Source organism: Undibacterium sp. 5I2, from assembly GCF_035019605.1.
Classification (GTDB): domain Bacteria; phylum Pseudomonadota; class Gammaproteobacteria; order Burkholderiales; family Burkholderiaceae_D; genus Undibacterium.
Map to the genome: position 1 here is coordinate 1 of NZ_JASJVS010000027.1, position 54,805 is coordinate 54,805.

Here is a 54,805-nt window from a genome sequence, read left to right on the forward strand (position 1 = left end):
ATTCGTCGGCAGCGTCAGATGTGTATAAGAGACAGGTTTACTTATAGTAATTAGTTTATATATATATAGTAATAGTAGTTAACGGCGCGATATTTTGTGGATAAGTCTTGTTTTATCCACAGAAACAAAGACTTAGTCACTGTATATCTGTTCGGATAAGCTCTGTATGAAATGATGACAGTTTTGGGATAACAAAATGCCGTGTCGTAATCAGGCCGGTTTTCCCCAATTTATCCTAGGGATAAGTCGGGGTTTATCCACAGGGATTTTCTGCTTGATTGGCGCGTTTTCAGTGCTTGGGAAGTGAGTTAAAGCTGGTCGGCGCGGCGTAAAACAGGCGGAGCGCAGCGTTGTAGAGTTTTGGCAAACAGTTGCAGATAGCGCTTTTGCCCTTGCGGTAAGTGTTGTTCATAGACGGCGCTGTATTCCAATGCCGGCACGCCGCCACGCGCACGTTTGAACTGTGCGGCACCGGAACTGTAATGCAAACGCAGACGGCGCTGCTTGGCTTGGGCCAGCAGCAAGGCCATCAAACGTCGATATAAGCCTAATTCCTGTGGCAAGCTGGTGTCATAACCGATCAAGGGCGTGGTCAACCAGCCGCTGTCTGCATGGGCATACAGACCCAAAACCCCGACCCAACGGCCTTGCCAGCGTAAGCCATGCAATTCGAGAAAGCCGGTCTCCAGGCATAACTGGAAGAATTCCGGACTGAAATCGGGATTGAGTGGCGAATGTTTGGTGATGAATAATTGCCGGAATAAGTCACGCAGAGGGAGTAAATCCTGCACTTGTAATTGTTCATGACTGACTACGCTGACCTGACCATCGGCCAACAAGCGGGCATCTTTTTTAACGTGATTGTGTTTGCTGACGTGCTCGTGCGCCGGGTCGCACAGATACACCATGCGCGTTGGTATCAATATCCAGCCTTGCTCATTGAGATGCGCAAATAATTGCGGGTCGACTTGCGGACAAATATTTCGCAACATCAGCGGCCGGTCTGGGTGGGTATTACACAATTGCTTGCTCATGGCGCTGAGATCAGATCCTTGCCAGCGCGGATACAGATTGGTCGAGATCAGTTGATTGGCAATGATGACCGCACGGTCAAGGCCTGCGCCGTGCAACAGCAGCGATAAGGGAGCAAACAACATGCTGCATACATGTTTGAGCAAACCGGCGGCGGGCCAGTGGCGGATTGCTTCTTCGCGCGCATAGCGCAGCCAGGTTGAGCGCGGACTGGCAACGTAGCTTTCGCCGGCCTCGCTGGCTTGCAACAGACTCGAGGGATAGTGGCAGCCGCCGATGGCTACGGTTTCTATGCGCGAGTGAACATTGCTGACCCAGTGGTTGCCACCACGGGAACGCGCCGTCAACAGCCACAGCGTATCGGCCAGCAGGCGCGACTGATTGGGCACGGTCACGGTGTGGTCGGCGATCAGACTTTGGTATAGAGATGCATGCCGCCGTAAATCGCTGCTCGGTCGGTGGCATGCAAGCGCAGGTTATGGGCTGGATCGGTATGCCAAGCCGATAACAGTTGTGGGCTCAGTTTGTGTTCTAACGGTGAAACACTGCCACCGGTACGGAACAAGACTTTGGCCCCGGCTGTCGCAGTGCGTGTAACTTCACGCCACAACGCGCACAGTTGTGGGCCATCCATCCAGTCTTGCGCATCAAGGAATAAATACGCATCGACTGAGGCATCGGCTTGCTGCTCCAAAAAGCCGGTGAGGCTGTTGTGATGCGCATGCAAACGGTCGGCACTGGTACGTAAGCTGGTGAAATGGCGCTTTTGTAAATACATAGGCAAGGCTGCTTGATGCTCAATATTATAGCGGCGTCCGAAAGCTTGCTGGGCGAAGCAATTTTCTTCTATCGGAAAGGCGCAGGCCAATTGCCGCATTCTTTGTTTGAATAATTGATGCAAGCCTTGGGCTGCTTCATCTTTGAGCGCGGCAAATTGGGCCGGTGGAATGCCCAAGCTGTAGAGCGCGATTGGTTGGCGTGCCAACCATTTCACCAGTGCCGTATCGAAAACGGGGGCAACATATTGTTCAAACAAGGCCTGCTGCTGTTGTGGATTGCGTGCTTCGAGAAGTTTCGCCAAATTGCCACCCATCAGGCGCACAAACAGGTGGGCGAAGCCGATGAAGCGCCCAAGCAGACCGTGGTGATAGGCATCGTTAGAAAAATAATGGTAGCGCTGTTTGCCATTCAAGCCGCGACTTTCCCAAAAGCTGCTGGCGGCCGGACTCAGATGGCGGCGGATGTGGCGCTCATAACGTTTCAGATTATCGCTGTGATTGGCGGCGCCGAGGTAGGCCAACACGGCATCGTAATCGGGCAAATGCTTGATCGCTTGCTGTTTCATGTTGAGCATGGCGAGGTGGGCGGCATTGAGATCGACCGCATGCACCGCCGCCGGCTGGGCCGACAAATACGCCAAGGCATTGCAACCGCCCGAGGCGATGGTGAGGATAGTAGCCCCTGGTTTGAGCTGCAGGGCGTCGAGATCGGATTGCGGATCTTCCCAGATTTGGGCATACACCAGCCGACTGAAGCAGTGGCTGAACAATTTGTCGGCAAACCGGGCCGGTGTGCTGGAATTGAATACGGCGCTGTCTATCAATGCTTTGCTTGACATGGTGGTCTCCGATAAGCGATATCGACGACTCTAGGACGTGCACGTGACAAGCCGGTGACCGGAGCGTGAAGTTTTGATGAACAGTGTCGCTTCGGCGGCAATGGCCGCTTTCAGCAAAAAACCAAAGGCTTTGGCTTATTGCTCGCGCTGATGCTGAGTTGAGAGACGGCGACGGCGTGCTTGGATGAACAGAAACAATTGAAAGGCAAAATACAATGATGCCAGCACCGGCATCGAGGCGACAATAAAAAACATCACGCCTGACAGCGGTACTGGGCCAGACCAAACGCGTATCGGCCCGCTGTCATGGACGATTTTTTTTTCCATCGGCATTTTCGGCGTATCGATGACAATCCCGGAGGCCGGCTTGGCACCGTCTTCGGGCATGACGACAAATACTTCGGCCGTGGCGGCAACGGCGGGCGCGGCTGCCGCAGCTGTCGCAGCGCCAGCCAAGTTGGACAACAAAGGAAGCAGCAGCAGTACAAACTTGAGTTTCATTTTCGGATAGCTTGGAAGTGGGGCAGAGCGCGCGCGAAAAATACAGCAGGCACGTGCGGCTGCCCGGGTGGGATAAGAGTATTTTAACGAAAAAACCGCAGGCTGGCGGATTGCCCGCGCCAATCACCAACAAAAAACAGTGTTAGTGGTCAATTACCCATGTTTTTATGTTAATTTGTGACAAGTGTATGATTCACTTCAGCTTGCACATTGATGGGGAGGCCAGCGTATGTCAGGATTGATCAGTTTCGGTTTTTCTGTTTTGCTCATGTTGTTAATCGCCATCGCGATCTTACGTCGGTCGCGGCAAATGATGAATTTAGCTTTGACCGTGGTGGTGATGTCGAGTCTTTATGCGTGGCATGCGTATATTTTCTCGGAAGGCCTGAAACCGGTGTTTTTCATCGGTAGCTTTGCCATGGTTGTGGCGATATCATGTTTTTTTTACGCCGTTTATTCATTTGAATACTTTTCATCTGAGCAGATGGACACCGAACTGTTACGCTGAATTTCAGGAATAGCTATGCCCACCACTGCCCGTATCAGTTACGAAGAATTTATCCGTCTGGCACCAGACGCCTATGCGGCTTTGGCTGCGCAAGGCAAGGCGGTCGATGCTTCGGGCTTGGAAAAAAGTTTGACCGAATTGCTTAAAATTCGCGCCTCGCAAATCAATGCTTGCGCATTTTGTCTGCAATTTCATATCAATTTAGCCCGCAAGATCGGTGTTGCCACGGCCAAGATCGATCTTGCCGCAAGCTGGCGCGAGGCTGGCGTCTATAGCGCACGCGAGCGCGCCGCGTTGGCTTGGACCGAAGCTTTGTGTCGCATCAGTGAAGGCGCGCCCGATGATGCTTTGTATGCCGCCACGCTGGAACATTTCAGCCCAAGCGAACTGGTGTATTTGAGTGTTTCTATCTCCACCATTAATCAGTGGAATCGGCTCGGCGCAGCCTTGCGATTCACGCCGGCAGCAGCGCTCTGAAGTGGTCTGAAGGGGCATTTTTCTGCGCTTCTCCAGCGCTTATTTGATACCGATCAGTTCAATATCGAATACCAGTTCGGCATTTGGCCCGATTTGCATCCCTGAGCCGCGCCGACCGTAGGCCAGTTCGGGTGGGATGATGAGTGTGCGTTTGCCACCGACGCGCATGCCGACTAAGCCCAGATCCCAGCCCTTAATAACGCGACTTGCACCAACTTGAAAAGTGAAGGGTGGGCCACCGACCGAGCTGTCGAATTTTGCGCCATGTTCACGCACGGCCAGCGGATCATATAACCAACCGGTGTAGTGGACGACGACGGTGTTGCCGGTTTTGACTTCGGCACCGCTACCGACTTGCACATCGATTTTTTGCATGCTGTTGTTAAGCACGGCGGCGTCACTTTGCATTTGTGCCGAGCTGAGGCTGTACAGGCCGATGAGGCCGAAGAGAATAAAACAGAATTTGAGAAGAGCGCTCATGGCACGGTGTCCTTAGGTTTGATTTCTGGAGATCGCCAGCTTTTTCTCGAATGCGACGTCGAGCTTGCTGAGTTTTTTTGCCGGGCCTTTTTCTACCCCATTGACGAAACGGACAAATTCGTCGATTTCCATCGGTGCGCAACAGGTTTGTGGGGCAGCAGCGGCGCTCGATAAGCTCAGGTAAAAGCGGCCATCGGCCTGACTGACCATGCTATAGGTGCCATTGGTGGCGCGCTCTTTGAGCCTTTGAACGGCATTGCTGGCTTTGGTTGTGCGGGCCATCAGTTGCTGGCCTCGTGTGTCAGTAGTGGGTTCATGATGAGCGAGGTATCAATGTTTGTGGGGTCGTTAATGCGAGTTTGAATAGATTTTAGATGATTAGCGCCAGGATTGACTGATCAATTCAAAACTTGCTGCAATCATGGCTTCATTTTTGCGCTTTTCCTGACAAATAAAACGTAATTGTGTTGTCACACTGACGCTGTCAGCGATCACCAGGCCGTGCGCATGGGCTTCGCGGATGGCGATGGCATCGCGAATCAGGCTTAAGCCAACGCCGGACTTGACCAAGTCGAGCATCGAGGGTTCTTGGTCGACCAAGGCGACTTTATTGGGCACGATATTGTGGCTGGCAAAGATTTTTCCGAGCAAGCGATGATGGGCCGATTCCGGCGGCGTCCAAATCCACGGTAAGGCGGCCAGGCTGGCCCAGCTTTGGCCGGCAACGCGCTGTTGCCAACCGCGCGGAGCGACGACGCGGTAGGTGAAGGCGGTCAGCTCGATGCTGTGACAAGCGGTTTTGCCATCGTCGGGCAGGGGGCCGAGATAAAAACCGACATCGAGGCTGCCGGCGCGAATTTGTTGTAACACCGTGCCGGACATGGCTTGTTGTAAGCGCGTCGCTACCTGTGGATAAGTTTCTACCAAACGTTTCAAAAACACGCCGAGACGGGTGAATTCGGGATCGAGTATGGTACCGATCGCCAGTTCGCCCTGTAAGGTCGAGTGCATGGCCAGTGCTGCTTGCGACATTTCCGCCAGGCCTGACAAGATGCGTTCCGCATACGGCAATAACTTGGCACCATTATTACTGAGCGTCATACCGGTGGCACTACGGCTGAATAATTGCAAGCCCAACTGGGCTTGCAAGGCTTTGATTTGCAGGCTGACTGCCGGCTGGGTCAGGTGCAGCTGTTCGGCTGCCCGCGTCAGATTCCCGAGGCGAGCGACCATGACAAAGGCGCGTAAGTGGCTGAAGTCCATGTCTTGTTTGTTCTGTCGCGGTGGTTTGATGTCTTGCTTATTATAAGTAAAGCTTATATTGCTATTGATAATAACTCATTGGATCATGTGTGCAGAGTGATTTATTCTGGAGTCGATATTTTTTCTTCTTCAGAAAGTTTTCGCCATGTCCACTTTACTTCAGCATTTTTTCAATGGTCAGGTCACGCCGTCGACTTCGGGCCGTTTGCAAGACGTTTTCAACCCAGCTACCGGTGCCGTGGTGGCACAAGTTGTGTTGGCCGATTTGGCGGCCGTCGATGCCGCCGTGGCAGCGGCCAAAGCCGCCGCACCGGCTTGGGCTGAGACTGCGCCGCTCAAGCGTGCGCGCGTGATGTTTAAATTTAAGGAATTGTTGGACCGGCATCATGTTGAACTGGCCACCTTGATTACCCGCGAACATGGCAAGGTATTGTCCGATGCCATGGGTGAGGTGACCCGTGGTATCGAGATCGTCGAATTCGCTTGCGGGATGCCGCAACTGTTGAAAACCCAATTTTCCGACAACATCGGCGGCGGCATCGATAACTATAATCTGCGCCAACCGCTCGGGATTACCGCTGGTATCACGCCTTTCAATTTTCCTTTCATGGTGCCGATGTGGATGGCACCGTTGGCCATTGCTACCGGTAATTGCTTCATCTTGAAACCGTCGGAGCGCGATCCTTCTTGTGCTTTACTGATCGCAGACTTGCTCAAACAAGCCGGGTTGCCAGATGGCGTATTCGGGGTTTTGCAGGGCGATAAAGTGGCGGTTGACGGCTTGTTGCAGCATCCGGATGTGGCGGCTATTTCTTTCGTCGGCTCGACACCGATTGCCGAATACATTTACAGCGAAGGCACACGTTTGGGTAAGCGCGTACAGGCTTTGGGTGGGGCGAAGAATCATTTGGTGGTGATGCCGGACGCGAATTTGGAACAAGCGGTCGATGCCCTGATGGGCGCGGCGTATGGCTCGGCCGGCGAACGTTGTATGGCGATTTCGGTGGCCGTCGCCGTCGGCGATGTGGCCGATGCACTGGTGACGGCCTTGGTGCCGCGCGTGCGGGCACTGACGATTAAAAACGGTATGGAAGCCGATGCTGATATGGGGCCGGTGGTGACGGCTGCGCACAAGGCTAAAATTGAAGCGTATATCGCGGATGGCGTGCTCGAAGGCGCGCAGTTGTTGGTTGATGGACGCGGCTTTTCGGTGCCCGGCCATGAGGCCGGTTTTTTCCTCGGCGGCACGCTGTTTGATCAGGTAGTTGAAGGAATGAAAATCCATCGCGAAGAGATTTTCGGTCCGGTCTTGTGCATCGTGCGGGTCCCCGATTTTGCTGCCGCAGTGGCGCTGATTAATCGTCACGAATTCGGTAATGGCGTGGCCTTGTTTACTTCGGATGGCAACACGGCACGCGAATTTTCGCGCCGCGTGCAAGTCGGTATGGTCGGCATCAATGTGCCGATTCCAGTGCCGATGGCCTGGCATTCGTTTGGTGGCTGGAAACGTTCCTTGTTCGGTGATGTGCATGCTTACGGGGAAGAAGGCATACGTTTTTATACCCGCTACAAATCGATCATGCAACGCTGGCCTGACAGTATAAGCAAGGGCGCCGAATTCACCATGCCGGTAGCGAAGTAAATGATGCTGTCGCGTTTGCTGACTTATCCCATCATTCAGGGGCCGATGGCCGGTGGCGCTTCGACTCCACAATTGGTGGCGGCCGTCAGCAATGCCGGTGGGCTCGGTTCGCTGGCGGCCGGCATGTTGGCACCGGCTGCCATCGGTGAGCAAGTGCGGCAGATTCGCGCACTTACGGCGCGGCCATTTGCCATCAATTTATTTGTGCAGCAAACGCCGACGCCGAGTGAGCTCGAATTGCAGCAAGCCGAGCAATGGCTTAAGCCCGTTTGGTCGGCGCTGGGCTGGGATGGTTTGCCGCGACCGGCGCGTTGGTGTGAAGATTTTGCCGCCCAGTTTGAGGCCCTGATCGATGCGGCGCCGGCGCTGGCCAGTTTTACTTTTGACATTCTCAGTCAAGCCCAAGTGACACGCTTGCAGGCCGCTGGCATCGCCGTCGTTGGCACTGCCACGCAGCCGTCTGAGGCGCTGGCCTGGCAAGCGCTGGGGGTGGATGCGGTGTGTCTGTCGGGTGGTGAAGCTGGCGGCCACAGAGGCACGTTTATCGGCCCGCAGGAAGATGTCCATTTCAGCACTATGGAATTGCTGGCCTTGTGTTTGCCACAGTTGCGTGTGCCGGCGATTGTCGCCGGCAATATCATGGATGGTCACGACATCGCTGCCGCACTGGCTGCCGGTGCCGCAGCGGTACAAATGGGCACGGCGTTTCTGGTGACGCCCGAGTGTGGGATTGATCCGGCCTACCAACAACGCTTACTCAGCGCCACCACCGACTGCACGCGTCAAACCCGAGCGATTACCGGACGGCTGGCGCGTGGGCTCGACAACCGCTTTATGCAAGCCATGGAAGCAGTCGCCGCGCAGGTACCGGCTTACCCGGTACAAAATGCCTTGACGGCCGGCTTACGCAGTGCGGCCGCCAAACTTGGTGATACCGAACTGATGTCGCTGTGGGCCGGACAGGGGGTGGCGCGGGCGCGTGCCATGCCGGCCGCACAGCTGCTCGCGCTGCTGGTGGCGGAAGCCGGACTCTGAAGCGTTTCCGGGTTCGATTACTTAATTATAAAACCCGCTTTCATCAAAAATCTGACTAGGGTTTGAAACCCCGGCCTTCAGGCCGGTGAGCGACGAAGGAGCGACGCGATGGGAGGGGATGCAAACCCCTTCCAGAGTCTTTTCCATCGTCGCTTGCGACGATCCATTAACTTGTTAACAGGAAAAAAATATGGAATCAGCAGGTCAATTTGATTACATCGTGGTCGGTGCCGGCAGCGCCGGTTGTGTGCTGGCCAACCGCCTGTCGGCCGATCCGACGCGGCGTGTGCTGCTCATCGAAGCCGGCGGCAAAGATGACTATCTGTGGATTCATATCCCGGTCGGCTATTTGTATTGCATTAATAATCCGCGTACCGATTGGATGTATCGCACCGAAGCGGAAGCGGGTTTGAACGGTCGCAGTTTGATTTATCCACGTGGGAAAGTCCTCGGCGGCAGCTCATCGATCAATGGCATGATTTACATGCGTGGTCAGGCGCGCGATTACGATGAATGGGCGGCTTTGAGTGGCGACGACAGTTGGCGCTGGGATCAGGTCTTACCCTTATTTAAAAAAAGCGAAGACCATCACGGCCAAGATGGGGAATTTCACGGTCGCGGTGGCGAGTGGCGTGTGGAAAAACAACGTTTGTCGTGGGAAATTCTCGATGCCTTTCGCGCCGCCGCGGCGCAGGTCGGGATTCCTAACAGCGATGATTTCAATCGCGGTGATAACGAAGGTTGCGGCTATTTCGATGTCAATCAAAAACGCGGCATTCGCTGGAATACTGCCAAAGCTTTTTTACGCCCAGCGGCAGCGCGCGATAACTTGACCATCATGACCGGTTGCCAGGTGCAGAAATTATGTATCAGCAGCACTGGCGACGGCCAGCGCTGCAGCGGCGTGGAATTCATCGGCGGCGGCCGTCATTGGTTTGCTGAGGCGATGGTCGAAACAGTGCTGGCGGCCGGTGCCATCGGTTCGCCGGCGATTCTGCAATTGTCAGGTATCGGTGCGCCGGCGCAGTTGCAGCAAGCCGGCGTGCCGGTCGTCCATGCTTTGGCTGGTGTCGGGGCGAATTTGCAAGACCATTTACAGATTCGTTCTTCATTTAAAATCAGTGGTGCACCGACCTTGAATAAGATGGCCAACAGTTGGCTCGGCAAGGCCCGTATCGGCCTCGAATATGCGCTGCGTCAGAGTGGGCCGATGTCGATGGCACCGTCGCAGCTAGGGGCGTTTACGCGCTCGGATGCGAGTCAGGCGACGGCTAATTTGGAATACCATGTGCAGCCTTTATCGCTCGATAAATTCGGCGATCCTTTGCATGATTTTCCGGCGTTTACCGCCAGCGTGTGCAATCTGCGTCCGAGTTCGCGCGGCCAGGTACGCATCCTCAGTCCCGATGCGGCGCAGGCACCGGCGATTGCCCCCAATTATTTGAGCACAGCGGAAGATCGGCGCATCGCGGCCGCTTCCTTGACGCTGACGCGGCAGATTGTGGCCGCACCGGCGCTGCAAAAATATGCGCCGCAAGAGATGAAGCCGGGCGCACAATTTCGCACCGAAGCAGAATTAGCCAATGCCGCCGGCGATATCGGCACGACGATTTTTCATCCGGTTGGCACCTGTAAGATGGGGCGCAGCGATGATGCGATGGCCGTGGTGGACAGCCAGTTGCGCGTAATTGGTGTGGCTGGTTTGCGGGTTGCCGATGCCTCGATCATGCCGACGATTACCTCCGGTAATACCAATTCACCAACCATCATGATCGCGGAAAAAGCGGCCATGTTAATGCTCGCGGCGCGGCCAATTGGGGCGGCGCGCGCGCTATAGTAGTTATACCGTATTGTTGTTGCTTTCATTTGCTGGGTACTATCACTCGTCGCTGTGCTATGTTGTCTTAGATTTTGTTCAGTGATGAGTGCAAAATAATAATTATGCCCGCTGCACGTACAGCGGGATTGTCATGTTCGAAACAAGGCAACACAAGGAGATCAGATGACCCAAGTCATCCTGGAGACTAAGCGCTTGAGCAAACAGTTCAAGGGCTTCACCGCGGTTAATGAAGTTAACCTGCAAGTTCAGCGTGGTCATATTCACGCCTTGATCGGCCCGAATGGTGCTGGCAAAACAACTTGCTTCAATTTGCTGACGAAATTTCTGGTACCGAGTTCGGGTCAGATTTTATTCAATGGTCTCGATATCACGGCGGCTAAACCGGCACAAATTGCACGCCAAGGCATCATTCGTTCGTTTCAAATTTCGGCAGTGTTTCCGCACTTAAGTGTGCTCGAAAATGTGCGTATCGGTTTACAGCGCACACTGGGTAGCTCGTTTCATTTTTGGAAGAGTGCTGCCAGCTTGTCGCGCTTGAACGAGCGTGCCATGGACTTGCTCGAACAAGTAGATTTGGCCGCGTTTGCGACGACGCTGACGGTGGATTTACCGTATGGTCGCAAGCGTGCGCTGGAAATCGCCACGACCTTGGCGATGGAACCGGAAATGATGTTGCTCGACGAACCGACCCAAGGCATGGGACATGAAGATGTCCATCGCGTGACTGAATTGATACGCAAGGTCGCGGCCGGTCGCACTATTTTGATGGTGGAACATAATATGAGTGTGGTGTCCGGCATCTGCGACCGCATTTCGGTACTACAGCGTGGTGCCATGCTGGCCGAGGGCAGTTATGCCGAAGTCTCGGCCAATCCCTTGGTGATGGAAGCGTATATGGGTAGCAGCAGTGCGGAATTGGAAGGAGCACACGCATGAAGTCAGCGCGCATTCCAGCACTGGAAATTACTCACTTACAAGCTTGGTATGGCGAGTCACATATTTTGCATGATGTGAATCTGTCGGTACAGCCTGGCGAGGTCGTTACCATTCTAGGTCGTAACGGTGCCGGTCGTACCACGACCATGCGTGCCATCATGGGCTTGACCGGTGCGCGCGCCGGTTCGATCAAGATTAACGGGGTCGAAGCGATCACGCTGGCCACGCATAAAATTGCCCATCTTGGCGTCGGTTATTGTCCGGAAGAGCGCGGTATTTTTTCTTCCTTGTCGACCGAAGAAAATCTTTTATTGCCACCGATGGTTTCACGTGAAACCGCGGGCATGGCGATTGCCGATATTTATGCCATGTTCCCTAACTTGGCCGAGCGTAAGCATAGCCAAGGCACGCGTTTGTCGGGTGGCGAGCAGCAAATGCTGGCGGTTGCGCGCATCTTGCGTACCGGTGCGCGACTATTGTTACTCGATGAGATTTCCGAAGGCTTGGCACCGGTTATCGTGCAAGCCTTGGCGCGGATGATTCTGACACTCAAAGCGAGTGGCTACACCATCGTGATGGTGGAACAGAATTTCCGTTTCGCCGCACCTTTGGCCGATCATTTTTATGTGATGGAACATGGTCAGATTGTCGAGAGTTTTACGGCGGCACAGTTGCCGGAAAAAATGCCGGTATTGAATCAGTTGTTGGGCGTGTAATTCAGTTTCAGTCGCCCGTGCTTTATAACGGGCAATTTCAATAATAATGACAGGAGATGAAAGATGAAGAATACATTGAAGCTAATCAGTTTGGCGCTTGCCGCGGCCTTTTCTGCCGCACCGGCGGCTGCACAAGTGTCGGGCGATGTAGTGAAGATCGGCTTTATCAGCGATTTGTCGGGCGTGTACTCGGATATCGATGGCAAAGGCGGGGTTGAAGCGATCAAGATGGCGATTGCCGATTTCGGTGGCACGGTACTCGGTAAGAAAATCGAATTCGTCAGCGCTGATCACCAGAATAAAGCCGATATCGCCGCCAGTCGCGCGCGCGAATGGTTTGATCGCGATGGCGTCGATCTGCTCATCGGCGGCACCAATTCGGGTACCGGTTTGTCGATGGCCAAAGTGGCCGCAGAAAAGAAAAAGCCTTATATCTCGATCGGTGCCGGTACCGCCGTGTTGACCAATGAAGAATGCACACCATACACGATTCACTATGCCTACGATACCGTGGCGCTGGCCAAGGGTACTGGCTCGGCCGTGGTCAAGCAGGGTGGGAAGAGTTGGTATTTTCTGACGGCCGATTATGCCTTCGGTGCGGCCCTTGAGAGCGATACGGCACGGGTGGTGAAAGCCAATGGTGGCACCGTCAGCGGCGCGGTCAAACATCCTTTGTCGGCCTCCGATTTTTCTTCCTTCTTGTTGCAAGCACAGGCATCGAAAGCGCAGATTCTCGGTTTGGCGAATGCCGGTGGCGATACCATCAATGCGATCAAGGCCGCCAATGAATTCGGCGTGACCAAGACGATGAAATTGGCTGGCTTGCTGATGTTTATCAATGATATCCATTCGCTCGGTTTGAACCTGACCAATGGCATGTATTTGACCGACAGCTGGTATTGGAATGCCACGCCGGAGTCACGCACTTGGGCGCGTCGTTATTTTGAAAAAATGAAGAAGATGCCATCGAGTTTGCAAGCCGCCGATTACTCGGCAACGCTGCAGTATCTCAATGCTGTCAAAGCCGCCGGCAGTGACGACAGCGAAAAAGTCATGGCGAAATTACGCAGCATGAAATTCAACGACATGTATGTCAAGAATGGTTATGTGCGGGCCGATGGCAGCATGATTCATGATATGTATCTGATGCAAGTCAAAGCGCAAACGGAATCGAAAGAGCCGTGGGATTACTACAAGGTGGCGCAAGTGATTCCTGGTGAACAAGCGTTTACCACGAAGGCTGAATCCAAATGCGCGTTGTGGAAATAAGCTGATTGATCACCGGCGCGCTCTGTTTATGGGCGCGTCTTTTTTTTAATTCTGTCGGGCTGATTGCCGACTTTTTTTTAAGCGTGCCATGGAAATATTTGGTATTCCGCTTCAGGCGATGCTGAGTCAGCTCTTGCTGGGCTTGGTCAATGGCTCGTTTTACGCGATGCTGTCTTTGGGGTTGGCGGTGATTTTCGGACTGCTCAACGTGATTAATTTTGCCCACGGCGCCTTGTACATGATGGGCGCGTTTTTCGCCTGGATGGGCATGGAGTACTTCGGTATCAGTTATTGGGTGATGTTGGTTGTAGCACCGTTGGCCGTTGGGGCGATCGGTATCGTGATCGAGAAAACCATGCTGCGCTGGTTGTACCAGCTCGATCATTTGTATGGGCTATTGCTGACCTTCGGTATTACTTTACTGCTCGAGGGCGTGTTCCGCTCGGTGTACGGGGTCTCAGGACAGCCGTATTCGGTCCCTGCAGCCTTGGCCGGTGCCACCGACCTCGGCTTCATGATCTTGCCAAATTATCGCGCCTGGGTCGTTATCGCCTCTTTGACGGTATGTTTCGCGACTTGGTTCGTGATTGAAAAGACCAAACTCGGTGCTTATCTGCGCGCCGGCACGGAAAATCCTAAATTGGTCGAAGCTTTCGGCGTTAACGTGCCCTTGATGGTGACGCTGACGTATGGTTTCGGTGTCGCCTTGGCGGCCTTTGCCGGGGTGTTGGCAGCACCGGTGATTCAAGTCTCGCCGCTGATGGGTTCGAATCTGATCATTACGGTGTTTGCGGTGGTAGTGATCGGTGGCATGGGCTCGATACTGGGTTCGATCTTGACCGGTTTGGGCTTGGGCGTAATCGAAGGATTGACGCGTGTGTTTTATCCGGAATTGTCGGCCACGGTGGTGTTCATCGTGATGGCGATTGTGCTCATGATACGGCCAGCTGGCTTGTTTGGAAAAGAAAAATGAACGGATCTCCCATGCTCAAAAAAATCGCCACTGCGGTGCTGCTGCTGGCCTTGTTGGCGGCACCGGCTTTCGTGTATCCGGTGTTTTTGATGAAGCTGTTGTGCTTCGCCTTATTCGCCTGCGCCTTTAATCTGCTGATCGGTTTCACCGGTTTGCTGTCGTTCGGTCATGCCGCATTTTTCGGCACCGCCGGCTATGTGGCCGGGTGGGCGATTCGTGATGCCGGTTTGCCCACCGAAGCCGGCTTGGCACTCGGTGTCGGGGCGGCCGCGGTGATCGGTTTGCTGATGGGTTTGTTGGCGATACGGCGACAAGGTATTTATTTCACCATGATCACTTTGGCCTTAGCGCAGATGTTGTATTTCATCATACTGCAAGCGAAGTTCACCGGTGGGGAAGATGGCTTGCAGGGCGTCGCACGTGGCAAGCTGTTCGGCAGTCTCGATTTGGCTTCTGATTTGCATTTGTATTATGCGGTGTTGGCGATTGCCTGTGCCGGTTTTGCTTTGATCGTCAGAACTGTGCATTCACCGTTCGGGCAAGTCTTGAAAGCCATCAAGGAGAACGAAGCACGCGCGATCTCGCTCGGTTACGATGTCGACAAATACAAATTGCTGGCCTTTGTGTTGTCGGCTGCTTTGGCTGGCCTCGCCGGTGCCACCAAGTCCTTGGTGCTCGGTTTTGAAACGCTGACCGATGTGCACTGGACCATGTCTGGCTTGGTGGTGTTGATGACCTTGGTTGGTGGTTTGGGAACCTTGGTCGGGCCGATCGTCGGTGCCATCTTGATCATCGCCTTGGAAAACAAGCTCGGTGATTTCGGCGAATTGCTGGCCAATGTCTCGGGCATAGAATGGTTCCGCAGCTTGGGTGATTCGGTCACCATCGTCACCGGTTTGATTTTCATCGTTTGTGTATTGGCTTTCCGACGTGGTTTGGTCGGCGAGTTACAAGCTTGGTGGCAAAAGAAAGTCACTGCGAAAGCACTGTGAATTTGTTGCGCTGAAAAAAAGCCCCGTTGCCAGAGTTGGCAGCGGGGCTTTTTTTTTGTCGTGAATATTGCTTTTAAAATAATAATTTTAATTTTGTAGCAGCCCCTTACCAAGCCGCCGCGTAAATCGCACGCGCATCGGCTAAGCTGACTTCGCGCGGGTTATTCGTCAGTAAGCGGGTTTGTAACATCGCATCGGATGCCAAGCGATCGAGCTCGCCCTCGGTCACGCCGACTTGGCGCAAACGAGTAGGAATGGCGGTGCGCAGCGCCAGTTCTTCGAAGGCGCTGATGAGGGCATTGCTGCGCGCTTCGGCACTGCCAGTAGCGTCCGGTGCAATGATCTCGGCCAGCTCGGCATACTGCTGGGACGCTTGCTCGGTATTGAAGCGTAATACATGCGGTAACACCAGGGCATTCGATAAACCATGCGGCACGTGGAAGATGCCGCCCAGCGGATAGGCGAGGGCATGGACGGCGGCACAGGGGGCATTCGCAAACGCTTGGCCGGCCAGCATGGCACCGAGCAGCATGGCTTGGCGTGCTGCCAAGTTCTGGCCATTGCTGCAGACTTGCTCGATATTGTTCCACAATAATTTCAACGCGGCGCGCGCCAGCATATCGGAGAGCGGGTTCTTTTTATGCCGCGTGGTATAGGCTTCGATCGCATGCACCATGGCATCAATGCCGGTGGCTGCACTGACCGCCGGCGGCAAGCCGACACTAAGTTCAGCATCGAGAATGGCGAGGTCAGCATACAGCTGCGGTGCGACCACGCCCATTTTGCTGGTGGCACCGGTGGTGACGATGGCAATCGGCGTGACTTCGGAGCCGGTACCGGCGGTGGTTGGGATTTGTATCAAGGGCAGGCGCGCACCGCTGACTTTGCCTATGCCATACATGTCTGCCAGCGGCTGGGTGCCGCCGGCCAGCACGGCGATCAGCTTGGCTACATCCATGGAGCTGCCGCCGCCTAGCCCGACGACCAAGTCGACCGAGAGGGCACGTGCGCGTGCCGCCGCATCAAGCACGACCGCTTCCGGGGGATCGGCCAGCACCTCGGTGTACAGGCTGACCCGTAAGCCCTGTGCCTCGATATTCGTTTGGACTGCGCTGACCAGACCGGTGCCGAGGAAGCCGGCATCGGTGACGATGAGCACATGTTTGCAGGCCGGGAAGTGGGCCACGATGGTGTTGCCGAGTTCGCGAGCGGCGCCAGTTTTGTTGATGAGACGAGGGACGGTTTGAAATTCGAAATTATTCATCGTATGGCTCTCTGTTCTGGTTAAAGTTCATTACTTGTGTGCTACCTGACATCGCGCAAACTTGATATTCTGATTAGCTTGCCAGAAATCGGCTGCTTTGAGAATAAGGTTAAAAAATTTCATGATCAATATGATGGTACTGGGAGGCGCAGCCTTCTTCGCCGGCTTTGTCGATGCCATCGTCGGTGGTGGTGGCTTGGTACAAGTGCCGGCCTTGTTTTCAATGATGCCGGGCACCGCACCGGCTACCTTGATTGGAACGAGTAAATTCGCCGGTGTCTGGGGTACCACGGTGGCCGCGCGTAATTACGTCAAGCGCGTGCAGTTGCGCTGGGCCATGGTATTGCCGGCGGCCTTGATGTCGTTTATTTTTTCTTTCGCCGGGGCCTACTTGGTCACGCATGTATCGCCCGAACAGTTACGCAAGGCACTGCCGTTCGTCTTGTTTGCCGTGGCTGTGTATACCTTCAAGAAAAAGGATTTCGGGGCGGTCGATGCGCCGCCATTTTCCGGTTCGACCGAGACTGCCTTGGCAATGTTGGTCGGGGCCGCGATTGGTTTCTATGATGGCTTCTTCGGCCCCGGCACCGGTAGCTTCTTCATGTTTTTGTTTGTCCGTGTGTTCGGCTATGACTTCTTACGTGCTTCAGCCATCGCCAAAGTATTGAACGTGGCTTGCAATGTTGCTGCTTTGATTTGGTTTGGCTTCAGTGGTCATATCTTATGGCAGATCGGCGCAGTGATGGCGGCATGTGGTATCTGTGGTTCGCTGCTTGGTACTAAGATGGCAATTAAACATGGTACTGGCTTTGTGCGTAAAATCTTCCTGTTTGTGGTGGTCGCCTTGATTTGTAAAACCAGTTACGATGGTTTTTTACGCTGATTGTTTCACGTGAAACAATCAGCTCGGCGTGCTGAAAATACCGATATGCAGGATGATGGCGATGTTTCACGTGAAACATCGCCATGTTTTTTTGTGCATTCGCCGCGCTTGATTCCAGTTTAATCGACACTGTGCCGTAGCGCGGCAGTGAAAACCAACTATAATCGGGGCTTCCAGAGTCAACGTTTGTCGAAGCTAGCTATGTTTTATCCTAAAGAATTTGATGTAATTGTGGTCGGTGGTGGTCATGCTGGTACCGAAGCGGCGCTGGCCTCGGCGCGCATGGGGCAGTCCACACTGCTGTTGAGCCATAATATAGAGACCCTCGGTCAGATGTCTTGCAATCCATCGATAGGTGGAATCGGTAAGGGGCATCTGGTGAAAGAGCTTGATGCCATGGGCGGCGCGATGGCGATTGCCACCGATGAAGCCGGCATCCAGTTCCGTATACTGAACTCGTCCAAAGGCCCGGCGGTACGCGCTACCCGTGCCCAAGCAGACCGTATACTGTATAAACAAGCGATCCGCAGCCGGCTGGAAAATCAGCCTAACCTGTACTTGTTCCAGCAAGCAGTTGATGATTTGTTGGTTGAGAATAATCGCGTCGTTGGTGCCGTTACCCAAGCCGGCATTACTTTTCGCGCTCGCGCCGTCGTGCTGACGGCCGGTACTTTCCTCGATGGGAAGATCCACGTCGGCTTAAACAGTTATTCGGCCGGTCGTGCCGGTGACCCGCCAGCCTTGTCTTTGTCGGCGCGCTTGAAAGAATTGGCCTTACCACAGGGGCGTTTGAAAACCGGTACGCCACCGCGTATCGATGGTCGTAGTATCAATTTTTCCGTCATGCAGGAACAGCCCGGCGATCTCGCTCCGGTGCCGGTGTTTTCTTATCTTGGTAATGCGGCCATGCATCCGCGCCAAGTACCGTGCTGGATCACCCATACCAACGAACGCACCCACGATATTATTCGCGCCGGTCTCGACCGCAGCCCGATGTATACCGGCGTGATCGAAGGGGTAGGGCCGCGCTATTGCCCATCGATAGAAGATAAGATTCATCGCTTCGCCGGTAAGGATTCGCATCAAATTTTCCTCGAGCCCGAAGGCTTGACGACGAATGAGTATTACCCCAACGGTATCTCGACCAGTTTGCCATTTGATGTGCAGCTGAACTTGGTGCGCTCCATGCGTGGGATGGAGCAGGCGTTTATCCTGCGTCCTGGCTATGCAATCGAATACGATTATTTTGATCCACGTGGTTTGAAATTGTCTTTGGAAACGCGCCAGATCGAAGGCTTGTTCTTTGCCGGACAAATCAACGGTACCACCGGTTACGAAGAGGCGGCGGCGCAGGGTATGTTGGCTGGCTTGAATGCGGCATTGCAAACCCAAGGCCGTGCGGCTTGGACTCCACGCCGCGATGAAGCTTATCTCGGCGTCTTGGTCGACGATCTCATTACTAAGGGTGTGCAAGAGCCGTATCGGATGTTTACCAGCCGCGCTGAATTCCGCTTGAGCTTGCGCGAAGATAATGCCGATATGCGTTTGACTGAAATTGGCCGCGAACTCGGTTGTGTCGGTGACCTGCAGTGGAAATTGTTTGAAGAAAAACGTGAGAGCGTGGCCCGCGAAATGGAGCGTTTGCGTTCGATCTGGGTTAACCCGCGCATCGTCGCGCAAGCCGAAGCAGAGCGCGTAGTGGGCAAGGCTTTGGAACGCGAATACTCCTTGGCCGATTTGCTGCGTCGTCCTGAAGTGACTTACGAGAGTTTGATGAGCTTGCAAGGCGTGGAAGGGCAGGCACTGGCTGCTCCCGGTGTGATCGATCCGGCCGTGCGTGAACAGGTGGAAATTCAAGTCAAGTATGCCGGTTACATCGAACGGCAGGCGAAAGAGGTAGAGCGGCACGCATATTTTGAAAATCTGAAAATGCCAGCGGCATTTGACTATATCGAAGTTAATGGTTTGTCGATGGAAGTGCGGCAGAAACTCAATGTCCATCAACCGGAAACTTTGGGCCAGTGTGGGCGCATTTCCGGCGTGACGCCGGCTGCGATTTCGCTGTTGCTGGTGCATTTGAAAAAACGCGGTTTCAAAGAGTTTGCCACCGCCCCTGACACCAGTGCGGCTGTGGCCGCCGACATCGGAGCATCTGTATGAGCCTTCCCGACCACGAAGCCTTGCGCAAGTTGCTGGCCGCCGGCATCACCGAACTCGGTTTGGCACTCGATGATGGCCAGATCGATAAAATGATGGCGTATTTAGAATTATTGTCAAAATGGAATGCTGTTTATAATTTAACATCGATCCGCAAACCGCTCGATATGGTGCGTGCGCATGTGCTCGATTCCTTGTCGGCGGTGCCGGCTTTTGTCGGCGCCGACAAAGTACTCGACGTCGGTTCCGGCGGCGGCTTGCCGGGCATGATACTGGCGATCGCTTACCCACAGATACAGGTGGCGATGATAGACACGGTCCATAAAAAAACGGCTTTTTTGAATCAAGCCAAGACCGAACTCGGCCTCAGCAACGTGACCGTACATACCGGGCGAGTGGAACAACTGGCACTGCCCGGTGCCTTTGATGTCATCACTTCGCGGGCTTTTTCAGAATTATGTAATTTTATTAACTGGTCCGGGCATTTGCTCGCACCGGGTGGCCAACTCATCGCCATGAAGGGCGTTGCTCCAGCGCAGGAAATCGAAGCTTTGCCCGAGGGTTGGCAAGTCAGCGGCGTGCGCGCCTTGACTGTGCCGGGCCTTGATGCTGAGCGGCATTTGGTTTTCGTTCAGCGAACTGCAGTTTGAAGCCCCCCACACACGGAAACACCATGGCAAAAATATTTTGTGTAGCAAATCAAAAAGGTGGCGTTGGCAAGACCACCACTACCGTCAATCTGGCAGCTGGCTTGGCCAAACTCAATCAACGCGTGTTGCTGGTCGATTTAGACCCGCAAGGGAATGCCACGATGGGTGCCGGCATCAATAAATCCAAATTAACCAGCTCGGTGTATGAAGTCTTGCTCGGTATGTCGGATGTGGTCACGGCGCGCTTGCGCTCGGAATCAGGGCGCTTCGATGTCTTACCAGCCAATCGTGAGCTGGCCGGTGCCGAAGTCGAAATGGTCGCGCTCGATAACCGCGATAAGCGTCTGCGTGATGCCTTGGCGGCCGTGGCGGGCGATTACGATTTTATTCTGATCGATTGCCCGCCCGCTTTGTCGATGTTGACGCTCAATGGCTTGTGCGCCGCCCATGGCGTGATTATCCCTATGCAGTGCGAATACTATGCGCTCGAAGGATTGTCTGATTTAGCCAACACGATTAAGAAAGTATCAGCCAATCTCAATCCCGATCTCAAGATCGTCGGTTTGTTACGGGTGATGTTTGACCCACGCATGACCTTATCGCAGCAAGTTTCGGAGCAGCTCGAACAGCATTTCGGCGACAAGGTCTTCAAAACCGTCATTCCGCGCAATGTCCGCCTGGCCGAAGCACCGTCTTACGGTATTCCTGGCGTGGTGTTCGATCCTGCATCCAAGGGTGCGCAGGCGTATATCGCGTTCGGAGCCGAAATGCTCGAACGTATTTCAAAACTGGATTAATAAGTAGGTATATGTATGGTTGTTAAAAAACAAAAAGGCTTAGGCCGCGGACTCGATGCCTTGTTCGACGGTGCCGCTGATTTTGCCCAAGCCATGCCGACGGTGAGCGGCGAACCGACGACTTTAGCTGTGACGCAAATGCAAGCCGGTAAGTATCAACCGCGCACGCGTATGGATGAGGGGGCCTTGGCCGAGTTGGCCGCTTCCATCAAGGCACAGGGCTTGATGCAGCCTATCCTGGTGCGTCCGATTGGTCAGACCGATGGGGTAACCCGCTACGAAATCATCGCCGGTGAGCGGCGCTTCCGTGCCTCGCAGATGGCCGGTTTGAGCGACGTGCCGGTGTTGGTCAAGGATGTCGACGACCAAACGGCCGCGGCGATGGCGCTGATCGAAAACATTCAGCGTGAAGATCTCAACCCGCTCGAAGAAGCACAGGGCATACATCGTTTGATCACAGACTTTTCATTTACGCATGAACAAGCGGCAACGGCAGTCGGGCGCTCGCGCAGCGCGGTATCGAATTTGTTACGCCTGCTGAATTTGGCCAAGCCGGTGCAAACCATGCTCATGGCCGGTGACATCGACATGGGCCATGCGCGTTCTTTGCTCGCCACCGATGCCGCTACCCAAATACAGTTGGCGCATCAAATCGTGGCCAAGCGTTTATCGGTGCGCGAAGCGGAAAAATTAGTTGCTAGAACCACACTGGAACAGAGCCAAGATTTCACGCCGCGCGAGAAAGCCGAAAAATCGCGCGATATCACGCGCTTGGAAGAAGAATTGTCGGATTTGCTGGCCACTACGGTAAGTTTGAAAATGGGCAGCAAGGGCAGGGGACAATTGCAGATCGATTTTGCCGATCTCGATAGCCTCGATGGGGTGATTTTAAAATTGCGCGGCCAATAATTTCACACTGAGAGCGAACACGATGCGTTTGTTGATCTTACCCGGCTGGCAAAATTCCGGCCCCGACCACTGGCAAAGTTTGTGGCAAGCCAGCATGACCGATGCGCAGCGCGTAGAGCAAGCCGATTGGGATGATCCGCAATGTCGTGATTGGGTCGCCAATTTGTCGGCCGCTGTCAATGCCAGTAAGGATGATGTAATTCTGGTCGCGCATAGTTTGGGCTGCGCCTTGACGGCGTGGTGGGTGGCGCTCGGTATGCCGGGCGTGTTGGCACCGGATAAAGTCATCGGTGCTTTGTTAGTGGCCCCGCCCGATGTGGAACGAGCGGACATGCCGACTCCAAGCTTTGCACCGATGCCAACCATACGCTTGCCGTTTGCCAGTATCGTGTTGGCTTCTGATAACGATTCATGGTGCGATTTACCGCGCGCACAAGCTTGGGCACAGGCCTGGGGGGCTGAGTTTCACTGTCTTGGTGCACTCGGGCACATCAATACCGTAACCGGCTTGGGTAGCTGGACGGCAGGTCAGGAATGGCTGAGCGAGCTGAAAAGCCGGACCGGGCCGCGCTGAAAAAAACAGCAGTGTCTCATTCTGATGCATCGCATCTAACGTTTGACGATGTTACGCACTACCACGTATAATTCCGTGGTTTTGGTAAGCAAGGATATGCTCTGCCTGATAATATTTTTAATCATCGCAGTAGGTAAATCGACTACTCGAATAAGGATGGGGCGGGCATGGCACGTATTGTATGGCTGCAAATAGCCGCGGCATTGACCGTCGCGCTGATCGCCTTAATCGGAAGCAAGAACTGGGCCTTATCGGCCTTGGCAGGCGGATTATGCTGTGCACTCCCTAACGCGTTTTTTGCTGTGCGCCTGACGATGAGCGCACGCAAGCCGGGAGGCACCGACCCGATGAGTTTTTTCTTCGGTGAATTTATAAAAATTGCACTGACAATTGCGCTGATGGCGGCGGTTGTTACCTGGTACCACGATGTGAATTGGCCGGCTTTCTTGATCGCCTTCATCGTGGTATTGAAAAGTTATTTCATTTTACTCTTTAGACAACGACCATGAGCGCAATCGAGCAAGCAGCACCAACGGCGTCAGAATATATTGTCCATCACCTTGGACATTTTTCTACCCACCATCAAGATAAAATCGTTGATTTTTCTCTCTTCAACCTCGACACCATTTTTTGGTCCGTGTTTTGCGGCATCGTCGGCAGCTTCGTGCTGTGGTTGGCGGCGCGTAAAGCCACCTCCGGTGTGCCAGGCCGCTTCCAAGCTGCGGTCGAGATTTTGGTCGAGATGGTCGAAGAGCAATCGAAAGGCATCGTCCATGGCGACCGCAGCTTCATCGCTCCATTGGCACTGACTGTCTTTGTCTGGGTCGCCCTGATGAATTCGCTCGATTTCTTGCCGGTCGATTTATTTTCCGGTGCCTTCCGTTTCCTGGTGTATTTGGGCGTTGCGCCGGAATCACTGGCTGACATGCACCACCGTGTGGTACCGACGGCCGATTTGAACGGCACACTCGGCATCGCCCTCGGCGTATTTGCACTGATGCTCTATTACAGCGTTAAAATCAAAGGTTTCGGCGGCTTCTTGCACGAATTGGTGGCAGCACCGTTCGGCATCAAGATGGCACCATTCAACTTGATTTTGCAATTGATTGAATTCGCGGCAAAGACGGTTTCCCTTGGGATGCGGTTGTTCGGTAACATGTTTGCCGGCGAATTGTTGTTCCTGTTGATCGCTTTGTTAGGTTCGATGGCAACTGTGTTCGGTGTCTTCGGTCACCTGGTGGCCGGTACCGTCTGGGCAATTTTCCATATTCTGATTGTATTCCTGCAAGCGTTCATTTTCATGATGCTGACCCTGGTCTACATCGGTCAAGCTCATGAACACCATTGATGGCGCAGGGTTGTAAAGTTTTGGTTTGGTTTTAATTTTTTTAGTTTTAGTTTTAATCTTAGTTTTAGCTTTTTATTATTTTTAACTTTTAAGGAAATGTCATGACTGATTTATCTTTTGTTGCTTTGGCTTGCGGTTTGATCATCGGTTTGGGCGCAATCGGCGCTTGTATCGGTATCGCTATCATGGGTGGCAAATACCTGGAAGCGTCTGCTCGTCAACCTGAATTGATGAACACATTGCAAACTAAAATGTTCCTGTTGGCTGGTTTGATCGATGCTGCGTTCCTGATCGGTGTTGGTATCGCTATGTTGTTTGCATTCGCTAACCCGTTTGTTGCCAAATAAGTCGTTTTTCCTTCTCCTGCCGGAAGCGTGCTGCTTCCGGCTTGAACCATTTAGATAAGGAATTACCGTGAACTTAAACTCAACATTGTTTGTTCAGTTCGGTGTTTTCTTCATCTTGGCATTGTTCACAATGAAATTTGTGTGGCCGCCACTGATGAACGCGCTCGATGAGCGCGCCAAGAAGATCGCCGACGGACTGGCAGCCGCCGACCGTGGCCGTGCAGAAATGCAAGCTGTCGAAAAGCGTGTACAAGCCGAATTGGCCGGTGCCCGTGATGAAGGTCAGAAACGTATCATCGACGCCGAAAAACGCGCCCAAATGATCATTGACGAAGCCAAAAATACGGCTTCGACAGAAGCGGCTCGTATTCTTGCTCAAGCTCAAGCTGATGCAGAGAATCAAGTAACCAAAGCACGTGAAACTTTGCGTGATCAAGTTGCTACTCTGGCAGTCAAAGGTGCAGAACAAATTCTCAAACGTGAAGTCAATGCATCCGCTCATGCCGATCTGTTGAATCAACTGAAAACCGAGCTGTAATTATGGCCGAACTCGCAACGATCGCTCGTCCTTACGCAGAAGCGCTGTTTCGTGTTGCCCAAACCGGTGACCTGTCCGCTTGGTCGGACTTGGTTGCCGAGCTGGCATACGTTGGTGCGCATCCCGATGTACAAGCTCTTGCACACAACCCGAAAATCTCGGCTGCTGTTAAAGCTGAGATCGTGCTGTCTGCGCTCAAATCTCCAGTCACCGCCGAAGCGAAGAATTTCATCGCCACGCTGGCTGATTATGAACGCCTGACTGTGTTGCCCGAAATCGCCTTTCAATTTCATGCTCTGAAAAACGCCTATGACGGCGCCGCAGATGCAGAAGTGACCAGCGCTTTTGACTTATCGGCAGCACAGCTGAGCGAACTGGCGGCAACGCTGGAACATAAATTTGGCCGCAAATTGCGCCCAACCGTGAAAGTCGATCCGACTTTGATCGGTGGTGTACGCATCGTGGTTGGTGATCAGGTGCTCGACACGTCGGTACGCGCCAAGCTGCAGAAAATGCACGTGGCCCTGACCGCGTAAGAACGACAACAATATTAGGAGTTAGTATGCAACTCAACCCATCTGAAATCAGTGAGTTGATCAAGAGCCGGATTCAAGGCCTTGGCGACACCGCTGAAATTCGTAATCAAGGTACGGTTATCTCCGTTACCGACGGTATCTGCCGCATTCACGGTCTGTCTGACGCGATGCAAGGTGAGATGCTGGAATTCCCAGGCAATACATTCGGTCTGGCATTGAATTTGGAACGTGATTCCGTCGGCGCCGTTATTCTCGGTGACTACGAACACATTTCCGAAGGCGATACCGTCAAATGTACTGGCCGTATTCTCGAAGTGCCAATCGGCCCTGAACTGCGCGGTCGCGTCGTCAATGCGCTCGGTCAGCCTATCGATGGCAAAGGCCCGATCAATGCCAAGTTGTCGGCACCGATCGAAAAAATCGCGCCGGGCGTCATCGCCCGTCAATCGGTTTCCGAACCACTGCAAACCGGTATCAAATCCATCGATGCGATGGTTCCGGTCGGCCGCGGTCAACGCGAACTGATCATTGGCGATCGTCAAACTGGTAAGACCGCTGTCGCGATCGATGCCGTGATCAGCCAAAAAGGCCAGAACGTAACATGTATCTATGTTGCTATCGGTCAAAAAGCTTCTTCAGTTAAAAACGTTGTGCGTTCGCTCGAAGCCCATGGCGCGATGGAATACACAATCGTCGTCGCAGCAACTGCTGCTGAATCGGCTGCGATGCAATATGTTTCGGCTTACTCCGGTTGCGCCATGGGCGAATACTTCCGTGACCGCGGCGAAGATGCACTGATCATCTATGATGATTTGTCTAAACAAGCTGTTGCTTACCGTCAAGTATCGCTCTTGCTGCGCCGTCCACCAGGCCGTGAAGCCTATCCTGGCGACGTGTTCTATTTGCACTCGCGTTTGCTCGAACGTGCAGCACGCGTCAATCCTGCGTATGTTGAGAAGTTCACCAACGGTGCCGTTAAAGGCAAAACCGGTTCGCTGACTGCTCTGCCTATCATCGAAACTCAAGCCGGTGACGTCTCCGCTTTCGTTCCGACCAATGTGATTTCGATCACTGATGGTCAGATCTTCTTGGAAACATCGTTGTTCAACGCCGGTATCCGTCCTGCGATCAATGCCGGTATCTCGGTATCGCGCGTCGGTGGTGCTGCTCAAACCAAGGTTATCAAGAATCTGTCCGGCGGTATTCGTACCGATTTGGCGCAGTATCGTGAATTGGCTGCGTTTGCGCAATTTGCCTCGGATCTCGATGAAGCAACGCGTAAGCAGCTCGACCGCGGTGCCCGTGTGACTGAATTGTTGAAACAAGCGCAATACGCGCCATTGTCCATCTCTTTGATGGCAGTGACTTTGTTCTCGGTGAACAAAGGCTTCCTCGATGATGTACCTGTCAAGCAAGTATTGGCTTTCGAAGCTGGCGTACACGACTTCATGAAAACCAGCCATGCGGCTTTGTTGCAAAAGATCGAAGAAACCAAGCAACTCGACAAAGATGGCGAAGCTGCCATGTCTGCCGCGATTGCTGATTTCAAAAAATCCGGCGCCTATTAATTTACTGTAGCTAGAAGGAGTCCACTCATGGCTGCAGGCAAAGAAATACGTGGCAAGATTAAAAGCGTAGAAAATACGAAGAAAATTACTAAGGCGATGGAAATGGTCGCCGCATCCAAAATGCGTAAAGCGCAAGAGCGGATGCGTGCGGCTCGTCCCTATAGTGAAAAAATTCGCAATATCGCTGCAAACTTGTCACAAGCCAATCCAGAGTACACGCATCCTTTTATGGTTCAACAAGATCAGGCCAAGAAAGTTGGCTTGATCGTTGTGACGACAGATAAAGGTTTGTGCGGTGGCTTGAACACCAACGTTTTACGTTTGGTCACCAACAAAATGCGTGAACTTGAAGGCAAGGGTTCAAAGGTAGAAGCAGTCGCCATAGGTAACAAGGGTTTGGGTTTTCTCAACCGCATCGGCGCTGCCGTGGTAGCGCATGCGGTACAGCTGGGCGACACGCCGCATCTCGATAAATTGATCGGGCCGGTGAAATTGTTGCTTGATGCTTATCAGGAAGGCAAACTCGACGCGGTTTATCTCAGTTACACGAAGTTTGTTAACACCATGAAGCAAGAACCGGTGATCGAGCAGTTACTGCCTCTGACATCGGATCGCCTGGCTACCGACAAGTCATCCCATACTTGGGATTACCTGTACGAGCCGGATGCCAATACGGTGATTGATGAATTGCTCATACGCTATGTCGAAGCATTGATTTTCCAAGCAGTAGCGGAAAACATGGCTTCTGAACAATCGGCACGTATGGTCGCGATGAAATCAGCGAGTGATAACGCAGGTAGCGTCATTGGTGAGTTGAAACTGGTTTATAACAAAACCCGTCAAGCCGCCATTACCAAAGAGCTCTCCGAGATCGTCGCCGGCGCGGCAGCGGTCTAAACTGAATATTAATTATTGAAGGAACGAACATGGCTAATGGCAAAATCGTTCAGTGTATCGGCGCAGTGGTGGACGTTGAGTTCCCACGTGACGCGATGCCTAAGATTTACGATGCCTTGAAAATGGAAGGCTCCGAGCTGACTTTGGAAGTCCAACAGCAATTGGGTGACGGCATCGTCCGTACGATTGCTCTCGGTACTTCCGATGGTTTGCGTCGTGGCATGATCATCAGCAACACAGGCAAACCTATCATGGTACCAACCGGCAAAGCAACGCTCGGTCGTATCATGGACGTACTCGGTAACCCTATCGATGAATGCGGTCCGGTCAGCCACGAGCAGACTGCTTCGATCCACCGTAAAGCTCCGGCTTACGATGAACTGTCGCCATCGCAAGAGTTGTTGGAAACTGGTATCAAGGTGATTGATCTGGTTTGCCCGTTCGCTAAAGGCGGTAAAGTCGGTTTGTTCGGTGGTGCTGGTGTTGGTAAAACTGTCAACATGATGGAACTGATCAATAACATCGCCAAAGCCCACAGCGGTTTGTCGGTGTTTGCCGGTGTTGGTGAACGTACTCGTGAAGGCAATGACTTCTATCACGAAATGGCTGATGCAAAAGTAGTTGATCTGGAAAATCCGGAAAACTCTAAAGTTGCCATGGTCTACGGTCAAATGAACGAACCGCCGGGTAACCGTCTGCGCGTTGCTCTGACTGGTTTGACGATCGCTGAAGGTTTCCGTGACGAAGGTAAAGACGTCTTGTTCTTCGTCGACAACATCTATCGCTACACACTGGCCGGTACCGAAGTGTCGGCCTTGTTGGGTCGTATGCCTTCCGCAGTTGGTTATCAACCGACCTTGGCGGAAGAAATGGGCCGTTTGCAAGAACGTATCACATCGACTAAAACCGGTTCGATCACCTCGATTCAAGCCGTGTATGTTCCTGCCGATGATTTGACCGATCCTTCGCCTGCTACCACCTTCGCCCATTTGGATTCGACCGTTGTTCTGAGTCGTGACATCGCTTCGCTTGGTATCTATCCTGCGGTTGATCCGCTCGATTCGACTTCGCGTCAGCTCGATCCTTTGGTTGTTGGTCAAGAGCATTACGAAACTGCCCGCGCTGTGCAAGGTACTTTGCAGCGTTATAAAGAATTGCGCGACATTATCGCGATTCTCGGCATGGACGAATTGGCACCGGAAGATAAGTTGCTGGTTGCTCGTGCACGTAAGATGCAGCGTTTCTTGTCTCAGCCATTCCACGTTGCTGAAGTATTTACCGGTTCACCAGGTAAATACGTTTCGCTCAAAGATACGATCAAGGGTTTCAAAATGATCGCTTCCGGCGAACTCGATCACCTGCCGGAACAAGCGTTCTACATGGTAGGTACTATCGATGAAGCAATCGAAAAAGCGAAAAAACTGGCTGCTTAATTCTTAAGCACCGACGCGGCGTCGTTCGTAAGCGGATGACGCCTGCTGGCTTTTTCAAGCGAAATAAAAAGGGTCCAACATGGCACACACTATTCACGTTGACGTGGTTTCTGCAGAAGAGTTGATCTTTTCCGGTGAAGCCGAATTCGTCGCGTTGCCGGGTGAGGCTGGTGAATTGGGTATCTATCCAAAACATACACCACTGATTACCCGTATCAAACCGGGTGCGGTGCGCATCAAGCTCGTCGGTAAGACTGAAGAAGAATTTGTCTTCGTCGCCGGTGGTTTGCTTGAAGTGCAGCCAGGTACAGTGACAGTTTTGGCTGATACCGCGATTCGCGGTCACGATCTGGATGAAGCCAAAGCGAACGAAGCCAAGAAATTGGCCGAGCAAGCGCTGGTCAATCACGAATCCAAAATCGACTATGCGCAAGCACAAATCGAATTGGCTACGGCGATCGCCCAACTGGCAGCAATACAGAAACTGCGTCAAAAGCGTTAAGTTTCAACGGCTGTTGCTTCCGCGTGGAGGATAAACGGCTTGGCAGTACAATGAAAAGGCAGCTCAGGCTGCCTTTTCGCTTTTTTCGATACCCAGGTTTTTTGAAAGGCCATCATCATGAGCCATGCCGAACAATATCGCGCTTTATCCGGATTGCAACTGCTAGATAGCGCGGCCGCCGCAACATCGAAGCTTGCCAAAGCCGAAGCCAAATTACAAGTGCAAGAGCTGGCGCGGCAGATTGCCGAGCTACAGAACCTGTTTGCGGCCCAGCACGGCCCGAAGTTGCTGATTGTGTTGCAAGGTATGGATACCTCCGGCAAAGATGGCACGGTCAAAGGTGTATTCGGTGAGATTCATCCGCTCGGCGCTCGTACCGTTGCCTTTAAGGCACCGAGTGCCAGCGAAAAAGATCATGATTTTCTTTGGCGCATACATCAAAACGTGCCGGCCAAAGGAGAAATCGTGATTTTTAACCGCAGCCACTACGAAGATGTGTTGATCAGCAAAGTACATGGCTGGATCGATGAGGCCGAATGCCAGCGGCGCTACGCCCATATCCGCGAGTTTGAACGCATGCTGAGTGAAACCGGGACGATCGTTCTGAAGTTCTTCCTGCATATCTCGAAAGCAGAGCAAAAGCTGCGCATAGAAGAACGTCTGCGCGATCCCGACAAGCAATGGAAGTTCGACCCGCAAGACATCGCTGAGCGTGCGCACTGGGATGCCTATCAACAAGCTTATACACAGGCGATCGTCAATACCGACAGCATCACCGCTCCTTGGTACGTGATTCCAGCCGATTCCAAGACTCAGCGCAACCTGGCGATTGCCAGCATTGTGCTCGACAAACTGGAAAGCTTGCAACTTAGCTATCCGGCGTTGAACCCGGCTTATACCAGCATACAGGTAGTGTGAACGGCTTTGTGACGCCGCACATACATCTGCAAAGCCAGCACTGACGCCATTTTCACCCGATATTTTCTGTAGGAAACAGCGCTTAAAAAAACCAGCCGACCTTACTTATGCACAAGCTGTCAAGAAAAATATTAGTCGAAAAAATTGATTAATTTCATGTGTGTGTCAAATTAATCAATTGATTCAATGACTTACAAGTGTTTATTGTTAACTGAAATGAATAATTCGAGGTAAACCTCAAAATCCGAAAATCTATCCACAAAGTTATCCACAGTTGTTCTGGGTAAATAAGCTTGCTTGCCGTGTGCTTGTGCAAGATCAGATGCTGATCGCAGCAGCTTCGGCGATAATGTCAGATATTCCGAAAATACCGATGCTTGAGCCGGCCATCGCAAACCACACTGTCTTACTGAAAGCCAACATGTCTGATCAATTTGCTCCACTGAAAAACGATACCTTCATCAAAGCGCTGTTACGTCAAGAAACGGATTACACCCCGTTATGGTTGATGCGGCAAGCCGGCCGTTATTTGCCCGAATACCGGGCCAGTCGTAAAACGGCGGGATCATTTCTGAGTTTGGCTAAAAATCCGGCATTTGCCACCGAAGTCACCTTGCAGCCGATAGACCGTTACGATCTTGATGCCGCGATTTTGTTTTCCGATATCCTCACCGTGCCCGATGCCATGGGCTTGGGCTTATACTTTGAGGAAGGCGAAGGGCCGAAGTTTGAGCGACCTTTGCAAAATGAGAAAGATGTATTGGCGCTCAAAGTGCCCGAGCCAGGCAGTTTGCAATATGTGTTTGATGCTGTAACGCAAATTCGTCACGCCCTCGATGGCCGGGTACCCCTGATAGGCTTCTCAGGCAGCCCGTGGACGCTGGCTTGCTACATGGTGGAGGGGCAGGGTTCGCGCGAGTTCCATAAGGTCAAGACCATGCTGTATCAGCGTCCAGATTTGATGCATCACATCTTGCGCACCAATGCCGATGCCGTGGCAGCCTACCTGAATGCACAGATCGATGCCGGTGCTCAAGCGGTCATGATTTTCGATAGCTGGGGCGGTGCCTTGGCCGATGCCGCTTACCAAGAGTTTTCCTTGGCCTACATGCGGGACATCATCAATGCTTTGCAAAAAGAAAAAAATGGTCAGCGCATTCCGGCAATCGTCTTCACCAAAGGCGGTGGCTTGTGGCTAGAACAGATCGCCGCTATTGGCGCGGATGCTGTTGGTTTGGACTGGACCGTCAATTTGGGCCAGGCGCGCGCCCGAGTGGGTCAAAAAGTTGCCTTGCAAGGCAATTTGGATCCGGCTATCCTGTTCGCTGATCCCGCACAAATTCGTGCCGAAGTCATCAAAACTTTAGATAGCTACGGCACACCGGCAGTCGGCGAAGGCCATGTATTTAATCTTGGCCATGGTATTTCGCAATTTACCTCACCGGATGCTGTGACTGCCTTGGTGCAAGCTGTGCATGAACACAGCCGGCTGTTGCGTCAGGCCGAGCGCTGATATCTGCTGAGCATAATGAGTGCAAGGGCTGGCCGTGGCGATGCTGGTGCGCCAAAGCTAGCCCGGCAGGCGCGCGCTGGGAAAGTCTCATGCTGCTAAGCAAAACGACGTGCCCATGCGCCTTTGCAGCCAGAATGAGGTGAAAAACCATGCTGTCGTATCACAATTTATTGCACTTGCTTAAACGTTCTGTGTTACTTATGCACAAAATCAGGGCATCGTGAAATAAGTTTAAAAATAAAAACGCAATTTTTTTAAGATTTTCTAAGCCTTTGATTTTAAACAGATAAATTATCTGCGTAGAGATTGAGCAAATCGCCTGAACCCGCATAGCCACTGGCAAAAACCGATGTCAATAGACCTTTCTCCACAAAGTTATCCACAGAAATTGTGGACAACTCGAAAACTGTTAATGAAATCAACAGTTAGCGGCATATTTGACGAAAAAAACTAAGTTGTGGCTACACTTTTTCTGCGTATCGCCCTCGATACCCCCCTTGACACGCTGTTCGATTACCGCTGGATAGCGCCGCTGGAAGTTGATAGCGAGCAAGAAAGTCCATTGCCGCAAGTCGGGCAACTGGCGCTGGTCCCATTTGGCAGCCAAAAAATGGTCGGGCTGATCGTCGCGCTGGCCACCAGCACGGCTGTGCCGGAAGATAAACTGCGCGATGTCTTGGCGGTGCGTAGCAGCCTCGCAGCGCTCGATGCCAACTGGATGGCTTTGGTGCAATTTGCTGCCGAGTATTATCAACGCCCGCTCGGCGAGGTCGCCTTGCCGGCTTTGCCCAAGAATATCAAAGCCGCCACCACGTTGGCGCTCGATAAGGGATTGAAGCGATTGGCGAAACGACCTTTGCAAAGCGATGCTGCTGCGCATGGTGCGGCCTCACTCAACGATGAGCAGCGCGCCGCCGTCAGCGCGATCACCGGCACGCCTGGTTTCTCCACACATCTGCTGTTTGGCGTTACCGGCAGCGGTAAAACCGAAGTGTATTTGCATGCGGCAGCGGCAATACTGGCCGCTTCTGAGCGCGCCCAAGTCTTGATTCTGGTTCCGGAAATCAACCTTACCCCACAATTCGAGGCCCATATTCGCGCCCGTTTTCCTGGCCTGCACTTGGCGACCTTGCACAGTGGCATGGCCGAAGGCGCGCGCTCGGATAACTGGCTCGCCGCCCACCTCGGGCGGGCGCGGATAGTCCTCGGTACCCGTCTGGCGATGTTGGCATCCTTACCCGACTTGAAATTGATCATCGTTGATGAAGAGCATGACCCTTCTTATAAGCAACAGGAAGGCTTACGCTATTCGGCACGCGATTTAGCGATTTGGCGTGGCCACCGGGCCGGCATTGCGGTGGTGCTCGGCTCGGCCACGCCTTCGCTGGAGAGTTGGCAGGCGGTGCAAAGTGGTCGTTATCGCTTATCGGAACTGTCGCAGCGCGCCGTTGCCGCGGCCGTGTTGCCTATCATCCGCATGGTGAACTTGGAGCGAGAAAAGCCGGTGCAAGGATTGACGCCACGTGTTACTGCGTCGATACGCTTACGTCTTGACAAGGGTGAGCAATCACTCCTGTTTTTAAATCGACGCGGTTATGCACCGGTGCTGGCCTGTGACGCTTGCGGCTGGCTGAGTAACTGCACGCGCTGTACCGCCAATTTGGTCTTACACAAAGGCGAGCATCGCCTGCGTTGCCATCACTGTGGACTCGAGCAAAGAATCCCGCGCGCCTGCCCAACTTGTGGCAATGTTGATTTACAGCCACTAGGTCGCGGCACCCAACGCTTGGAAGAAAGCCTGGCTGAAATTTTCCCAGAAGCACGGGTCTTGCGCATCGATGCCGATTCCACGCGGCTGAAAGGCAGTGCCGCCGCCGCCTTTAATTTAGTGCATGACGGTAGTATCGATATCTTGATCGGCACCCAGATGGTTGCTAAAGGGCATGATTTTAAACGGCTGACGCTGGTGGCGGCGCTCAATCCTGATGCCGCCTTGTTTTCCCAAGACTACCGCGCCGCCGAGCGCTTATTCGCGCAACTGATGCAAGTTTCCGGGCGCGCCGGGCGCACTGCCCAAAATACCGATGGCAATGCGGCCGAAGTCTTGGTGCAGACGCGTTATCCCGACCATCCGCTCTACCACGCCTTGATTGGCCACAATTACCGCAGCTTTGCCGCCGACATGTTGCAAGAGCGTAGGCAAGCGGAATTGCCACCGTTTATGTATCAAGCTTTATTGCGCGCCGAAGCCAGAGAATTAGCCTTGGCATTAGAGTTTTTGCAGCAAGCAGCGGTTTGTCTCGAGCATCCTGGCATTAGCATCCATGACCCGATTCCGATGACGATGATGCGGGTCGCCAATGTGGAGCGTGCGCAACTATTGATCGAGTCGGTCTCACGACCGGCTTTACAAGCCTTCGCCAAAGCCTGGATTATCGCCATGCGCGCGCTGAAAAGCCGCGTTAAATGGTCATTGGAAATAGATCCGGTCGATATTTGAAGCTTAGTCTGCCGCCAAACTGGCACGCCCGTGATTGATATGTATCCATAACAGCATAGGCAAGGCAGCTCCGGGCAACCAGTGCGCGTACGACCAGATTGAGCGGCTCAGTTCCCTGGCAAAGTAATCGAGGCCATAGCCGCTGACCGCCAAACACAGCAAGACAGCGATCATGCACAGCCCACTGCTGCGGTTACGGCCGGCACGGTAGGCCCGGCGCATATGGGCAAACAGCAAAGCGCCGAGCAGAAAGCTGGCCGGGATTTGCAAGGCCCCATGTACTTGCATGGACCAGTGTTCGAGCGGATGAATCAGCTCACCAAACTCGCCGACCCGACGTAATTTGAAATGCGCGATCACCCACGCCATGCCACTGCAGTATAAGGAGGCGATGAGGCCATACAGCGCGCGACGGTGCCAGCGTTCCAGCTTGAATTGCAAAAGCATGCCTGATGGCAAGGTATGGTGCTGCAGACGATGTGGTTTGGTGGGCATGAGAGGTTCGCAAGAGCAATGAGTAGAGATTATAGGAGCTTCCGCCTCACAGTAAGCTAAATTGGCTGCCGCTCAGGCTCCTAGCCGTAAATCGCGTACCCCAAATGAACTCAGTAGAGTATGTGGTGACTCTGATATGTTTCTGCATCTCTATTTTTGCATCGGAAAAAGCTTCTATTGTTATAAGTGCATTAGACATCGTCGCAATACTAGCTTTTGTGCAAAATTGCTGGAGGAGCATCATTCTCTTGGCCGTTTACAAAAAGTTTGATGTAAAGTGTTGAGAAGTTTATAACATCACTATTTTGATGTTATTGGTGGAAAATTGCGGAAGAAAACATGAGCGGCGATATAGGGTCTGAATCCGTGGCAAAGGTCGTTTTGCCAGGAGAAACAAAAAATACTGCCGAAGTTTTTATTGAGGCAACATTAATCAAAAAGTTGAATCTTGCCGATTATCAAAATGCGGTCCCGCTATTGCGTGAACTGCTCATTGTTAACGATACGCTCTTCCCGCTAAACGAGCTCACGCTCACAATAACTTCTGAACCCGCATTCATTAAAACGAAATCGTGGCGCTTGGATGCAATCAACGAAAGCCAGCAGTATCGTATTCCTAATTTAGACGTTGAACTTGAAGGCGTGTTATTAGTACGTTTGACCGAGGCCGAAATAGCACATGTCACCTTTACGTTGAATAAAACGGGTAGCGCTGAAATTATTTGTCAGCATCAGGTTGAGGTTGAACTGTTACCCCGTAACCAATGGGGTGGCATTTCACATTTACCAGATATGGTGGCTGCCTTTGTGCAACCAAATGAACCAGCCATTGAGCGCTTATTGAAGCAAACTGCCGAGGTGTTGCATCATAACGGGAAAAACCGCGCACTTAACGGATATAACGGTGGAGCCAAACGCGCTTGGGAGCTTGCGTCTGCTATCTGGACTGCTGTTGCTGGAATGGGTATAGATTACGCACTTCCACCAGCAAGTTTTGAGCACAAAGGTCAAAAAATTCGTGGGTCTGGCCAAATCGCCGAATCAGGCTTAGGCACCTGTCTTGATCTTTCACTTCTTTTTTGCTCTGCCCTAGAACAATGCGGTTTGAATCCTATTCTCGTTTTTACTCAAGGCCATGCGTTCGCCGGGGTATGGCTCAAGAATGAAGAATTTTCTACCGTAGTAGTGGATGACATTACCGCATTACGCAAACGCGTTAAATTAAAAGAGCTGGTACTGTTCGAGACTACGCTGCTTACTCACCGACCTTGTCCTACCTTTAGCCATGCGATTGAAGTAGGGACGCAGCAGATATCCGAAGAGGTGGAACAGTGCTTTGAACTGAGTGTTGACATTCGGCGAGCAAGACTTCAACGTATCAAACCACTGTCAAGTGCCGAATTGCCAAAAATATCAGAGGTCATCAACCCGTCTGAAAAAGATCAGTCAACGTTTGAGGAGGCACCGGACCTTCCTGACGATCCTGAAACTGATGGTGAGCGGGAGGACAAGGGGCAAGCTGAGAATCGGCTGATCAGATGGCAGCGTAAGCTTCTCGATCTGTCCATGCGTAACAATTTATTGAATTTCCACCCAGGTAAAAAAGCAATACGACTCGATGCTCCCGATCCTGGCTTACTCGAAGACCTGTTAGCGGAAGGCCATTCCTTAAAGCTGATGCCACGCCCAGCGTTGATGGATGGTAATGATCCACGGGACCAAGTTATTCACGAGGCAAGAACCAGAGAAGATGTACGCCGAGAGCACGCTCTGGATGCACTGAAACGTAAGGAAATTTTTGTCAGTATTGAAGACGCTGAACTTGAGTCGCGATTAGTAGAGCTTTACCGGACGTCACGAACAAATCTTCAGGAGGGTGGTTCAAATACGCTTTACTTAGCGTTAGGATTCTTGTCATGGACACGCGAAAACAAGGATGACAAAACTCTTCGTGCTCCGCTGATTCTTGTTCCCGTTACTTTGAATCGTAAAAGTGTTCGGTCCGGATTTACGTTAACACTTCACGATGATGAGCCTTGTTTTAATCCGACCTTGATAGAAATGCTAAGGCAAGATTATGAACTTAGTCTGAGCATCGGCGAAGGTGAGTTACCCAAGGATAAAAGCGGTCTTGATGTATCCAAAATTTGGAACACGGTTTCGGCTGCGATTAAGAACATCAAAGGATGGGAAGTCGTTGAAGATGTGGTGTTGTCGACGTTTTCATTTGCCAAATATTTGATGTGGAAAGATTTGACTGAGCGAACAGAACAGCTAAAACAAAATGCGGTAGTCCGTCATTTGATTGATACGCCGCGAGAGTCTTATCCACGCGGAGTGCCGTTTCCAAATCCTCGATATTTGGATAGAGAGTATCCGCCGCAACAAACGTTTTGTCCCCTACCCGCTGATTCCTCCCAGTTGTCGGCAGTCATGGCAGCTAGTCGCGGAAAAGATTTTGTGTTGATTGGACCACCAGGTACAGGGAAAAGCCAGACTATTGCGAATCTCATCGCTCAATGCTTGGCTGAAAATAAACGGGTTCTTTTCGTTTCGGAAAAAATAGCGGCACTGGATGTGGTCTACCGGCGCTTGCGTGATGTCGGTCTTGGCGATTTTTGTCTCGAGATGCATTCAAGCAAAGCAAAAAAATTGGATGTCTTAAACCAACTCAAAAAGTCGTGGGATGCGAAAGGTAACAGCAACGCGGATGTTTGGAAGGAAGAGGCGTCACGACTTCAGTTGTTGCGCGAATGTCTTAATGCCTATGTCGAGCGCCTTCATCATCGTCATCGCAATGGCCTAAGTCCTTACGATGCAATGGGGCGTATTGGGGCTGGACGCGATGTTGCCGTGCTTGGCATGTCTTGGCCATCTGCTGATGCGCACGACGTCGCTTCCTTAAACGAACTGCTCGAACTAGCCGAGCGACTTGATGTGAATGCCAAGGAAATTGGCAGCAATTTACTTATGCAACATCCGCTAGGGCAAATAGCCCATAGTGACTGGTCGCCCAATTGGCAACAAACCTTGATCGATGTGGCCCGAAAAACGATTCCTAAAGCGGACGCCTTGCAAAGTTCTGCGGATGCTTTCTGCACGACTATTGGGTTTTCTTCTTTGGGTCTGACAAAAAATGCCAGACATGCTCTTGCTGTTTTGTCGACACTTTTTTCTGCAGCAGCAGGCCGCGATTGGCGCTTCGCTCTTCATTCCGATGCGCGTCGTCTGGTAAGTTCGATGCAAGTAGCATTAAAGCTAGTCGCTAGCCATAGGAGCATCACCGACAATTTGTCAGCACCTTGGTCTACACAAACGATCGCCGGTGTGAATAAAGGTTTGCAACTGCTTGAAAAAACAAGCATCTTGAAATCGCAACTTTCAACAACTTGGTCTAAATCCGTTGTAGATAACCTCACAGCGGGTATTTGCTTATTAGCAAGTTATAGTGAAACCAAGCTCAAGCTTTCTGTCTCCTACCGAGACGACGCGACCGAGCTGGACGCCGATCAATTACAACGTGATTGGGCGGCGGCGGAAGCTTCATTTTGGCCAACAAGTTGGTTACGCAAACGGGCAATACAGCAGACAATGCTTGCATACGTCAGCAAAGGTCAAAAACCGCAATTTACTTCTGATATCAAATGCTTGATTGAGTTACAGTCTTTAAGGGTAAAACTAGCTAAGTTTGATAGCCTGAGTTTATCGACCGATCAAATTTGGAGTGGCTTAAAAACGCAACAAGACGATTTAAAGGCTGCACTCGCATTTCAGACCGTACTAGATTGTGCACACAAGAACGTAACCTGGGAAGACCAGGGTTTCGATTCCATCGACGAGGGGCGATGTGGCGGTACGATGAGAACCGATTTAATGCGCGCACGTGACCTTGTACACATTAACAATGAATTCACCCCTCTCGCCGCATTGACCTCGCTTAGTCAAAGCATGTGGTTAGGTCATGAAACTCATATTGACACTTGCAACACTGGACTTAGGTTCCAAGAGGCTTTGATCCAAGCAAAAGCTGGTCGCACGTGGTTGAAAACTAATCTCAACGCTGTCGCAGACGGTAGCTGTGGCTCCGAGATGTTGCTTGATCTGAATAACATGAATGCGCTCTTGGATATTGAGTATGAGCTCGCTTCATATGATGAACTTCGGGCAGCGACTCATGGTGTATGGAACGGTCTGAAGAGTCAGCCAGAGGAGATTGACAGTGCAACGAAATTCCATGCCTCATTAGCTTCAGTCTTATCTGACCTGGCAAGCACGCCGGACGAGCTTGTTACCATCAAGGCTGCATTGAACCGCTTACTTGGCGATGGTAACGACCTCTTAGCGCCTGCTGGACCAGTTTCCCTAGCCGGTGGTAACTACGTTGCGGCCCATCAATCGTTACTACAGTCGACGGATAGCTTAGGGCAATTGAGCGGGATTTCTCAAGAAACTCCTTCGAGTTTTCAGCTACTTACGCCGGCACGCTTAGTTATGGCGTGCCAAGATATGATCGCGGCAGAACCACGTTTGCGAGCGTGGTGTGCATGGCGCAAAGTCCGTGACGAGGCTTCGTTAGTTGGCATGGGTGTGATAGCCGAGGCAATTGAGAATGGGGGCGTACTGCCTGGCCTTGTCCGGGAAGCTTTTGAAACCAACTATTGCCGCTGGTGGCTGAACGCAGTCGTGGACGATGACAATGTGCTACGTAATTTTGTCTCTGTTGAGCACGAAAAGCGAATCAAGAATTTTCAAGAACTGGACGATCGGTTCACTGAACTGACACAAGCGTGGGTACGCGCTCGACTATGCGCTGAATTACCTGATCAAGAAGCGGTAGAAAGAAATTCTGAATGGGGCGTTCTTCGTCACGAAATGCAAAAGAAAGCACGTCATTTGCCATTGCGTGAGCTGGTTGGACGCGTTTCTTCCGCGATGGCTCAACTCACCCCGTGCATGCTAATGAGCCCTTTATCGATCGCGCAGTATCTTTCTGCAGATTCAGCGCTTTTTGACTTGGTCGTCTTTGATGAAGCATCACAAATTACAGTGTGGGATGCGATCGGTGCAATAGCGCGCGGCAAGCAAACCGTTATGGTTGGCGATCCTAAGCAGCTTCCGCCAACTAACTTCTTTGACCGTGCGGAGTCTGATTTGGACGACGAAGACGTTGAAGGTGATTTAGAAAGTATTCTTGATGAATGTCTTGGTGCCAATTTACCGACAATTGACCTGTCTTGGCATTACAGAAGTCGGAGTGAAAGCTTAATCGCGTTTTCTAATCACCGCTATTACGGAGGGAGTTTAGTAACTTTCCCGTCGCCGGTAACCGATGATCGTGCCGTCAATTTTCACTACATTCCTAATGGGATTTATGAAAAAGGCGGGGCGCGTATCAATAAGCCTGAAGCCAAGGCGCTCGTAAAAGATATTACAGCTCGACTCAAACAACCTGGCTTTCGCGAGTCTGGTTTAACGATTGGAGTAGTAACCTTTAATACCGAACAACAACGCTTAATTGAAGATCTTTTGGATGATGAACGTCGCAAAGATCCTTCGATCGAACCCTATTTTTCTGAAACTGCGCTTGAGCCAGTATTTGTTAAAAATCTGGAAAGTGTTCAAGGTGACGAACGTGACATCATGTACTTTTCTATCACTTACGGCCCAACGCTGAGTGGAACAGTGTCAATGAACTTCGGACCAATGAACAAGCAAGGAGGGGAGCGAAGGCTGAACGTTGCCATCACTAGAGCGAGGCATGAACTACGTGTGTTCTCTAGCTTAAGGCCCGAACAAATGGACTTGTCACGTACACAGGCTGAAGGGGTGCGAGATCTGAAGCATTTCTTGCTGTTTGCTGAGCGTGGACCGAAAGCACTGGCAGAAGCCAATTCTGGCAGCGTTGGTGGGTATGAAAGCCCGTTCGAAAAATCCGTCGCCTTGGCGCTGGCGGCGAGAGGGTGGCGGGTCGAACCACAAATAGGCGTGTCGGCGTTCCGTATAGATTTAGGCATTGTCGATCCAGATGCCCCGGGATCGTACTTGGCCGGCATTGAATGTGACGGTGCGACCTATCATCGGTCTGCGACAGCGAAAGATCGTGACAAATTACGCGAGCAAGTGTTGCGTGGATTAGGTTGGGAGATTGTTCGGATTTGGTCGACAGACTGGTGGATAGACCCTGTCGTAACACTGGAAAAAGTCAATATTCGCCTGGAACATTTACTTACTGTATGCAGAGCACGCCGTTTAACAGAAGCAGATCGTGTTGAAAAACTGAACCTTGCTGCTGCGATCGTTGCTGAAAATTCGTTAGCTGCGACCTTGGAATTGAGTACTGATTTTTCTCATCTGGAAACGAAAACATCTGAGTTCAATACGGCTACAGCAGTGAGCGATGAGATACTTGCCGTACCCGCGATAAATGTAGCTGCTGTGCAGCCACCTGCGGCGGCGCGAGTGCTCTTTATTGAGGCAGATATTCGTGTTGAAGGGACCGCGGTGACGGCAGAAGTTTTTTTTGAAAAGAATTATGAGGTCACGCTTATTCAGATGATCAAAGACGTTGTTGCGGTGGAAGGTCCGATTAAAGATGAAGTCCTATCTCGTCGGATCGCCCGCGCACACGGCTGGCAACGAACCGGGGCACGTATTCATGAGCGTGTGACGAGTTTAGCTGCGCACCATCTTCACAGTACCCAGGAAGAGACAGACGTCTTTTTTTGGCACTCAACAGAACAGAAAAACACTATTGTGTTCCGTCGGCCAGATATGGATGTGACACGATCCGTTGATGAAATCGCGCTACCAGAGCTGGTTGCCCTGGCTCATGAATTGTCTTCCAGTGAGATGACCGGCGAAGATACCGTTCTCGCGATGGCACGCGAGATAGGCTTGTCAAAATTAAGAGCAACTTCACGGTTAAGGTTGGAGGTTGCTTGTCTTGAGGCGCAGCAGAGTCGTGGCATGTCAACTGCGTTAATCGATACCTTGTAAGCGCGATAGAACATGGCGTGTTTTGGCAATCGCGCCGGTTGGTTGATACATACGCTGACCAGCGATAAGTGCAAAGAACTTTTGCAGTAAAAATGTATTGCAGAGAGTCTCAAAGCAAAGAATGAGATGGTGTGGTTAACATCAGAGATGGCAAGCGAAATGCACTCAGAACGGACCTGCGTGTTACGCCAACAACTCAACAGCCTCATCCATTCCGGCGTGTTCGAAAGCGGGCGCAAAGTCCTTGAGTTCAGCTTGGGAGAGCCCGACGTCTGCCGTCAAGGCCACGTCACGCCACTGTTTAACGGCATCGACTACCTCAGCCAGCACGGCAGTGGCTGCGTGCGGCTTAAGCTGAAACCGTGCTGCCTGGCCCAATAGTTGCGCTAGCGAGGTAATTGGACCAGTGTCTTCGCTTAACCAAGTCTTCGACTCCCTGTCCTTTTCAGGAAACGGATTGAGATCAAAGGAGGGGGACAACTGCCATTGATTTTTGTCCACATACAAGAAACCAATATTTTGCAGATGGTCATCGACATTTGTAATCAGAAAATTGAAGACCAGCCGACGCCAGAGCTGTTGGGCTGAGGCAGTGAAATCGATGCATTTCGAACGCATCGCGTCTACGACTTCCGTGTAAGCGTGTTCTTCATTTCGGCTCGACTGCAGCAGCGCAGCCCCGGACATATAGGGGATGCGAGCTTGCTTCGATGTTCTGTCGAAACGACGAATGATCGCTACCGGAGCACCCTGAACCATCACAATACGTGCGTCTGCCGTGTCAATCCCCGCCAGCTTGGCCAAGCGCAGGGCAAGAACCTCTCCACGCGTGACACTGCGCGTGTCATTGACGCTAGGAAACTTCCCCAAAGCCAGTGTTCCGTCTTCATCAAGTACGCTGCATTTGGGGCGCATACCGCCTAACGAGGTACCTTTCCCCTGAAGATATGTGAGATCTTCAGCGGTCTCCTTGCTTAGTTCAACGGCTTGCGAGGCCGCCATCATTTTTTCGAGCTCCAGCAATGGCGGGGTAGCTCGCTTACCGTCCTCTACGTTGCGCAGCTTGGTCTGTGCCGCGGCGCGCAAGCGCAGTGCTCCGATACGGCTGAAATCATCTACGGCACAAAGATAGTCCACCGCCGTCAGCGCGGTGAGCGAAGGATTGAGTTTTCTTTTTTTGGCGTGAGCCCGCGCGATGAGGCGACGACCCCAGCTGTCCGGCTCCGTATCTGCCAGCGTAAGAAAAAAGCAGGAGTCGTCTTTGCTCGGGGCTCTGCGCAATTGGTAGCCTGGAACCCGGGATAAATCAGGGGAGACGTCAAATGCGACAGGGTTGTCCAGCCATTCTTCTTGGTAGGCGAACTGAGAGAACTCACGCTGGCCGTCTTTGACGTAAATGAGTTTACCAACAGGTAGGCCAGCTTGCCCCAAGCAAACGTCCAACTCAACTTTAGAGGCCGAGCCCGCATTGGCTCGTTTGTCAGTGCTCTTGGTAGCCATGGATAGTTTCAGTTTTATCTCAAATCACTCAAAACGCACCCGGCTCACGACGCCGGCGAGGGGTACGAATCCGTTGCGGGAGATTTTCGTCCATCAAGCTTAGTCCTACCGAATCCTGAGCTGTATCCATGAGCTGCTCGAACTTGTCGAGTTCACCAAATACCTGAAGCGCCCGGACAAAGTGTTGAAGGGCTGTGCCTGGCTGGCCATCTTCCATTCGCCGAACCGTATTGACCGAGGTGCCTATACGTTCAGCCAAGGCTTCCTGGGACAGCTGCCTGCGTCGGCGCGCCAAGCCTATGTTATAACCGACCCTACGCAAGGCTCGTTCAACAGGAAGTGGAACAGGACTACTTTTCATCATTTACCGACCCAATCAGAGCGCCTAAAGTCGTTTCACTTGCGCAGATAGCTGAGTATTTAGCGGCAACAATTTTCTGTCAAGTCTTACTTAATTTATCATCCATATTTGGATGATTAAATAATATAAGAAAGCATATTTGGTCTTTTATATTATTATTTTGACTTAATTTTCGAAATGCCAGTGCTGCCGGTAAAGCATGCGGTGCGTAGTCGCTTGGCAAATCGCTTAAAAGCTTACCCTCAGAGCACTGTCGCTTACTTGGTAAGTGCAATTTTGATCATGAGCGTGACGATTTATGCGCAAAACCGCAGCAGTGGCCCGAAGTCTGGGATAATCGCGCCATTCTCTCGTTCACCTTACCAGGCTTATCATGATCAAGCGCAAACCAGCACCGCCCGTTCTTTCTGCACCTGAACCATTTCAGGCCAAGACATTGAAGCGCAAACAATTTGCCAGCAACGGTGATGTGCATATCCAAGGTGATGTGACGATCACCACGCAGTTGACAGTAGGCGGCGATTTGTTGATAGACGGTGATTTGATCGCCGAAGAAGTGTATTGCCTGGGTAAATTGACCGTCACCGGCAATATCCAAGTGCAATCGCTGTACGTTGGCCACACGCTCGATGTCGGTGGCAATATCGACGTGGAATTCATGCTCAAGACCGGTTGCAGTGCCGAGTGGATGGCGCGCATGTTGGAACTCGACCAACGCAGAGCGGCGAAAGATGGCAGTCACTTCATGGATTTGCTGGCGCATCCGGCCATTCTGGCACGCCACGCTCACCACGATGTCTTCGGTGGCTTTGGCGATATCCAAGGACTCGGCTATTTATCGTGTACCGACCTCGATTGCCACGGCAATCTGCAACTCGATGATGATTTGGAAGCCGGCGAAGTACAGTTTATCGGCGGCCATTTGTCCGCCAGCGCGATTCATATCGAGGGCGACTGCAATTGCCAAGGTGAAGTATTCAGCGAATCTGACATCGCCGTGGCCGGCAGCTTGTTTGCCGGTGAAGTGATTTGCCAAGGAAATTTGTCCGCTGGCAGCATCGGTAGCCAAGGTGATATCAGCAGTTGGGGCACGCTGCGCGGCAAGGGCGAAATCAGCAGCTTGTATGGTGAAATCCATGTTGGCCGTTGGATTGCTACGGCTGGCAACTTGTATGCCGGAAAATTCATCAAGGCCGGTGAATCGGTGGTGGCAGAAAAAGGTATGGTCTGCGGTAAAGATTACGGTATTTTTGCCGGCTTTGCCGTGGCACGTTCGGAATGGGCGACTGGTGGCATGATTTCGGCCGATAGCAAACCACGTCTGATCTTGTCAGGCGAATTCGTGGCCGATAAAAAGCTGCGTCACATCGATGCCTTGGAAAAAAAGCGCAGTAAAGAACTCGACTGGGAAATCGCCCGTCGCGTTAAGCGCGAAGTGCAGGCTTAAGCCAGCGCAGCGGCTGCAACGGCGACCTCGGCTTGCCACTGGGCTGGAACGACGTAGTGTGCGGCCCACTGTTGGACGTCTGCGGCCGGCATCGGTCGCGCGATGCCAAAGCCTTGGGCTTGGTCGCAGCCTAGTTGCATCAGCGCCGCACCATGGGCGCTGGTTTCCACACCTTCTGCAATCACCTCGCGCTTGAAGGCTTGCGCCAACCCGACGATGGCCCCGATCAGGGCCAGATCATCGCGGTCTTCAAGCATATTGCGGACAAAACTCTGGTCGATTTTGAGTGTATTGGCCGGCAATCGCTTCAAATAGGATAGCGACGAGTAACCGGTGCCGAAATCGTCGAGTGCGAAGCGTACGCCAAGTTGCTGACAGCTGATCATGACTTCGCGCACGTATTCAATATCGTCAATCGCGGCGGATTCGAGAATTTCAATTTCCAAGTACTGCGGCGCAATGTCGGGAAATTCTGCCAAGATGCTGCGCAAGCTGCTGAGAAAATCACCGGATTGGAAGTGGCGGGCGGCGATGTTGACACTGATGACCCAGGTGTGACCGGCGGCCAGCCAGTCGCTGAGTTGCCGTAAAGCTGAGCGCAGTACCCATATGCCGATATCGATGATGAGCTCAGTTTGTTCTACCAGCGGCAAAAACTCGAGCGGACCGATTAAGCCGCGCTCTGGATGATCCCAGCGCAGCAAGGCTTCCATGCCGATAACACAGGCTTGCCGCATATCTACTTTGGGCTGGAAATACAAGACCAATTCGCCGTCGCGCAGGGCGCTGCGAATGCGTGCCAGTTGATCGTGGCGCGTGCGCACCTCTTGATCTTGGCGCGCATCGAATAAATGGTACTTGTTGCGACCGCTGATCTTGGCTTGGTACAAGGCTTGGTCGGCGTAGCGTAACAAGGCATCGGGGCTCAGTTCATCGTGCGGATACACGGCCACACCTATGCTGGCCGTCAGATGGGCTTGGCGTTGCCCGATCAAGTAGGGCTGCGCCAGATCGCGTAGCAGCGCGGATAAATTGCTATCGATGGTGGCGGTATCGTGCTGGTTTTTCAGTAACACGACGAATTCATCACCACCAAGGCGGGCCAGCGGGTTGCTGTGGCCCAGACTGTGCTGCAAACGCAGGGCCACGGCTTGCAAGAGTTGGTCGGCGAATTCGTGGCCATATTGTTCATTGATGACTTGGAAGTGATCGAGATCGAGCAGGCAAACCGCCAGTGTATGCTGGCGCTCCTGCGCTTCGGTGATGGCCTTGGTCAATTCATCGTGCAGGGTGCTGCGATTAGATAGCCCGGTGAGCACATCGTGCCCGGCTTGCCAAGAAATTTGCCGCTGCAAATGGCGGGTTTCGCTCAAATCACGAAAAATCAGCACGCAACCGCTGCTCTCGCCCGCGCTTTGGCGAATCGGTGCCGCCGTGTAATCGATATCGAGCGTGTTGCCAGAGCGAGATTGCAGGGCCAGATTGCGCGCGTCGAGATTGGCGGTTTGCCTGCCGATGTGCAGCAAAAACAGTGCCAGTTGGGCACCATGCAGTGGCTCGCTCAGTTCAAACACGCTGGCCAAGGGCAAACCGCAGGCCTCGGCCTGCGACCAGCCGGTCAGTTGTTGCGCGACGCGATTGAGGGTAAGAATGTGGCCGTGCTGGTCGGTACTGATGACGGCGTCGCCGATCGAATCGAGCGTGGTATCGAGCCGGTCTTTTTCGGCCGCCAGATCGGCTTCGATTTTCTTACGCTCGCTGATATCAACCAGTGCGCCGATATGGCCGGCCGCTTGTCCATCGACATTGGTATAGGCGGCTTGATAAAACAGTACGGCGAGGTCTTGGCTTGGACCGGGCAGGCTGAGTTCGGCCACCACGTGGGGTGCTGCCAGTGGCATCAGTGCCAAGGCGACCTCGCGCATCGGGCGGCCGACTACTTGTTGGGTACTCAAACCGAACATCCGCACCCAGGCCGGATTGACACCACGACATATACCGTGATGGTCTTGGAAAAAAATCGGAATCGGTAAGACCGCCAGTAGTTCCCAGGTAAAGTGTAATTGTTCGCTTTGTTTATGCTGACTTTCTCGCAGCGTAGCGAGCAGGCGTTCGATTTCGGTCGCCATGTGATTGAAGGTAGTCGCCAGCGCCCGTCCTTCCGAGGTGCCGCCGACGTGCAGGCGCACACTGTGTTCACCATGCTGGAAACGCAGATTGGCGCTGGCCAGTTGTGCCAGGGTTTTGGCATTGCTACGCAAGATCAGTATCAACAACAGGTAGATAAACAAGACCATCCAGGCAGAAACGAGTACCTGTGTCTTCACTCGATACCAAATCTGCTCGAGCCGTGTGGTGGCGGAACTGCTCAGCGATAAACTGACCAGGCTGCCATCGGCTTGTGCGCTGGATTTTTTCAGTGTGACGACTTGGAAGGCCAGAAAGTCGAGAAACCAAGCCGGCACCTTGCTGACCACGGCTGCTTGTTGACGCGTGAAACTGCTGCCACAGGCGTGCCAAGTCAGGCTGCCGAGTTCGCTTGCCGCCGCCAATTCTTGCGTGAGCAAGCGTGCAATCGCTGCAGCGTCGCAATCGAGTGCCAGCAGTTGTGGTGTCAGTCTGTGTTCCGCTTGCCGCAGTTCGATGCCGGCCCGTTGTAGTGCATCATTGCGCTCTGCATCGATCAGCATGTGATAGCGCACGCTGCCCGAGACGATGATCATCAACAGTAGCGGCAGAAACAAACGGCTGTAGACACCTTGTTGCAACCAGAGAAACAGTAATTTTCGGATGATGCGCAAGATGTAATCGAAGAAAGATAAGAAAAGCAAAAGAACGCGGTAATTTTGCCAGAGTTTGCCTTAAATCAAAGGGACTGTGCGACTTAAAGTGTAACAGAAATTGCATAAAAGCAACATTTATGTTTCTCACGATGCTAGTTTTCCAACTCCGATTTTAGCGAAATCTGAGCCAGGCGAGCGCAATTGAACCCGCCAGCCGCTTGCATGCCCTACAATACGCTCATTGAGCGTCTGCACTATCTTTGCCTATGTTGTAAGGTCAGTACGCTGCGCTTGTCACCCTCTATGAAGAAATGATTGTCCATGTCCGAATCGCTCGCCTTTTCCAGTTTGCCCTTGTCCGCCGCCATGCTCGCCAACCTAGATAGCCTTGGCTATAAGGAAATGACGGCGATCCAAGCCGAGAGTTTGCCTATCGTCTTGCAACAAAAAGACTTGATCGCCCAAGCTAAAACCGGTAGCGGCAAGACTGCCGCGTTTGGTCTCGGTATTTTAGCTAAACTTAATCCCAGTTATTTTGCGGTACAAGGCTTAGTGATTTGCCCGACGCGTGAGTTGGCCGACCAAGTCGCTAATGAATTGCGCCGTTTGGCGCGCGCCATCGATAATGTCAAAATACTCACGCTCTGCGGTGGTACTGCGATGCGCCCGCAAATTGCATCGCTGGAACATGGTGCTCATATCGTCGTCGGCACGCCGGGTCGCTTGATCGACCATATCAGCCGCGGCACCATCAAACTCAGTACCGTGCAAACGCTGGTGCTCGATGAAGCCGATCGCATGGTCGACATGGGTTTTTATGACGACATCTATACCATCGTCGCCGCTTGCCCAGCGCGCCGTCAGACTTTGCTGTTTTCTGCCACTTACCCGGAAAATATTCGCCATGCCAGCGAACAGTTATTGCGTGATCCGGTGGAAATCAAGGTTGAATCCCAGCATGCGGCCAACCATATAGAACAATTGTTTTACTTAGTCTCGCCGGAAGCACGGAATGAATCGGTGGCGCGCTTGCTGCATCATTACCAACCGGTGTCGACCATCGCTTTTTGTAATACCAAGATTCATTGCCGCGAATTGACCGAAGAATTGCAGGCGCAGGGGGTGTCGGCGCTGGCGCTGCATGGCGATTTGGAACAACGCGAGCGCGACGAAGTACTGATCCGCTTTGCCAATCAAAGTTGTTCAGTGCTGGTGGCTACTGACGTCGCCGCCCGCGGACTCGATATTCAAACTCTGGGCGCGGTGATCAATGTCGATGTCTCGAAAGATACCGAAGTGCATATTCACCGCATCGGCCGTACCGGCCGCGCGGGTGAAAAAGGCTTGGCGCTGAGTTTGGCGACTTCGAATGAAAAAAAATGGGTCAAGCTGATCGCTGAATACCAAGGCGAAGCCGTAGTCTGGGCCGACATCAACAAGTTGGCAGCGGCACCGGATCAAGTGCTGACCGCACCGATGACCACCGTGTGCATCTTCGGCGGAAAAAAAGACAAGCTGCGCCCGGGCGATTTGCTCGGTGCCTTGACGGCTGATATCGGTTTGAAAAAAGAACAAGTCGGTAAAATCAATGTCGGCGAATTCCACACCTATGTCGCGCTGGAGCGCCATATTGCACGCCAAACGGTGAGCAAACTCGAATTTACCAATATCAAGGGGCGCCAGTTCAAGATGCGGATAGTTGGCAGCTAAGCTGATTTTCTGTCTTAGCCGAGACGACAAGTGCTTGTCGTCGGCCGTATCAAGGACTTGTTTCAATAGTGTGCCGTGGTGCCCAGTGCAATTGGGTTCTGGCGCGCAGCGCACTGATACGGCTGTTGCCGCCAAAAATCGTTGCGGTCGTCGACTCGCCCCATTTGTCGATGAATGTCTGCAGCGGTAATGCCTGAGCCGGCAGTGGCAGCTTCAATTGTGCTTGCAACTGTTGCGCCATCGAGAAGAGCGTCGCTTCCCCATTTTCGGCAAAAAACAAGGAACCGGGTGCGGCGTTTTCTATTGCCAACACAAAAAGATCGACTAAGTCATCAAGGTGGACGTTAGACCAACTGTTTTCGGCCTTGCCTAAGTAGGGTACGAAACCACATTCCTTCGCCCACGCTGCCCAAGCGGCAAAAAAACCAGCCTGTTTCAGCGCTGCCGGGCCATAAATCAAGCCAGGAACAATCACGATACTGCGTATATCATCAGCCGCTGCAGCGATGCACTGTTGGTTAATCGCATGTAAATGTGCTTTTCCAGGGCGTGGACATACCGAGTCTTCGGTAAAGATGTGCGGATCAAGCTCGTCGCTTACAACACTGGCAACACTGGAACCGCTGAGCTGCACAAAGCTTTTTCCGCTGCCCTTCAAACAATGCAGAAAACTGCTGACGGCTACCGCATCTTCATAGTCGGCCGCGTTAATGATGACGTCCGCCCACGCCGCGTGCTGCTCCAGCTTAGGTGTTTCGTCCAGCGTCCCCAATACCGCTTGCATGCCGAGATGCTCAAGCTGCGCGACTTGCTCAGGCAGACGCACCAAGCCGCGCACCGTATCGCCACGGCTGTAAAAGCGCTGGGCCAAGGCCCCGCCGATATAACCGGCCGCGCCGGTGATCAATATTTTTTTGCTCATGGACGTAGCCTAGCAGGCTAGGTCAGAAAAATATTGTGTTTTTCGACCATTTCAGCGCCGTTCCAGCTCATTAGCAGATACACGCCCTTGTCTTCCAAGGGGAGAAATCCGAGGCGCTGGTACAGGCGTAGCGCTGGATTGAATTTTTCCACATGGATTTGCACCGCTTTGCCAGCGCTGTGCGCCAGCGCGCAGACCGACTGCAGCAGTGCCGTGCCGACGCCTTGTGCGCGGGCATCTGCCAACAGGGAAATATCGATGATGTGGACGGTATTCGTCAGGTGTTGTAGATAAATACGGCCTGCCGCTTGCTGCTGCACCAGAATGAGAAAAAATTCTGCCGCAGGATAGCGCGAATAGGCGTGATGCTGGGCGGCAAACTGCATGGCGATGAAGTCCGCCTTCTGTGTTGCACTCCAGTTGGTGGGTTTCAATTCCTCTTCACGCACCGAAGCGTATACCTGCAAGAGAAAGGGCTGATCTGCTTCAGTAACCGGTCGCAGGCTGATTCTGGGGTCGGAAATATGCATGGAGCTCAGCTTTCCGAACCGGCGGCTGGCAGTGCGACGCTGAATGCCGCCTGATAGCGATACACATTCCCCGTGCACGCGATCGGCACCAGAAAGATGCTCAATGGCGCGAGGCTATCATGTTGCAGGCAATACGTGCCTTGCTGCAGTTGCAATCCACCTTGGCACAGGAAGAACAGTGAAAATTGATGGAAGGCGGCATTGTCGCGCACGCTGATTTGGTCCAAGCATAAAGCCAGGCTTTGCCCATCTAGAAGTTCGATGCGGAATGCGGTTTGGAGATAGTCTTGAAAATATGCTGCGGAATAATTCATGGCGGAAGAATCAAAAAAGAACCCGGCCAGCCGGGTTCCAGGGGCTGTTGACGTTGAATTGTAAGATCCGTTCAAAAAATCAAGGATGTTCCGGCCAAGCGCCTTGCAGCGAAATACAGAAATTGATGGCCAGATACGGTTGCAGATTTTGATGCGCGCCACCACTGCCGACGGCGCTGACTGCCTCCGGACTGAGGGGAGTGAGCTGCCCCGCATTCGCGATAGGGACGAAGGCACAATTGTTAGGCGTCACAAAACGTGTCGGCAAATGTGCCGTCGGGACAGCACTTGCCGCGCGCGTCGTGTTGCCATTGAGCGCATGGGTATGGGAGGGCATGGTTTGCTGCGTGAGCGTCACCGTATTGCTGCCTTGCTGGTGGTTTAACACGCCGCCGACTTGCCCGATGACGCCGAGTGCGCTCAGATTGGGAATACCGAATGTCTGAGGTGCCGTGCCGCCGTAAGTATTGCCGATAACGGCATACAAAGCTTGATTTTGCGAAATTGGCAGTGTTTGCCCGTCGCAAGACATCCAGTCTTGCGGTGCAAAATTGAATCCGAAAGCGCGGATTTCTCCAATGAATGAATCAGCCATAATTGCTCCCTGAATTTAAGGCCGGGTTGGAAACAGACCGGTCGTTGCGATGATGTAGGTCAAGCTCAGCGTGGGCATGTGATTGTCGTGCGGCAGGTTGCCGCCAACTGACGTCAGCGCTTGCTGATCCATGGGGTGGATGCTGGTGCTGACCGCTGCGCCGCTATCGTAAAACGAAGCGGGAGTGGTTCCCAGTGTCAGGGTCGGCCCAGGAATGGTCGTGGTGGCCGGCGTCGTACTTGCCATGATGCTATGCGTATGTGCCGGTAAGTGTGCCGGTGTCAGGGTCACGCTATCGACACCGGTGCTGGCACCGAGCAAGCGCGGTGTTAAATTGGTACCAGCACCTTGGCCTATAGGGAGCGTCGCGTTTAAGTTGGGTACCTTAAAGTTAGTGCTGCCAGTGCCGCCGTAAGTGGTGCCTATCAAGGCATACAGTACTTGGTAATCATTCACGGAAAGTGCTTGCCCGTTACATAAAACCCAACCTACCGGCGCGTAATTGCCGGCAAATATACGAATTTCTCCTACAAATCCATCTGCCATATTGTTCTCCTTAATCTCGCGGTGGGTACAGTCCGTTGGTGCAGATCATGTAGTTCAGCACCAGGGATGGCTGCATGTTGTTATGCGCGGTGCCGCTGCCGACCGTTGAACAGATACTCTCTTGCATGGGAGTCAGGCTGCTTGCCGGTACAGTCGGGGCGTAGAGATTGTCGCCAGGACCAGTAATCGCGGCGGCGCTGGCGTTGTGCAAAAAGCTTTGTGCTAGCAAGCTATCGCTGTTAATGCCCACCGTAGCGGCGCTCGCGTGCGCAAGCGAGGCTTGTATGGTGTGGCTGTGTACAGGAATGGTGGCGGCAGTCAGTTGAACAGTTTCTGCGCCGCCAGAATTGCCTTGATTGAAGTCGGTGAGTAAAACCTTGCTGCGGTGAATGGCGGTGCGGCCGCGTAAATCTGGTAAGGCAAAATTTGTTTTGCCGTCGCCACCGTATCGAATCCCGAGCAGGGAATACAGTGCCTGATTTTGCTGGATTTGCAAAAGTGATCCATCGCATAGAGCCCAGCCCGCCGGGGCGAAGGGAAACGCGCAGATTTTTATTTCACCTAAAAATGGGTCCATCAGTCTTCCCTTAACAAAAATATCGTTGCCAAAAAAAACAAAATATTCCTTACTTTCGCCATGATGCAAAAATACAATAATTTCTTATTTTGCATTGCTTGTCAATAATAAAAAAATATTGTTTTTTGTGTACAAAAAAACCGACACCTGGGTTTTCTTCCTTTGCTTTTTCTTAAATTGTTGCTCAGCAATCACAATTGCTGATTATTAATTAGATCGTAACGAAAAATAGTGTATTCCCGTGCCGTACCACGTTTTTTACATAAGGAGCGTGCGCATTTGTTGTCGAAATATCGTTGGCTTAAGCACAGCGTTGACTAGGGAAGCGCAGATTTAATCCATGCGGTTTGTCCGCTGCCACTGAGGCGCACTGCTGCGTTGCCTTTTGCTGTCAATAGCTCGCTATTGACAGCAAAAGACGCCTTGCATTGCTTCCTCATTGGCAACGAACAATTCCACAGCGATTAAATCCGCGCTTCCCTAGCAAATGAGCCTCTCAGGCTGAGACGCTCATTTGCGCCGCTTGCTCAAACAATTTTTCGATTCCCTAAGTCCGACCAGGTAGCGGCTTTATTGCATTTCCGTATGGCAAGGCAATAAAGCTTACCGTTGAAGCAAAAAATATTGACAGAAAATAGTGAGAAATTTTATGCACCTACTAACAAAACTGATGCTGGTATCCTGCCTGTTATGGCAACGCTTGATGGCGCGAGGGCAGAGCATGAGGTCTGTTTTGTTGGTGCTAAGCAGTATGTTCGCTGTGATGCCGGCTGCGGCTTGTACTCTTACGCTCAATTTCGTTAATACCGGTGCGGCTTACTACACTTACAATTTAACCCCAGCAAATATAAGCAATTGCGGGTCGGTGTCCGGATATGGCTTTTACAGCGATAGTGTAGGTGGCATCTCCGATATCTTCACGACTAACGGAAAAATTATAGGCAATGATAGTGTTACACCGCCGTACAACACAAATGTCGATTCGATCGCTTACGTACCAACGAACAGCGGTTTTTCTGGTACTGACAGCGCAACAGTGTATTTTTCCAACGGTGGGCCTTGGTTAGCGTCAACGGTAAATATCACGATGACAGGCGGGACACCCGCACCAAGCATTACCAGTGTCTCACCCAGCTCTGGGTCTGCTTTGGGTGGCGCAAATGTCGTCATTACCGGCACAAATTTTACTGGCGCGACTGCGGTGAAATTCGGCGCGAGCAATGCCAGCAGTTTTACTGTAACCAGCGCGACACAAATAACGGCAACGGCCCCGTCCGGCAGCGGCACGGTACATATTACCGTCGTGAACGGTGGCGTTACGAGTGCGACGAGTGGTGGCGATCAATATACGTATATCGCTGCGCCAACGGTGAGTAGCCTGGGGACGTCGACGGGTCCAGCCACGGGTGGGAC

General features: G+C 52.5%; 49 protein-coding genes. 32 read left to right on the forward strand and 17 right to left on the reverse strand.

The genetic code is table 11. The features are described from left to right. Nucleotides 1-308: 308 nt before the first annotated feature. The 3 genes from QN359_RS11055 to QN359_RS11065 all read right to left on the reverse strand — a co-directional run bounded on the left by QN359_RS11055 (nt 309) and on the right by QN359_RS11065 (nt 3,151). Nucleotides 309-1,427: a GNAT family N-acetyltransferase gene (locus tag QN359_RS11055; protein WP_323493186.1), complete on the reverse strand. Its 1,119-nt coding sequence runs from the start codon at nt 1,425-1,427 to the stop codon at nt 309-311. 14 nt (nt 1,428-1,441) lie between these two features. Then, on the reverse strand, nt 1,442-2,650 hold the full coding sequence (locus QN359_RS11060; RefSeq protein ID WP_322250278.1) for a DUF3419 family protein: 1,209 nt from the start codon (nt 2,648-2,650) through the stop codon (nt 1,442-1,444). Nucleotides 2,651-2,785: 135 nt separating this feature from the next. Next, a complete protein-coding gene (locus QN359_RS11065) occupies nt 2,786-3,151 on the reverse strand; it encodes a hypothetical protein (RefSeq protein WP_322250277.1) in 366 nt (121 codons plus the stop codon). A 268-nt stretch (nt 3,152-3,419) separates the two neighbouring features. Between QN359_RS11065 and QN359_RS11070 the strand changes: the two genes are divergently transcribed. Together QN359_RS11070 and QN359_RS11075 are read left to right on the forward strand one after the other, a co-directional pair. Beyond that, entirely contained in the window at nt 3,420-3,659 is a 240-nt protein-coding gene (locus QN359_RS11070; RefSeq protein WP_323493578.1) for a hypothetical protein, read from the forward strand. Nucleotides 3,660-3,674: 15 nt separating this feature from the next. Beyond that, nucleotides 3,675-4,136 (forward strand): carboxymuconolactone decarboxylase family protein, encoded by a 462-nt coding sequence (locus QN359_RS11075; RefSeq protein WP_322250275.1) that lies wholly within the window; start codon nt 3,675-3,677, stop codon nt 4,134-4,136. Between the two features lie 39 nt (nt 4,137-4,175). On the opposite strand, the gene QN359_RS11080 is transcribed toward QN359_RS11075, so the two are convergent. The 3 genes from QN359_RS11080 to QN359_RS11090 all read right to left on the reverse strand — a co-directional run bounded on the left by QN359_RS11080 (nt 4,176) and on the right by QN359_RS11090 (nt 5,879). Continuing rightward, a complete protein-coding gene (locus tag QN359_RS11080; protein ID WP_322250274.1) occupies nt 4,176-4,616 on the reverse strand; it encodes an FKBP-type peptidyl-prolyl cis-trans isomerase in 441 nt (146 codons plus the stop codon). A gap of 12 nt (nt 4,617-4,628) precedes the next feature. Then, entirely contained in the window at nt 4,629-4,898 is a 270-nt protein-coding gene (locus QN359_RS11085) for a hypothetical protein (RefSeq protein ID WP_322250273.1), read from the reverse strand. A gap of 96 nt (nt 4,899-4,994) precedes the next feature. Next, a complete protein-coding gene (locus QN359_RS11090) occupies nt 4,995-5,879 on the reverse strand; it encodes a LysR family transcriptional regulator (protein WP_322250272.1) in 885 nt (294 codons plus the stop codon). 145 nt (nt 5,880-6,024) lie between these two features. On the opposite strand from QN359_RS11090, the gene QN359_RS11095 reads away from it, so the two are divergent. The 8 genes from QN359_RS11095 to QN359_RS11130 all read left to right on the forward strand — a co-directional run bounded on the left by QN359_RS11095 (nt 6,025) and on the right by QN359_RS11130 (nt 15,282). Then, nucleotides 6,025-7,521: a CoA-acylating methylmalonate-semialdehyde dehydrogenase gene (locus QN359_RS11095; protein ID WP_322250271.1), complete on the forward strand. Its 1,497-nt coding sequence runs from the start codon at nt 6,025-6,027 to the stop codon at nt 7,519-7,521. Next, nucleotides 7,522-8,556, forward strand: a complete 1,035-nt coding sequence (locus QN359_RS11100) for a nitronate monooxygenase (RefSeq protein ID WP_322250270.1) — start codon at nt 7,522-7,524, stop codon at nt 8,554-8,556. It begins immediately after the preceding gene. A 190-nt stretch (nt 8,557-8,746) separates the two neighbouring features. Then, nucleotides 8,747-10,393: a GMC family oxidoreductase gene (locus QN359_RS11105; protein ID WP_322250269.1), complete on the forward strand. Its 1,647-nt coding sequence runs from the start codon at nt 8,747-8,749 to the stop codon at nt 10,391-10,393. A 165-nt stretch (nt 10,394-10,558) separates the two neighbouring features. Beyond that, nucleotides 10,559-11,332, forward strand: a complete 774-nt coding sequence (locus QN359_RS11110; RefSeq protein ID WP_322250268.1) for an ABC transporter ATP-binding protein — start codon at nt 10,559-10,561, stop codon at nt 11,330-11,332. Continuing rightward, on the forward strand, nt 11,329-12,048 hold the full coding sequence (locus tag QN359_RS11115) for an ABC transporter ATP-binding protein (protein ID WP_322250267.1): 720 nt from the start codon (nt 11,329-11,331) through the stop codon (nt 12,046-12,048). Before QN359_RS11110 ends, QN359_RS11115 begins: the two co-directional genes overlap by 4 nt. Before the next feature lie 63 nt (nt 12,049-12,111). Further along, a complete protein-coding gene (locus QN359_RS11120) occupies nt 12,112-13,317 on the forward strand; it encodes an ABC transporter substrate-binding protein (protein ID WP_322250266.1) in 1,206 nt (401 codons plus the stop codon). 88 nt (nt 13,318-13,405) lie between these two features. Beyond that, nucleotides 13,406-14,290 carry a branched-chain amino acid ABC transporter permease gene (locus QN359_RS11125; RefSeq protein ID WP_322250265.1) on the forward strand — a complete coding sequence of 295 codons (885 nt, stop codon included), beginning with the start codon at nt 13,406-13,408 and terminating at the stop codon, nt 14,288-14,290. A gap of 11 nt (nt 14,291-14,301) precedes the next feature. Then, on the forward strand, nt 14,302-15,282 hold the full coding sequence (locus QN359_RS11130; protein ID WP_322250264.1) for a branched-chain amino acid ABC transporter permease: 981 nt from the start codon (nt 14,302-14,304) through the stop codon (nt 15,280-15,282). Nucleotides 15,283-15,388: 106 nt separating this feature from the next. On the opposite strand, the gene QN359_RS11135 is transcribed toward QN359_RS11130, so the two are convergent. After that, nucleotides 15,389-16,546, reverse strand: coding sequence for an iron-containing alcohol dehydrogenase (locus QN359_RS11135; RefSeq protein ID WP_322250263.1), 1,158 nt, complete (start codon nt 16,544-16,546; stop codon nt 15,389-15,391). Between the two features lie 121 nt (nt 16,547-16,667). Here QN359_RS11135 and QN359_RS11140 point away from each other — a divergent pair, with 121 nt between their 5' ends. The 18 genes from QN359_RS11140 to QN359_RS11225 all read left to right on the forward strand — a co-directional run bounded on the left by QN359_RS11140 (nt 16,668) and on the right by QN359_RS11225 (nt 34,616). Next, nucleotides 16,668-17,429, forward strand: coding sequence for a sulfite exporter TauE/SafE family protein (locus tag QN359_RS11140; RefSeq protein ID WP_322250262.1), 762 nt, complete (start codon nt 16,668-16,670; stop codon nt 17,427-17,429). 201 nt (nt 17,430-17,630) lie between these two features. Then, nucleotides 17,631-19,589, forward strand: coding sequence for a tRNA uridine-5-carboxymethylaminomethyl(34) synthesis enzyme MnmG (gene mnmG, locus QN359_RS11145; RefSeq protein WP_322250261.1), 1,959 nt, complete (start codon nt 17,631-17,633; stop codon nt 19,587-19,589). Then, entirely contained in the window at nt 19,586-20,236 is a 651-nt protein-coding gene (gene rsmG / locus QN359_RS11150; RefSeq protein WP_322250260.1) for a 16S rRNA (guanine(527)-N(7))-methyltransferase RsmG, read from the forward strand. Before mnmG ends, rsmG begins: the two co-directional genes overlap by 4 nt. Before the next feature lie 23 nt (nt 20,237-20,259). Continuing rightward, nucleotides 20,260-21,033 carry a ParA family protein gene (locus QN359_RS11155; protein ID WP_322250259.1) on the forward strand — a complete coding sequence of 258 codons (774 nt, stop codon included), beginning with the start codon at nt 20,260-20,262 and terminating at the stop codon, nt 21,031-21,033. Between the two features lie 15 nt (nt 21,034-21,048). Further along, on the forward strand, nt 21,049-21,942 hold the full coding sequence (locus tag QN359_RS11160) for a ParB/RepB/Spo0J family partition protein (RefSeq protein WP_322250258.1): 894 nt from the start codon (nt 21,049-21,051) through the stop codon (nt 21,940-21,942). Between the two features lie 22 nt (nt 21,943-21,964). After that, on the forward strand, nt 21,965-22,516 hold the full coding sequence (locus QN359_RS11165) for an alpha/beta hydrolase (protein ID WP_322250257.1): 552 nt from the start codon (nt 21,965-21,967) through the stop codon (nt 22,514-22,516). A gap of 167 nt (nt 22,517-22,683) precedes the next feature. After that, entirely contained in the window at nt 22,684-23,025 is a 342-nt protein-coding gene (locus QN359_RS11170; RefSeq protein ID WP_322250256.1) for an ATP synthase subunit I, read from the forward strand. Beyond that, nucleotides 23,022-23,864 (forward strand): F0F1 ATP synthase subunit A, encoded by an 843-nt coding sequence (gene atpB, locus QN359_RS11175; RefSeq protein WP_322250255.1) that lies wholly within the window; start codon nt 23,022-23,024, stop codon nt 23,862-23,864. Before QN359_RS11170 ends, atpB begins: the two co-directional genes overlap by 4 nt. A 101-nt stretch (nt 23,865-23,965) precedes the next feature. Further along, on the forward strand, nt 23,966-24,211 hold the full coding sequence (gene atpE, locus QN359_RS11180) for a F0F1 ATP synthase subunit C (RefSeq protein WP_322250254.1): 246 nt from the start codon (nt 23,966-23,968) through the stop codon (nt 24,209-24,211). Nucleotides 24,212-24,278: 67 nt separating this feature from the next. Beyond that, nucleotides 24,279-24,749: a F0F1 ATP synthase subunit B gene (locus QN359_RS11185; protein ID WP_322250253.1), complete on the forward strand. Its 471-nt coding sequence runs from the start codon at nt 24,279-24,281 to the stop codon at nt 24,747-24,749. A gap of 2 nt (nt 24,750-24,751) precedes the next feature. Then, a complete protein-coding gene (locus QN359_RS11190; RefSeq protein ID WP_322250252.1) occupies nt 24,752-25,285 on the forward strand; it encodes a F0F1 ATP synthase subunit delta in 534 nt (177 codons plus the stop codon). A 26-nt stretch (nt 25,286-25,311) separates the two neighbouring features. Beyond that, complete coding sequence (gene atpA, locus QN359_RS11195) at nt 25,312-26,853, forward strand: F0F1 ATP synthase subunit alpha (protein WP_322250251.1); 1,542 nt, start codon at nt 25,312-25,314, stop codon at nt 26,851-26,853. 27 nt (nt 26,854-26,880) lie between these two features. Continuing rightward, on the forward strand, nt 26,881-27,750 hold the full coding sequence (gene atpG / locus QN359_RS11200; protein WP_322250250.1) for a F0F1 ATP synthase subunit gamma: 870 nt from the start codon (nt 26,881-26,883) through the stop codon (nt 27,748-27,750). Between the two features lie 29 nt (nt 27,751-27,779). Beyond that, a complete protein-coding gene (gene atpD / locus QN359_RS11205; protein ID WP_322250249.1) occupies nt 27,780-29,183 on the forward strand; it encodes a F0F1 ATP synthase subunit beta in 1,404 nt (467 codons plus the stop codon). Nucleotides 29,184-29,262: 79 nt separating this feature from the next. Further along, nucleotides 29,263-29,685, forward strand: coding sequence for a F0F1 ATP synthase subunit epsilon (locus QN359_RS11210; RefSeq protein WP_322250248.1), 423 nt, complete (start codon nt 29,263-29,265; stop codon nt 29,683-29,685). Nucleotides 29,686-29,802: 117 nt separating this feature from the next. Then, complete coding sequence (locus tag QN359_RS11215; RefSeq protein WP_322250247.1) at nt 29,803-30,603, forward strand: PPK2 family polyphosphate kinase; 801 nt, start codon at nt 29,803-29,805, stop codon at nt 30,601-30,603. 421 nt (nt 30,604-31,024) lie between these two features. Next, nucleotides 31,025-32,116: a uroporphyrinogen decarboxylase gene (hemE, locus tag QN359_RS11220; RefSeq protein WP_322250246.1), complete on the forward strand. Its 1,092-nt coding sequence runs from the start codon at nt 31,025-31,027 to the stop codon at nt 32,114-32,116. A gap of 457 nt (nt 32,117-32,573) precedes the next feature. After that, nucleotides 32,574-34,616: a primosomal protein N' gene (locus QN359_RS11225; protein ID WP_322250245.1), complete on the forward strand. Its 2,043-nt coding sequence runs from the start codon at nt 32,574-32,576 to the stop codon at nt 34,614-34,616. A gap of 3 nt (nt 34,617-34,619) precedes the next feature. Here the strand turns inward: QN359_RS11225 and QN359_RS11230 are convergent, their stop codons facing one another. Continuing rightward, nucleotides 34,620-35,111, reverse strand: coding sequence for a DUF4405 domain-containing protein (locus QN359_RS11230; RefSeq protein ID WP_322250244.1), 492 nt, complete (start codon nt 35,109-35,111; stop codon nt 34,620-34,622). 339 nt (nt 35,112-35,450) lie between these two features. Between QN359_RS11230 and QN359_RS11235 the strand changes: the two genes are divergently transcribed. Further along, entirely contained in the window at nt 35,451-42,107 is a 6,657-nt protein-coding gene (locus tag QN359_RS11235; RefSeq protein ID WP_322250243.1) for a DUF3320 domain-containing protein, read from the forward strand. 183 nt (nt 42,108-42,290) lie between these two features. Here QN359_RS11235 and QN359_RS11240 read toward each other — a convergent pair whose 3' ends face one another. Together QN359_RS11240 and QN359_RS11245 are read right to left on the reverse strand one after the other, a co-directional pair. Then, entirely contained in the window at nt 42,291-43,607 is a 1,317-nt protein-coding gene (locus QN359_RS11240) for a type II toxin-antitoxin system HipA family toxin (RefSeq protein WP_322250242.1), read from the reverse strand. A 28-nt stretch (nt 43,608-43,635) separates the two neighbouring features. Next, the gene (locus tag QN359_RS11245; protein WP_323493579.1) at nt 43,636-43,971 is read right to left on the reverse strand and encodes a helix-turn-helix transcriptional regulator; all 336 of its coding nucleotides are present in this window, start codon (nt 43,969-43,971) and stop codon (nt 43,636-43,638) included. A 370-nt stretch (nt 43,972-44,341) separates the two neighbouring features. On the opposite strand from QN359_RS11245, the gene QN359_RS11250 reads away from it, so the two are divergent. Then, on the forward strand, nt 44,342-45,415 hold the full coding sequence (locus QN359_RS11250) for a polymer-forming cytoskeletal protein (RefSeq protein ID WP_323493184.1): 1,074 nt from the start codon (nt 44,342-44,344) through the stop codon (nt 45,413-45,415). Here QN359_RS11250 and QN359_RS11255 read toward each other — a convergent pair. Next, complete coding sequence (locus QN359_RS11255; protein ID WP_323493183.1) at nt 45,412-48,246, reverse strand: EAL domain-containing protein; 2,835 nt, start codon at nt 48,244-48,246, stop codon at nt 45,412-45,414. The two genes, QN359_RS11250 and QN359_RS11255, sit on opposite strands and share 4 nt — an antisense overlap. A 273-nt stretch (nt 48,247-48,519) precedes the next feature. Between QN359_RS11255 and dbpA the strand changes: the two genes are divergently transcribed. Continuing rightward, entirely contained in the window at nt 48,520-49,908 is a 1,389-nt protein-coding gene (gene dbpA / locus QN359_RS11260) for an ATP-dependent RNA helicase DbpA (protein ID WP_322250238.1), read from the forward strand. 49 nt (nt 49,909-49,957) lie between these two features. Here the strand turns inward: dbpA and QN359_RS11265 are convergent, their stop codons facing one another. The 6 genes from QN359_RS11265 to QN359_RS11290 form a co-directional block, all read right to left on the reverse strand. Beyond that, on the reverse strand, nt 49,958-50,830 hold the full coding sequence (locus tag QN359_RS11265; RefSeq protein ID WP_322250237.1) for an NAD-dependent epimerase/dehydratase family protein: 873 nt from the start codon (nt 50,828-50,830) through the stop codon (nt 49,958-49,960). Nucleotides 50,831-50,847: 17 nt separating this feature from the next. Next, nucleotides 50,848-51,360, reverse strand: coding sequence for a GNAT family N-acetyltransferase (locus QN359_RS11270; protein WP_322250236.1), 513 nt, complete (start codon nt 51,358-51,360; stop codon nt 50,848-50,850). A 5-nt stretch (nt 51,361-51,365) separates the two neighbouring features. Then, nucleotides 51,366-51,674, reverse strand: a complete 309-nt coding sequence (locus QN359_RS11275) for a DUF6916 family protein (protein WP_322250235.1) — start codon at nt 51,672-51,674, stop codon at nt 51,366-51,368. A gap of 79 nt (nt 51,675-51,753) precedes the next feature. Continuing rightward, entirely contained in the window at nt 51,754-52,269 is a 516-nt protein-coding gene (locus QN359_RS11280) for a phage tail protein (RefSeq protein WP_322250234.1), read from the reverse strand. Nucleotides 52,270-52,284: 15 nt separating this feature from the next. Then, on the reverse strand, nt 52,285-52,815 hold the full coding sequence (locus QN359_RS11285; protein ID WP_322250233.1) for a phage tail protein: 531 nt from the start codon (nt 52,813-52,815) through the stop codon (nt 52,285-52,287). 10 nt (nt 52,816-52,825) lie between these two features. Then, complete coding sequence (locus QN359_RS11290; RefSeq protein WP_322250232.1) at nt 52,826-53,461, reverse strand: phage tail protein; 636 nt, start codon at nt 53,459-53,461, stop codon at nt 52,826-52,828. Nucleotides 53,462-54,479: 1,018 nt separating this feature from the next. On the opposite strand from QN359_RS11290, the gene QN359_RS11295 reads away from it, so the two are divergent. Further along, the coding region (locus QN359_RS11295; protein WP_323493580.1) for an IPT/TIG domain-containing protein at nt 54,480-54,805 on the forward strand (326 nt) is incomplete at its 3' end.

Excerpts from the sequence above, each read along its gene's own strand:
- dbpA (WP_322250238.1), top strand. The coding sequence starts at position 48,520 with ATGTCCGAATCGCTCGCCTTTTCCAGTTTGCCCTTGTCCGCCGCCATG.
- atpG (WP_322250250.1), top strand. The coding sequence starts at position 26,881 with ATGGCTGCAGGCAAAGAAATACGTGGCAAGATTAAAAGCGTAGAAAAT.
- QN359_RS11110 (WP_322250268.1), top strand. The coding sequence starts at position 10,559 with ATGACCCAAGTCATCCTGGAGACTAAGCGCTTGAGCAAACAGTTCAAG.
- QN359_RS11085 (WP_322250273.1), bottom strand. The coding sequence starts at position 4,898 with ATGGCCCGCACAACCAAAGCCAGCAATGCCGTTCAAAGGCTCAAAGAG.
- QN359_RS11210 (WP_322250248.1), top strand. The coding sequence starts at position 29,263 with ATGGCACACACTATTCACGTTGACGTGGTTTCTGCAGAAGAGTTGATC.
- QN359_RS11280 (WP_322250234.1), bottom strand. The coding sequence starts at position 52,269 with ATGGCTGATTCATTCATTGGAGAAATCCGCGCTTTCGGATTCAATTTT.
- QN359_RS11240 (WP_322250242.1), bottom strand. The coding sequence starts at position 43,607 with ATGGCTACCAAGAGCACTGACAAACGAGCCAATGCGGGCTCGGCCTCT.
- QN359_RS11285 (WP_322250233.1), bottom strand. The coding sequence starts at position 52,815 with ATGGCAGATGGATTTGTAGGAGAAATTCGTATATTTGCCGGCAATTAC.
- atpA (WP_322250251.1), top strand. The coding sequence starts at position 25,312 with ATGCAACTCAACCCATCTGAAATCAGTGAGTTGATCAAGAGCCGGATT.
- QN359_RS11115 (WP_322250267.1), top strand. The coding sequence starts at position 11,329 with ATGAAGTCAGCGCGCATTCCAGCACTGGAAATTACTCACTTACAAGCT.
- QN359_RS11250 (WP_323493184.1), top strand. The coding sequence starts at position 44,342 with ATGATCAAGCGCAAACCAGCACCGCCCGTTCTTTCTGCACCTGAACCA.
- QN359_RS11160 (WP_322250258.1), top strand. The coding sequence starts at position 21,049 with ATGGTTGTTAAAAAACAAAAAGGCTTAGGCCGCGGACTCGATGCCTTG.
- QN359_RS11100 (WP_322250270.1), top strand. The coding sequence starts at position 7,522 with ATGATGCTGTCGCGTTTGCTGACTTATCCCATCATTCAGGGGCCGATG.
- QN359_RS11090 (WP_322250272.1), bottom strand. The coding sequence starts at position 5,879 with ATGGACTTCAGCCACTTACGCGCCTTTGTCATGGTCGCTCGCCTCGGG.
- QN359_RS11245 (WP_323493579.1), bottom strand. The coding sequence starts at position 43,971 with ATGATGAAAAGTAGTCCTGTTCCACTTCCTGTTGAACGAGCCTTGCGT.
- QN359_RS11140 (WP_322250262.1), top strand. The coding sequence starts at position 16,668 with ATGATCAATATGATGGTACTGGGAGGCGCAGCCTTCTTCGCCGGCTTT.
- mnmG (WP_322250261.1), top strand. The coding sequence starts at position 17,631 with ATGTTTTATCCTAAAGAATTTGATGTAATTGTGGTCGGTGGTGGTCAT.
- hemE (WP_322250246.1), top strand. The coding sequence starts at position 31,025 with ATGTCTGATCAATTTGCTCCACTGAAAAACGATACCTTCATCAAAGCG.
- QN359_RS11060 (WP_322250278.1), bottom strand. The coding sequence starts at position 2,650 with ATGTCAAGCAAAGCATTGATAGACAGCGCCGTATTCAATTCCAGCACA.
- QN359_RS11155 (WP_322250259.1), top strand. The coding sequence starts at position 20,260 with ATGGCAAAAATATTTTGTGTAGCAAATCAAAAAGGTGGCGTTGGCAAG.
- QN359_RS11165 (WP_322250257.1), top strand. The coding sequence starts at position 21,965 with ATGCGTTTGTTGATCTTACCCGGCTGGCAAAATTCCGGCCCCGACCAC.
- QN359_RS11080 (WP_322250274.1), bottom strand. The coding sequence starts at position 4,616 with ATGAGCGCTCTTCTCAAATTCTGTTTTATTCTCTTCGGCCTCATCGGC.
- QN359_RS11135 (WP_322250263.1), bottom strand. The coding sequence starts at position 16,546 with ATGAATAATTTCGAATTTCAAACCGTCCCTCGTCTCATCAACAAAACT.
- QN359_RS11070 (WP_323493578.1), top strand. The coding sequence starts at position 3,420 with ATGTTGTTAATCGCCATCGCGATCTTACGTCGGTCGCGGCAAATGATG.
- QN359_RS11215 (WP_322250247.1), top strand. The coding sequence starts at position 29,803 with ATGAGCCATGCCGAACAATATCGCGCTTTATCCGGATTGCAACTGCTA.
- QN359_RS11120 (WP_322250266.1), top strand. The coding sequence starts at position 12,112 with ATGAAGAATACATTGAAGCTAATCAGTTTGGCGCTTGCCGCGGCCTTT.
- QN359_RS11230 (WP_322250244.1), bottom strand. The coding sequence starts at position 35,111 with ATGCCCACCAAACCACATCGTCTGCAGCACCATACCTTGCCATCAGGC.
- atpB (WP_322250255.1), top strand. The coding sequence starts at position 23,022 with ATGAGCGCAATCGAGCAAGCAGCACCAACGGCGTCAGAATATATTGTC.
- rsmG (WP_322250260.1), top strand. The coding sequence starts at position 19,586 with ATGAGCCTTCCCGACCACGAAGCCTTGCGCAAGTTGCTGGCCGCCGGC.
- QN359_RS11235 (WP_322250243.1), top strand. The coding sequence starts at position 35,451 with ATGAGCGGCGATATAGGGTCTGAATCCGTGGCAAAGGTCGTTTTGCCA.
- QN359_RS11065 (WP_322250277.1), bottom strand. The coding sequence starts at position 3,151 with ATGAAACTCAAGTTTGTACTGCTGCTGCTTCCTTTGTTGTCCAACTTG.
- QN359_RS11190 (WP_322250252.1), top strand. The coding sequence starts at position 24,752 with ATGGCCGAACTCGCAACGATCGCTCGTCCTTACGCAGAAGCGCTGTTT.
- atpE (WP_322250254.1), top strand. The coding sequence starts at position 23,966 with ATGACTGATTTATCTTTTGTTGCTTTGGCTTGCGGTTTGATCATCGGT.
- atpD (WP_322250249.1), top strand. The coding sequence starts at position 27,780 with ATGGCTAATGGCAAAATCGTTCAGTGTATCGGCGCAGTGGTGGACGTT.
- QN359_RS11170 (WP_322250256.1), top strand. The coding sequence starts at position 22,684 with ATGGCACGTATTGTATGGCTGCAAATAGCCGCGGCATTGACCGTCGCG.
- QN359_RS11075 (WP_322250275.1), top strand. The coding sequence starts at position 3,675 with ATGCCCACCACTGCCCGTATCAGTTACGAAGAATTTATCCGTCTGGCA.
- QN359_RS11270 (WP_322250236.1), bottom strand. The coding sequence starts at position 51,360 with ATGCATATTTCCGACCCCAGAATCAGCCTGCGACCGGTTACTGAAGCA.
- QN359_RS11275 (WP_322250235.1), bottom strand. The coding sequence starts at position 51,674 with ATGAATTATTCCGCAGCATATTTTCAAGACTATCTCCAAACCGCATTC.
- QN359_RS11095 (WP_322250271.1), top strand. The coding sequence starts at position 6,025 with ATGTCCACTTTACTTCAGCATTTTTTCAATGGTCAGGTCACGCCGTCG.
- QN359_RS11125 (WP_322250265.1), top strand. The coding sequence starts at position 13,406 with ATGGAAATATTTGGTATTCCGCTTCAGGCGATGCTGAGTCAGCTCTTG.
- QN359_RS11105 (WP_322250269.1), top strand. The coding sequence starts at position 8,747 with ATGGAATCAGCAGGTCAATTTGATTACATCGTGGTCGGTGCCGGCAGC.
- QN359_RS11130 (WP_322250264.1), top strand. The coding sequence starts at position 14,302 with ATGCTCAAAAAAATCGCCACTGCGGTGCTGCTGCTGGCCTTGTTGGCG.
- QN359_RS11265 (WP_322250237.1), bottom strand. The coding sequence starts at position 50,830 with ATGAGCAAAAAAATATTGATCACCGGCGCGGCCGGTTATATCGGCGGG.